The organism is Bacillus sp. D48C, from assembly GCF_053345735.1.
In genome coordinates this window covers 1-57,671 of record NZ_JBKFAQ010000017.1, presented here as the reverse complement: position 1 = coordinate 57,671, position 57,671 = coordinate 1, and the positions used below count along the sequence as shown (strand labels likewise).

At 35.5% G+C, this 57,671-nt stretch carries 58 protein-coding genes, 12 tRNA genes, 2 pseudogenes and 1 riboswitch (1 of these 73 running past the window's edge); of the genes and pseudogenes, 53 read left to right on the top strand and 19 right to left on the bottom strand.

What is annotated here, in order from left to right; translation table 11 throughout:
- Both ACLBXA_RS26980 and ACLBXA_RS26975 read left to right on the top strand, forming a co-directional pair.
- Positions 1-562, top strand: the 3' portion of a protein-coding gene (locus ACLBXA_RS26980; RefSeq protein ID WP_000205646.1) for an ABC transporter ATP-binding protein. It extends 212 nt beyond the left edge of the window; the window shows 562 of its 774 coding nt (coding positions 213-774); its start codon lies off the left edge, out of view; it ends in the stop codon at positions 560-562.
- A gap of 13 nt (positions 563-575) precedes the next feature.
- Positions 576-2,186: a peptide ABC transporter substrate-binding protein gene (locus tag ACLBXA_RS26975; protein WP_447617601.1), complete on the top strand. Its 1,611-nt coding sequence runs from the start codon at positions 576-578 to the stop codon at positions 2,184-2,186.
- Positions 2,187-2,202: 16 nt separating this feature from the next.
- Here ACLBXA_RS26975 and ACLBXA_RS26970 read toward each other — a convergent pair whose 3' ends face one another.
- Positions 2,203-2,670: a YusW family protein gene (locus ACLBXA_RS26970; protein ID WP_001221557.1), complete on the bottom strand. Its 468-nt coding sequence runs from the start codon at positions 2,668-2,670 to the stop codon at positions 2,203-2,205.
- A gap of 172 nt (positions 2,671-2,842) precedes the next feature.
- On the opposite strand from ACLBXA_RS26970, the gene ACLBXA_RS26965 reads away from it, so the two are divergent.
- Positions 2,843-3,058, top strand: coding sequence for a hypothetical protein (locus ACLBXA_RS26965; protein ID WP_000949587.1), 216 nt, complete (start codon positions 2,843-2,845; stop codon positions 3,056-3,058).
- 39 nt (positions 3,059-3,097) lie between these two features.
- Here the strand turns inward: ACLBXA_RS26965 and ACLBXA_RS26960 are convergent, their stop codons facing one another.
- The 7 genes from ACLBXA_RS26960 to modA all read right to left on the bottom strand — a co-directional run bounded on the left by ACLBXA_RS26960 (position 3,098) and on the right by modA (position 11,776).
- Complete coding sequence (locus tag ACLBXA_RS26960; protein WP_447617600.1) at positions 3,098-4,738, bottom strand: ABC transporter substrate-binding protein; 1,641 nt, start codon at positions 4,736-4,738, stop codon at positions 3,098-3,100.
- A gap of 404 nt (positions 4,739-5,142) precedes the next feature.
- The gene (locus ACLBXA_RS26955; RefSeq protein WP_447617599.1) at positions 5,143-6,783 is read right to left on the bottom strand and encodes a peptide ABC transporter substrate-binding protein; all 1,641 of its coding nucleotides are present in this window, start codon (positions 6,781-6,783) and stop codon (positions 5,143-5,145) included.
- 132 nt (positions 6,784-6,915) lie between these two features.
- Positions 6,916-7,020: riboswitch (SAM riboswitch) on the bottom strand.
- 152 nt (positions 7,021-7,172) lie between these two features.
- The gene (locus tag ACLBXA_RS26950; protein ID WP_000176912.1) at positions 7,173-8,006 is read right to left on the bottom strand and encodes an aldo/keto reductase; all 834 of its coding nucleotides are present in this window, start codon (positions 8,004-8,006) and stop codon (positions 7,173-7,175) included.
- Position 8,007: 1 nt separating this feature from the next.
- Complete coding sequence (proC, locus tag ACLBXA_RS26945) at positions 8,008-8,811, bottom strand: pyrroline-5-carboxylate reductase (RefSeq protein WP_000956241.1); 804 nt, start codon at positions 8,809-8,811, stop codon at positions 8,008-8,010.
- Between the two features lie 327 nt (positions 8,812-9,138).
- Complete coding sequence (locus ACLBXA_RS26940; protein ID WP_000353549.1) at positions 9,139-9,990, bottom strand: GRP family sugar transporter; 852 nt, start codon at positions 9,988-9,990, stop codon at positions 9,139-9,141.
- 299 nt (positions 9,991-10,289) lie between these two features.
- Positions 10,290-10,964 carry a molybdate ABC transporter permease subunit gene (gene modB / locus ACLBXA_RS26935; protein ID WP_000020519.1) on the bottom strand — a complete coding sequence of 225 codons (675 nt, stop codon included), beginning with the start codon at positions 10,962-10,964 and terminating at the stop codon, positions 10,290-10,292.
- Positions 10,965-10,969: 5 nt separating this feature from the next.
- Positions 10,970-11,776, bottom strand: coding sequence for a molybdate ABC transporter substrate-binding protein (gene modA, locus ACLBXA_RS26930; protein ID WP_001032237.1), 807 nt, complete (start codon positions 11,774-11,776; stop codon positions 10,970-10,972).
- Between the two features lie 160 nt (positions 11,777-11,936).
- Between modA and ACLBXA_RS26925 the strand changes: the two genes are divergently transcribed.
- Positions 11,937-12,857, top strand: coding sequence for a substrate-binding domain-containing protein (locus ACLBXA_RS26925; RefSeq protein WP_014894850.1), 921 nt, complete (start codon positions 11,937-11,939; stop codon positions 12,855-12,857).
- 63 nt (positions 12,858-12,920) lie between these two features.
- Here ACLBXA_RS26925 and ACLBXA_RS26920 read toward each other — a convergent pair.
- Together ACLBXA_RS26920 and ACLBXA_RS26915 are read right to left on the bottom strand one after the other, a co-directional pair.
- Positions 12,921-13,001 (bottom strand): annotated as a pseudogene (locus ACLBXA_RS26920) (DUF3948 family protein); the annotation flags it as partial.
- Positions 13,002-13,426: 425 nt separating this feature from the next.
- A complete protein-coding gene (locus ACLBXA_RS26915) occupies positions 13,427-14,293 on the bottom strand; it encodes a LysR family transcriptional regulator (RefSeq protein WP_000423024.1) in 867 nt (288 codons plus the stop codon).
- A 127-nt stretch (positions 14,294-14,420) separates the two neighbouring features.
- Here ACLBXA_RS26915 and ACLBXA_RS26910 point away from each other — a divergent pair, with 127 nt between their 5' ends.
- Positions 14,421-15,389 (top strand): DMT family transporter, encoded by a 969-nt coding sequence (locus ACLBXA_RS26910; RefSeq protein ID WP_002162953.1) that lies wholly within the window; start codon positions 14,421-14,423, stop codon positions 15,387-15,389.
- 21 nt (positions 15,390-15,410) lie between these two features.
- Entirely contained in the window at positions 15,411-15,551 is a 141-nt protein-coding gene (locus tag ACLBXA_RS26905) for a YrzO family protein (protein WP_000894061.1), read from the top strand.
- A 60-nt stretch (positions 15,552-15,611) separates the two neighbouring features.
- Here the strand turns inward: ACLBXA_RS26905 and ACLBXA_RS26900 are convergent, their stop codons facing one another.
- On the bottom strand, positions 15,612-15,707 hold the full coding sequence (locus tag ACLBXA_RS26900) for a DUF3948 family protein (RefSeq protein ID WP_001066117.1): 96 nt from the start codon (positions 15,705-15,707) through the stop codon (positions 15,612-15,614).
- A gap of 337 nt (positions 15,708-16,044) precedes the next feature.
- On the opposite strand from ACLBXA_RS26900, the gene ACLBXA_RS26895 reads away from it, so the two are divergent.
- A complete protein-coding gene (locus ACLBXA_RS26895) occupies positions 16,045-16,650 on the top strand; it encodes a lysophospholipid acyltransferase family protein (RefSeq protein WP_447617598.1) in 606 nt (201 codons plus the stop codon).
- Positions 16,651-16,722: 72 nt separating this feature from the next.
- Here the strand turns inward: ACLBXA_RS26895 and ACLBXA_RS26890 are convergent, their stop codons facing one another.
- A complete protein-coding gene (locus tag ACLBXA_RS26890; RefSeq protein ID WP_001060007.1) occupies positions 16,723-16,818 on the bottom strand; it encodes a DUF3948 family protein in 96 nt (31 codons plus the stop codon).
- Positions 16,819-17,123: 305 nt separating this feature from the next.
- Between ACLBXA_RS26890 and ACLBXA_RS26885 the strand changes: the two genes are divergently transcribed.
- From ACLBXA_RS26885 to ACLBXA_RS26865, 5 genes are all read left to right on the top strand, one after another.
- Positions 17,124-18,101 carry a LacI family DNA-binding transcriptional regulator gene (locus ACLBXA_RS26885; protein WP_001273902.1) on the top strand — a complete coding sequence of 326 codons (978 nt, stop codon included), beginning with the start codon at positions 17,124-17,126 and terminating at the stop codon, positions 18,099-18,101.
- A 162-nt stretch (positions 18,102-18,263) separates the two neighbouring features.
- Entirely contained in the window at positions 18,264-18,593 is a 330-nt protein-coding gene (locus ACLBXA_RS26880) for a PH domain-containing protein (protein WP_029441448.1), read from the top strand.
- A 118-nt stretch (positions 18,594-18,711) separates the two neighbouring features.
- A complete protein-coding gene (locus ACLBXA_RS26875) occupies positions 18,712-19,548 on the top strand; it encodes a YitT family protein (RefSeq protein WP_447617597.1) in 837 nt (278 codons plus the stop codon).
- Positions 19,549-19,686: 138 nt separating this feature from the next.
- The gene (locus ACLBXA_RS26870) at positions 19,687-20,043 is read left to right on the top strand and encodes a YxeA family protein (RefSeq protein WP_000728422.1); all 357 of its coding nucleotides are present in this window, start codon (positions 19,687-19,689) and stop codon (positions 20,041-20,043) included.
- A 737-nt stretch (positions 20,044-20,780) separates the two neighbouring features.
- Positions 20,781-21,545, top strand: a complete 765-nt coding sequence (locus tag ACLBXA_RS26865; RefSeq protein ID WP_447617596.1) for a TatD family hydrolase — start codon at positions 20,781-20,783, stop codon at positions 21,543-21,545.
- 116 nt (positions 21,546-21,661) lie between these two features.
- Here ACLBXA_RS26865 and ACLBXA_RS26860 read toward each other — a convergent pair whose 3' ends face one another.
- Entirely contained in the window at positions 21,662-23,311 is a 1,650-nt protein-coding gene (locus ACLBXA_RS26860; RefSeq protein ID WP_097891218.1) for a DUF2334 domain-containing protein, read from the bottom strand.
- 240 nt (positions 23,312-23,551) lie between these two features.
- Between ACLBXA_RS26860 and ACLBXA_RS26855 the strand changes: the two genes are divergently transcribed.
- Positions 23,552-24,085 carry a transglycosylase SLT domain-containing protein gene (locus ACLBXA_RS26855; protein ID WP_000713249.1) on the top strand — a complete coding sequence of 178 codons (534 nt, stop codon included), beginning with the start codon at positions 23,552-23,554 and terminating at the stop codon, positions 24,083-24,085.
- Positions 24,086-24,122: 37 nt separating this feature from the next.
- On the opposite strand, the gene ACLBXA_RS26850 is transcribed toward ACLBXA_RS26855, so the two are convergent.
- Entirely contained in the window at positions 24,123-24,884 is a 762-nt protein-coding gene (locus tag ACLBXA_RS26850) for a DUF4931 domain-containing protein (protein WP_002162952.1), read from the bottom strand.
- Between the two features lie 136 nt (positions 24,885-25,020).
- Positions 25,021-25,149 (bottom strand): hypothetical protein, encoded by a 129-nt coding sequence (locus tag ACLBXA_RS26845; protein ID WP_002083998.1) that lies wholly within the window; start codon positions 25,147-25,149, stop codon positions 25,021-25,023.
- Between the two features lie 420 nt (positions 25,150-25,569).
- Between ACLBXA_RS26845 and ACLBXA_RS26840 the strand changes: the two genes are divergently transcribed.
- Together ACLBXA_RS26840 and abc-f are read left to right on the top strand one after the other, a co-directional pair.
- A complete protein-coding gene (locus ACLBXA_RS26840) occupies positions 25,570-25,704 on the top strand; it encodes an RAxF-45 family protein (protein WP_000830643.1) in 135 nt (44 codons plus the stop codon).
- 124 nt (positions 25,705-25,828) lie between these two features.
- Positions 25,829-27,708: pseudogene (abc-f, locus tag ACLBXA_RS26835) on the top strand (ribosomal protection-like ABC-F family protein).
- Positions 27,709-28,121: 413 nt separating this feature from the next.
- Here the strand turns inward: abc-f and ACLBXA_RS26830 are convergent.
- Entirely contained in the window at positions 28,122-28,319 is a 198-nt protein-coding gene (locus ACLBXA_RS26830) for a hypothetical protein (protein WP_000369259.1), read from the bottom strand.
- Between the two features lie 369 nt (positions 28,320-28,688).
- Here ACLBXA_RS26830 and ACLBXA_RS26825 point away from each other — a divergent pair, with 369 nt between their 5' ends.
- The 5 genes from ACLBXA_RS26825 to ACLBXA_RS26805 all read left to right on the top strand — a co-directional run bounded on the left by ACLBXA_RS26825 (position 28,689) and on the right by ACLBXA_RS26805 (position 34,363).
- Complete coding sequence (locus ACLBXA_RS26825) at positions 28,689-30,416, top strand: ABC transporter substrate-binding protein (protein ID WP_000730687.1); 1,728 nt, start codon at positions 28,689-28,691, stop codon at positions 30,414-30,416.
- Positions 30,417-30,519: 103 nt separating this feature from the next.
- Positions 30,520-31,476, top strand: coding sequence for an ABC transporter permease (locus ACLBXA_RS26820; RefSeq protein ID WP_000860748.1), 957 nt, complete (start codon positions 30,520-30,522; stop codon positions 31,474-31,476).
- Positions 31,477-31,489: 13 nt separating this feature from the next.
- Positions 31,490-32,410, top strand: coding sequence for an oligopeptide ABC transporter permease (gene opp4C / locus ACLBXA_RS26815; RefSeq protein ID WP_000451075.1), 921 nt, complete (start codon positions 31,490-31,492; stop codon positions 32,408-32,410).
- 10 nt (positions 32,411-32,420) lie between these two features.
- Positions 32,421-33,401, top strand: a complete 981-nt coding sequence (locus ACLBXA_RS26810) for an ABC transporter ATP-binding protein (protein ID WP_000030776.1) — start codon at positions 32,421-32,423, stop codon at positions 33,399-33,401.
- Entirely contained in the window at positions 33,398-34,363 is a 966-nt protein-coding gene (locus ACLBXA_RS26805) for an ABC transporter ATP-binding protein (RefSeq protein WP_001294500.1), read from the top strand. The genes ACLBXA_RS26810 and ACLBXA_RS26805 overlap by 4 nt, the downstream gene beginning before the upstream one ends.
- 35 nt (positions 34,364-34,398) lie before the next feature.
- On the opposite strand, the gene ACLBXA_RS26800 is transcribed toward ACLBXA_RS26805, so the two are convergent.
- The gene (locus ACLBXA_RS26800; RefSeq protein WP_000766426.1) at positions 34,399-35,271 is read right to left on the bottom strand and encodes a Cof-type HAD-IIB family hydrolase; all 873 of its coding nucleotides are present in this window, start codon (positions 35,269-35,271) and stop codon (positions 34,399-34,401) included.
- A gap of 441 nt (positions 35,272-35,712) precedes the next feature.
- Here ACLBXA_RS26800 and ACLBXA_RS26795 point away from each other — a divergent pair, with 441 nt between their 5' ends.
- From ACLBXA_RS26795 to uvsE, 14 genes are all read left to right on the top strand, one after another.
- A complete protein-coding gene (locus tag ACLBXA_RS26795) occupies positions 35,713-35,820 on the top strand; it encodes a DUF3948 family protein (RefSeq protein WP_000664237.1) in 108 nt (35 codons plus the stop codon).
- A gap of 34 nt (positions 35,821-35,854) precedes the next feature.
- Positions 35,855-35,971 (top strand): DUF3948 family protein, encoded by a 117-nt coding sequence (locus tag ACLBXA_RS26790; protein WP_000654250.1) that lies wholly within the window; start codon positions 35,855-35,857, stop codon positions 35,969-35,971.
- A gap of 34 nt (positions 35,972-36,005) precedes the next feature.
- Positions 36,006-36,122, top strand: coding sequence for a DUF3948 family protein (locus ACLBXA_RS26785; RefSeq protein ID WP_000654250.1), 117 nt, complete (start codon positions 36,006-36,008; stop codon positions 36,120-36,122).
- A gap of 34 nt (positions 36,123-36,156) precedes the next feature.
- Positions 36,157-36,273, top strand: coding sequence for a DUF3948 family protein (locus tag ACLBXA_RS26780; RefSeq protein WP_000654250.1), 117 nt, complete (start codon positions 36,157-36,159; stop codon positions 36,271-36,273).
- Between the two features lie 43 nt (positions 36,274-36,316).
- Entirely contained in the window at positions 36,317-36,427 is a 111-nt protein-coding gene (locus ACLBXA_RS26775; protein WP_001083691.1) for a DUF3948 family protein, read from the top strand.
- 393 nt (positions 36,428-36,820) lie between these two features.
- On the top strand, positions 36,821-37,939 hold the full coding sequence (gene hppD, locus ACLBXA_RS26770; RefSeq protein WP_000810920.1) for a 4-hydroxyphenylpyruvate dioxygenase: 1,119 nt from the start codon (positions 36,821-36,823) through the stop codon (positions 37,937-37,939).
- A gap of 66 nt (positions 37,940-38,005) precedes the next feature.
- Positions 38,006-38,962: a fumarylacetoacetate hydrolase family protein gene (locus ACLBXA_RS26765; protein WP_000673996.1), complete on the top strand. Its 957-nt coding sequence runs from the start codon at positions 38,006-38,008 to the stop codon at positions 38,960-38,962.
- The gene (locus ACLBXA_RS26760; protein WP_012614724.1) at positions 38,928-40,100 is read left to right on the top strand and encodes a homogentisate 1,2-dioxygenase; all 1,173 of its coding nucleotides are present in this window, start codon (positions 38,928-38,930) and stop codon (positions 40,098-40,100) included. Before ACLBXA_RS26765 ends, ACLBXA_RS26760 begins: the two co-directional genes overlap by 35 nt.
- A gap of 233 nt (positions 40,101-40,333) precedes the next feature.
- Positions 40,334-41,749 carry an amino acid permease gene (locus ACLBXA_RS26755; protein WP_000809361.1) on the top strand — a complete coding sequence of 472 codons (1,416 nt, stop codon included), beginning with the start codon at positions 40,334-40,336 and terminating at the stop codon, positions 41,747-41,749.
- 109 nt (positions 41,750-41,858) lie between these two features.
- On the top strand, positions 41,859-43,130 hold the full coding sequence (locus ACLBXA_RS26750; protein WP_000799722.1) for an MDR family MFS transporter: 1,272 nt from the start codon (positions 41,859-41,861) through the stop codon (positions 43,128-43,130).
- Positions 43,131-43,373: 243 nt separating this feature from the next.
- Positions 43,374-44,459, top strand: a complete 1,086-nt coding sequence (locus ACLBXA_RS26745; protein ID WP_000161435.1) for a D-alanine--D-alanine ligase — start codon at positions 43,374-43,376, stop codon at positions 44,457-44,459.
- 63 nt (positions 44,460-44,522) lie between these two features.
- Entirely contained in the window at positions 44,523-45,899 is a 1,377-nt protein-coding gene (gene murF / locus ACLBXA_RS26740; RefSeq protein ID WP_000595968.1) for a UDP-N-acetylmuramoyl-tripeptide--D-alanyl-D-alanine ligase, read from the top strand.
- A gap of 305 nt (positions 45,900-46,204) precedes the next feature.
- Positions 46,205-47,794, top strand: a complete 1,590-nt coding sequence (locus ACLBXA_RS26735) for a DEAD/DEAH box helicase (protein WP_000206602.1) — start codon at positions 46,205-46,207, stop codon at positions 47,792-47,794.
- Between the two features lie 94 nt (positions 47,795-47,888).
- Entirely contained in the window at positions 47,889-48,851 is a 963-nt protein-coding gene (gene uvsE / locus ACLBXA_RS26730) for a UV DNA damage repair endonuclease UvsE (protein WP_098900389.1), read from the top strand.
- On the opposite strand, the gene ACLBXA_RS26725 is transcribed toward uvsE, so the two are convergent.
- The gene (locus ACLBXA_RS26725) at positions 48,844-49,416 is read right to left on the bottom strand and encodes a rhomboid family intramembrane serine protease (protein WP_000908529.1); all 573 of its coding nucleotides are present in this window, start codon (positions 49,414-49,416) and stop codon (positions 48,844-48,846) included. The two genes, uvsE and ACLBXA_RS26725, sit on opposite strands and share 8 nt — an antisense overlap.
- A gap of 93 nt (positions 49,417-49,509) precedes the next feature.
- On the opposite strand from ACLBXA_RS26725, the gene acpS reads away from it, so the two are divergent.
- The 6 genes from acpS (at position 49,510) to ACLBXA_RS26695 (ending at position 55,452) form a co-directional block, all read left to right on the top strand.
- The gene (gene acpS / locus ACLBXA_RS26720; RefSeq protein WP_000583418.1) at positions 49,510-49,869 is read left to right on the top strand and encodes a holo-ACP synthase; all 360 of its coding nucleotides are present in this window, start codon (positions 49,510-49,512) and stop codon (positions 49,867-49,869) included.
- A 156-nt stretch (positions 49,870-50,025) separates the two neighbouring features.
- On the top strand, positions 50,026-50,976 hold the full coding sequence (locus tag ACLBXA_RS26715; protein WP_003276258.1) for a LolA family protein: 951 nt from the start codon (positions 50,026-50,028) through the stop codon (positions 50,974-50,976).
- A gap of 117 nt (positions 50,977-51,093) precedes the next feature.
- On the top strand, positions 51,094-52,263 hold the full coding sequence (gene alr, locus ACLBXA_RS26710; RefSeq protein ID WP_000390595.1) for an alanine racemase: 1,170 nt from the start codon (positions 51,094-51,096) through the stop codon (positions 52,261-52,263).
- 310 nt (positions 52,264-52,573) lie between these two features.
- Complete coding sequence (locus ACLBXA_RS26705) at positions 52,574-52,861, top strand: antitoxin EndoAI (RefSeq protein WP_000004570.1); 288 nt, start codon at positions 52,574-52,576, stop codon at positions 52,859-52,861.
- Between the two features lie 4 nt (positions 52,862-52,865).
- Entirely contained in the window at positions 52,866-53,216 is a 351-nt protein-coding gene (ndoA, locus tag ACLBXA_RS26700; protein WP_000635965.1) for a type II toxin-antitoxin system endoribonuclease NdoA, read from the top strand.
- A gap of 67 nt (positions 53,217-53,283) precedes the next feature.
- Positions 53,284-55,452 (top strand): Tex family protein, encoded by a 2,169-nt coding sequence (locus tag ACLBXA_RS26695; RefSeq protein ID WP_447617595.1) that lies wholly within the window; start codon positions 53,284-53,286, stop codon positions 55,450-55,452.
- A 57-nt stretch (positions 55,453-55,509) separates the two neighbouring features.
- Here ACLBXA_RS26695 and cmpA read toward each other — a convergent pair whose 3' ends face one another.
- Positions 55,510-55,626 (bottom strand): cortex morphogenetic protein CmpA, encoded by a 117-nt coding sequence (gene cmpA, locus ACLBXA_RS26690; RefSeq protein ID WP_001143640.1) that lies wholly within the window; start codon positions 55,624-55,626, stop codon positions 55,510-55,512.
- A gap of 195 nt (positions 55,627-55,821) precedes the next feature.
- Here cmpA and ACLBXA_RS26685 point away from each other — a divergent pair, with 195 nt between their 5' ends.
- From ACLBXA_RS26685 to ACLBXA_RS26625, 13 genes are all read left to right on the top strand, one after another.
- On the top strand, positions 55,822-56,280 hold the full coding sequence (locus tag ACLBXA_RS26685) for a SprT family protein (protein ID WP_000343552.1): 459 nt from the start codon (positions 55,822-55,824) through the stop codon (positions 56,278-56,280).
- Positions 56,281-56,393: 113 nt separating this feature from the next.
- A tRNA-Asn gene (locus tag ACLBXA_RS26680) sits at positions 56,394-56,468 on the top strand.
- A 3-nt stretch (positions 56,469-56,471) separates the two neighbouring features.
- Positions 56,472-56,562, top strand: a tRNA-Ser gene (locus ACLBXA_RS26675).
- Positions 56,563-56,570: 8 nt separating this feature from the next.
- Positions 56,571-56,645, top strand: a tRNA-Glu gene (locus ACLBXA_RS26670).
- 4 nt (positions 56,646-56,649) lie between these two features.
- Positions 56,650-56,725: transfer RNA gene (locus ACLBXA_RS26665), tRNA-Val, on the top strand.
- A 26-nt stretch (positions 56,726-56,751) separates the two neighbouring features.
- Positions 56,752-56,828: transfer RNA gene (locus ACLBXA_RS26660), tRNA-Met, on the top strand.
- 3 nt (positions 56,829-56,831) lie between these two features.
- Positions 56,832-56,907: transfer RNA gene (locus ACLBXA_RS26655), tRNA-Asp, on the top strand.
- Positions 56,908-56,993: 86 nt separating this feature from the next.
- Positions 56,994-57,068, top strand: a tRNA-Gln gene (locus ACLBXA_RS26650).
- 5 nt (positions 57,069-57,073) lie between these two features.
- Positions 57,074-57,146: transfer RNA gene (locus ACLBXA_RS26645), tRNA-Lys, on the top strand.
- Between the two features lie 18 nt (positions 57,147-57,164).
- Positions 57,165-57,247, top strand: a tRNA-Leu gene (locus tag ACLBXA_RS26640).
- Between the two features lie 97 nt (positions 57,248-57,344).
- Positions 57,345-57,421, top strand: a tRNA-Arg gene (locus ACLBXA_RS26635).
- A 4-nt stretch (positions 57,422-57,425) separates the two neighbouring features.
- Positions 57,426-57,502, top strand: a tRNA-Pro gene (locus tag ACLBXA_RS26630).
- 1 nt (position 57,503) lies between these two features.
- Positions 57,504-57,574: transfer RNA gene (locus ACLBXA_RS26625), tRNA-Gly, on the top strand.
- Positions 57,575-57,671: the final 97 nt, after the last annotated feature.

The window sequence follows — 57,671 nt, the reverse complement described above, 5'->3', positions numbered from 1 at the left end:
AGTCGTTCACAAGCTGAAATCAGCTCATAGGCGAGATTTTTTACAGAAAGTACAGTTCATTTTTCAAGATTCCACAGCAGCATTAAATCCGCGCTGGAAAGTACGCGATAGCGTAACGGAGGGTTATATTTCATTCGGTTTAGGTGATAAAGGATTAAAGGATAAAGTAGCAGGTGATGCGCTAGAACGTGTGGGATTAGATAGACGATATATCGATCGCTATCCGCACGAATTTAGCGGAGGACAACGTCAACGAATTGCTATTGCAAGAGCGTTATTGTGTGAGCCAGAAGTATTGATTCTTGATGAACCAATTTCAGCATTAGATGTTTCATTGCAAATTCAAATTGTACATCTGCTGCAAAAGATTCAAAAGGAACAAGGCTATACATATTTATTTATCGCACATGATTTGCCGATGGTTCACTATTTATGTGAAAAAGTGGCTGTCTTATATAAAGGAGAACTTGTTGAATTTGGAAATACGGACGAAGTGTTCTGTAATCCACAACATTCTTATACAAAAACACTATTGGCATCAACACCAAAAATTTCAGGTTAAAGGAGAATGTAGGATGAAGAAGTTTTTACTGTTTGTCATTATGACTGTTTTAGCAATTACTTCTGTCGCTTGCGGTAAGAAAGAGACGCAAAAGGCGAGTGCTGGTAAGGGAGAAGGAGATCGATTAGTAACGAATATTGGTAGCGATCCATATACATTTGATTCCGCTATTGCGACAGATAGCACGTCAGGTTATGTAATTGGACATTTATTCTCAAGCTTATATACGCAAGATAGTGATGGGAAATATCAAAATGAATTAGCAGAGAAAGAAGAAGTAAATGCTGATGGAACTGAGTATACAATTCATTTAAAGAAAGATATTAAATGGTCAGATGGTTCTGCTATTACAGCAAATGATTTTGAATTTGCATGGAAGCGATTATTGAATCCGAAAACGGGTTCTATGAATGCAACAGAAATGTATTTTATTAAAGGGGCAGAGGCATACAATACTGGAAAAGGTGAAGAAGGACAAGTTGGTATTCAAGTCGTTGATCCTCAAACATTAAAGGTAACTCTTGAACATCCAGTTGCTTCTATTAAACAGAAATTAGCAAGCTCATTATTTATTCCATTAGCTAAAAAGTCGATTGATGATAATAATAAATTAAAAACAGATCCAAAAGAGTTAATTACGAACGGGCCATTCACATTAAAAGAATGGAAGCATAATCAGGCTATTACAGTACAAAAAAATAAAGAATACTATGATAAAAAGGTAACATTAAAAGAAATTGAGTTTCGTATTATTCCAGATTCTAAAACAGCGTACCAATTATATAAATCAAAAGAATTAGATTTACTAAGCGGTTTACCGCAAGAAATGATTGAAAAAGAAAAAGGAAATAAAGAATATAAACGTGTTGCAGGATTTTCATCTTATATTTATTCGTTTAACGTAGAAAAAGAGCCATTCACAAATGCGAAAGTACGTAAAGCATTCTCATTAGCAGTTGATCGTAAGTTTATTGTTGAAAAACTGTATAAAAACAATGCACAAGAAGCAAATGCATTCGTTCCAGAAGGAGCAAAAACACAAAGTGGGCGTGATTTCCGTAAAGAAAAAGGTGGTTACGTTAAATTTGATCCAGCAGAAGCGAAAAAATTATTAGAAGAAGGCATGAAAGAACAAGGCTGGTCTACATTACCTGAAGTAACATTAAAATTCACTACAGATACACAACATAAAAAAGTAGCAGAAGCAATGCAAGAAATGTTTAAGAAAAATCTTGGCGTAGATATTAAATTAGAAAATAAAGAGTGGAAGAGTTACATCGACACATATAAGCAAAGTGATTTCCAATTGGCTTATATGGGATGGGGCGGTTCTTTATTAGATCCAATTACTAAATTAGATTTATATGCAGGTGATGGTCCAAACAATTATGCAAAATGGCATAATAAAGAATTTGATGCTTTAGTGAAGGAAGCAGAAGTTGAACAAAATGAAGATAAGCGTTTTGACTTATTGCATAAAGCGGAAGATATTATGTTTACAGATTCACCATTAATTCCAATTATATTCCCGTCGGATTCCTATTTACAAAAACAAACGGTATCTGGACTTCAATATTATGTTGGATCTAAACCAGATTTAAGATATGCAAAAATAAAGAAGTAGGCAATCGCCTACTTCTTTATTTTATTTCTCTTTTATATTCTTTTTTCGTTCCATCAGAGAAGACAACTTCTAAATCGAATTTTTGGTAGTCTTTATCAAGTTTGAACACGTTCACTACTTGATCGATTACTTCTTGGTCAGGAGTATCTTTATCAAATTTTAATTCTTGTAGAAGTGGGCTTAATTTTGTAATAGCCTCGTCACCTGTAAACTTTGCATTTGTTTTATGGTCTTCAAGCTTTGCTTCCATTTTCTTATCAGCGGCTACATTCTTATAATCAGCTTCGTAGTCTTTCTTCGTATCTTGATAGTCTGCATCTAAACTAAATTCATTAAAGTTTAGTTTTAAATCTGCAGGAGCCTCATTTTTTGCTTCTTCAGTCGTCTTTTTATTAGAAGTTGTGTCTTCTTTTGCAGGGGCTTTACATCCTGTTAATGCAGGTACTAGCATAAGAGCTAATAAAACTGATAGTAGAATTCTCATTATAAATTCCTCCTTATGTAAATTCGTTCTATACAAGTTTTTCCCAAAAACATGTAATTATGTATGTGTTGAAAATAAATTATTATCCTGCAGTCACAAGGGCTCATCCGCAATTTAAATCAAAAATGATTTGTATGTATATGGTAAATTGAAGTTGTGAGGAGGTACTGAAATGCTTTCTAAAACGTATCAAACGATCGGTGAATTATTTCAAGCAACATATGCAGCAAATGGCTATTATACAATAATATTCGGAGGAGTTAGTTTAGAGAGAAATATTATTTCATTATTAGTTATTGTATTGGTTACACAATTAGTAGCAGTGACGACTTTAGCTATAAAAGGAATGGTAAAGGGAAGAGGAAGCTCTGTAGTTAAAGTTGTATAAAAGTAAAAGGTATCCTTCGTAGGATACCTTTTACTTTTGTTATTTTGCAACTTCTGTCCACTTATAGTTAAATTCACCGCCGAAGTCAGTCGTTACAAGTCCTTTAATGAAAGAGCGTTGTAAGTAAGAACGACCTTGTTGGTATAAAGGAGCGACAGCGCCGTCTTGTAATAGAATTTTTTCAGCTTGCTTCATTGCTTCAAAGCGTGCTTTTTCATCGCCAGCTAAATCTGTTTTCACTTTATGAATGAGCTCATCGTACTCTTTGTTAGAGTACTTATCGAAGTTATAAGCACTATCTGTTGTAAATAAATCTAAGAATGTAATTGGATCAGCGAAGTCAGGGCCCCAGCCGTCAATACCAATTTCATAGTCACCACTTAATAGTAGTTTCAACTGTTGTTTACGTGGTTGCGGTTTTAAATTCACTGTTAATCCATCTAAGTTCTTTTCTAACTCACCTTTTAAATATTCACCAGTCTTTTTAGCTAAAGCATTGTCACTTGTTAATAGTTCGATTGTTACTTTGTCAGTACCAAGTTCTTGTTTTGCTTTTTTCCAGTTTTCTTTCGCTGTTTTCACATCATCCTTGACTAGATTTCCATTTTCTTTACGGAAGTCATTGCCTTCTGGACTTTTTGCAAATTTCGCAGGAACCATTCCTTCAGCTGGAACAGCACCGTTATTTAAAATTGTTTCTACGTATGCTTTTTTATTCATTGCGCCGTTAATAGCAAGGCGTGCATGTTGATTTTTTAATGTTTCATTTTTCTGATTTAGTCGTAAGAATTGAATGCCGACTTCAGCGCGTTCCTTGAAGTTTGGATCGCTCTTATATTTATCAACAAACTCTGCAGTTAAAGCAACGCGATCAATTTGTCCTGAATCATATAAATTCACTTCTGTAGACTTATCTTTAACGACATTGAAGTTGATTTCTTCTAATTTTACCGTTTTAGCATCCCAATAGTTAGGGTTTTTCTTCAATTGGAAACTTTGTTCGTGTTTCCAGTTATCTAATGTGAAAGCACCGTTGTAAATTAAATGATTTGTTTCTAAACCGTATTTATCGCCCTGAGACTTTAAGTACTCTTCATTAATTGGCAAGAATGTTGAGAATGTCGTTAAGCTTAAGAAGTAAGGAACAGGATGGTCTAGTTGTACTTCTACCGTTTTGTCATCAACAGCTTTGACCCCTAGTTGATCAATTGGTAATTGTTTTTGGTTTATTTGTTTCGCATTCTGTACATCGAAGAATAAGAATGCGTATTCAGCTGCTGTATCAGGATTTACGGCACGTTGCCAAGCAAAGACGAAGTCCTTTGCTGTAACAGGAGTACCGTTTGACCATTTTGAATCACGCAGATGGAATGTATATTTTGTTTTATCGGGACTAATGTCAACCGACTCAGCAACACCAGGAATCGGTTTATTATCTTCTCCCATTGCATATAAACCTTCAAAAACATTGCGCATTACATTCATGGATTCCCCATCCGTTGCTTTTGCAACATCCATTGTTGGAATTTCTGAAGCGAATGATAAGTTAATTGCTTGTTTATCAGGTACTTTATCGTTTGCTTTCGCTCCGCCTGCATTATCTTTATTTCCCCCGCAAGCAGTTAGTAATAGACTTGCCCCTAAAACAGATGCAACAACAGGTACAACTTTTTTCTTCATTGTTCGTTCCTCCCTAAATGTGTTGTTCGTAACGTCATAATGTCCATGTCTTGAAGTAGCTATAGAAGGAGATAAAACCTATTATAAATATTTGTTTATAGGTAATCAGGTGTTCTATATGTATATACATGTTGAGCTATAATCTATCGTTATATGTTTCAACGTAGTAGACATTATATTTTGATGGTGAAATATTTTGTTTCTTTGATTATTTAGAATATTAACACTGGAAAGAACTATATGTCAATAATAAAAATAGAATGTTAATTTCTTAGAATAATATATTAAAAAAGTAGATTCTCTTGTATGAGAGAACCTGCTTTTAATATATTTTGCTAAAAAAACAATTGGTGTGGGCTAATAATAAGTGGGGATGAAGAACCCTCACTTATTACGGTTTTACTTTATTTTTCAATTTTTGCCCACTTGAAATTTAATTGACCCGCAAAGTCTACTTGCACAATTCCTTTCACATAAGAACGTTCTAAATAAGATTCGCCTTTTTGGTAAAGAGGAGCGATAACAGAGTCTTTAAATAATATTTTCTCGGATGCTAGTAATGCTTCCCAGCGAGCTTTTTCATCACCAGCTAAAGTCGTTTTCACTTTTGCTATTGTTTCATCGAATTCCTTATTAGAGTAATGATCTAAGTTATAAGGGTTATTCGTTGTAAATAGCTCAAGGAATGTAATTGGATCCGCAAAGTCAGGGCTCCAGCCGTCAATTCCGATTTCGTAGTCACCTTTTAATAAAAGCGAAACTTGTTGCTTACGCGGTTGCGGTTTTATATTTACTGTTAATCCATCTAAATTCTTTTCTAGTTGCCCTTTTAAGAATTCACCAGTTTTCTTATCAAGGTCAGCATCACTCGTTAATAATTCTAATGTTATCTTTTCAGAACCAAGCTCTTGTTTAGCTTTTTTCCATAACTTTTGTGCAGATTTTGTATCAACTTTTGTTAAATCGCCGTTTGCAGTACGGAAGTCTTTTCCTTCAGGTCCTTTTGCAAAGTTTTTTGGAACGAGACCAAATGTTGGTGTAGATCCATCATTTAATAACGTATTTACAAAGGATTTTCTATCAATTGTTTGATCAATTGCTTGGCGTGCAGAAACATTTTGAAGCACTTTGTTTTGTTGATTCATACGTAAAAATTGTACGCCTACGTTTGGACGTTCTTTAAAGTTAGCATCCTTTTTATATTTATCGACAAAGTCAGATGTTAGTTTTATACGATCTAATTGTTTTGACTCGAATAAATTTACTTCTGTTGATTTTTCTTTTACGACGTTAAAATTGATTTCTTCTAGTTTGACAGTATCTTTATCCCAATAGGTAGGGTTTTTCTTGAATTTAAAGCTTTGTTCGTGCTTCCAATCGCTTAGTGTAAAAGCTCCATTGTACAAGATTGTATGATCTTCTAAAGCGTACTTATCACCTTGTGCTTTAAAGAATTCCTCGTTAATTGGTAGAAATGTTGGGAACGCTGTTAAGCTAATAAAATACGGAACAGGACGCTCCAATTCTACCTCAAACGTATGGTCATCAACTGCTTTTACACCAAGTTGGTCGGCTGGAAGTTCTTTGTTGTTAATTTTTGTTGCATTTTTAATATCAAAGAATAGAAATGCATATTCAGAGGCTGTTGCTGGATCTACGGCTCTCTGCCAAGCGAACACAAAATCTTTCGCTGTAACAGGAGTGCCGTTTGACCATTTTGAATCTCGCAGGTGGAATGTGTATTTTGTTTTATCGCCACTTACTTCATGAGATTCTGCAACGCCAGGGAAAGGTTTGTTACCTTCACCAAGATTATACAAACCTTCAAATACGTTTCTCATTACTTGACCAGAATCAGTATCTGTAGCACGGGCTGTATCCATTGTTCGTATTTCAGTAGGTGAAGATAAATTTAAAACCTGTTTGCTAGGTGCCTCGTCTTTTGCATTTGCTTCGCTTGCTTCGTTTTTATAACTACCGCAACCAGTTAATAAAATACTTACTCCTACAACTGATGCAATACCGGGTACAAACTTCTTTTTCATTTGATTTTCCTCCTAAATAATTAAGTTTGGATGATGATGAGGGAAATGAAAAATAAAAAATCCCTCTTTTCATATTGAGAAAGAGGGATTTTTACGTACAAGTTATACACCCGTATATAAACGAAGTCCCTCATTCTATCTTTCAAGCATAAAGCTTGCAGGAAGTGGCACAGTATTCAAAATGAACCTGCTGCCGAGGTTTCAAAGGGCCAGTCCCTCCACCTCTCTTGATACAATGAGTAAACGAATAAATTTTATTAATTTTTGCGTTTCTTTGATAATTCAAAATCTTACACCTTGAACAATGAAGTGTCAACCAAATGGAATATAGTTTAAATTTTCAGTTATCTCAAATGAAAAAACCACTGCATATGGCAGTGGTTTTTCGCTTAGAAGTTAAAGTTATCTGGATCTGGACCAACGCGACGATCTTCATTTAAAGCTTGAATTGCTTTCATATCATCAGCACTTAATTCAAAGTCGAAGATGTTTGCATTTTCAATAATGCGATGTTCTTTAATTGATTTAGGGATTGTTACAACTTCGTTTTGTAAATCCCAGCGTAAAATAATTTGCGCAGTTGATTTATTATATTTTGTCGCAATTTCTTGTAACGTTGGATTATCTAGTAGTTGTCCTTGCATTAATGGTGACCAAGCTTCAAGCTGGATATTATGTTCTTTACAGAAAGCGTGTAACTCTTCTTGTGCTAAACGTGGGTGGTATTCCACTTGGTTGACCATTGGCTTAATTTCAGCAATTTCAAATACGTCTTGTAAGTGGTGAATGTGGAAATTACTCACACCGATAGCGCGAACACGGCCATCTTTATAAAGCTTTTCTAATGCTTTCCATGATTCGGTATATTTCCCTTTTACAGGCCAATGTACTAAATATAAATCTAAATATTCTAGACCTAATTTCTCTAATGTAGTTTCAAATGCTTGAAGTGTTGTTTCATATCCTTGATCGCTATTCCATACTTTTGAGGTAATAAATAATTCTTCACGTGAAACACCGGATTCACGAATCGCTTGTCCAACGCCTTCTTCATTTTGATAGATTGCTGCAGTATCGATGCTGCGGTAGCCATTTTTAATTGCTGCTTTTACAGAATCAATTACTTCTGAACCATCTTCTACTTTAAAAACACCTAAACCAAACCAAGGCATTTTTACACCGTTATGTAATGTTGTATAGTCCTTTAAACTTGTTAAAGTCATATTATTTCCCCCTAGCTTTTTTGTTTGTTGCTTCTACTGCTTTTTGAATTGCCTCTGAAAAATTATATTCATATAAAGTTTTGAGACCCTCAGCTGTGGAACCACCTGGCGTTGTTACTTGTTCGCGGAGGTTAGCTGGATCTTGCGTTTGTTCGAGCATAGAAGCAGAGCCAGAAATCATTTGAATGACAAGATGTTTTGCGGTTTCTTCATCGACTCCATAACTTTTTGTTGCTTCAATCAAGCTTTCAGCAAAGTAATAAAGGAAGGCTGGTGCACTTCCAGTAACTGCAGTAAGCTGATGAACTTCTTCCTCAGTACAAAGTTGCGAAGTACCAATACCTCTTAAAAGCAGTTGCAGGGTTTCTTGATGCATCTCTTTTATTGATTGTCCCATTGTATATAAGGAGATAGACTTTCCAATTTCAGCAGCTGTATTAGGCATAATCCAAGCAACAGGCGTGCCTTTTGGGAGTCTAGCTTCTAAATAAGATGGTCCAATGCCAGCTGCTACTGTTACGACAAGTTGATTTGATATTAACGGAGATAGCTCAGCTAATAACTCTTCATGAGCAGAAGGTGGCATTGCTAAAACAACCGTATCGACAGATGTAACATGCTGCTTCCAATCTGTTGCAGTAGACACATTATATCGATGTTGTAACTGTTTTAGTTTTTCTGCGTTGCTTCGGTTAGAGACGATAATTTCTTCGATGTACTCTTTGCTTGTTTTAAGTAATCCGGAAAATATAGCTTCGGCCATACGACCGGCACCAATAAATAAAATTCGATGTTTAGTTAGCATATCCTTTATTCCTTTCTAGTAGAGATATGTTATAAAAACGATATCATCTTTAAGAGAATTTTGTAAAAAGAAAAGACTTACCGTAGATGGAATGGATAATGAGAAGGCGGAAATTCATGGTAAAGGAAAGGGCTATTACTTATACTGGTTTCTACGTCATACTAATATTAGCTGTTATTAATCTCTTTATATGTGTAGCTGGTTTGCTAGAGTGGAAGAGCAATTATAAGGGGCAAGAACATACAAATAATTATATCTAGAAAATAATTAGAATTGAAAAACCCCTGAAGCATATATGCTTCAGGGGTTTACTGATAGAATATAAGATTATGCTTTTGTCATACCAAGTAATACAGCACCGCCGATAATTAAAACACTGCCTAGTGCAATAAAGATCAATTGACGTTTTGTTTTCTTTTCACCTAAGAAGACAATTGCACCGAATGTTGAGATAACGATTCCAGTTTGAGATAATGGGAAGCTTGTTGCTACTCCGACACGTGGTAATGAAAGAAGTAAGAATAAGTTTCCCGTTCCCCATAGTAAACCGGATAAAGCATTACGAATTGCATATTTGTTAAATGGTTTATGTTTAGACGTCAGTACAACCGCACCAACAAACATACCAACTGCTTGTGGTAAAATAGCAGACCAACCATCGATATTATACCAACGAATAATAATTACATATACAAGATAGCCGAAAGTAGAAACAATTAAAGTAAGAAGTCCTTTTTTCAATTGTCCTGGTGGCTGAGCATTTTCTTTATCATCTAGTGATGTGAATACAACACCAACTACGATTAATAGGATTGCAATCGTTCCCAGAACAATTGTTGTCGTAGTAGTCCATTCACGGAAAGCGATAACCCCAAAGATAGAAGTTGCAACAAGTTGCATACCAGTAGAAATTGTTACGGTAGTTGAAACACCTAGTTTTTCAACTGTTTTTAATTGGTTTACTTGTCCTAAAGCCCAGAATAAACCTGAAATAAAACCAACAATTAAGACTGTCATTGTTAAAGCTGGTTGAGTAAATACATACATAATTGTTGCGAAGAATAGAGCACCGATTGTCATACCTACCGTTTGGCTATATGCACCACCGCCCATTTTTACGCTTACTAATAAGATGTTTCCCCATGCAATTGCAGGAAGAAGCGCTAATAAAATGTCCATTACAAGACTCCCTTCGGTTTCCTATACCAATATAATTACATATCGTTCTAACGATCGGTAATGCCCCACTAATAGAGTAGAAGATTACCGATCGCTAAAACAGGATGAAGAATTCACGATATAAATGCGTTTTCATTTCTTCATTTTTTGAAACACCTCCATATAATAACAGGAAATTGCCTATTTTAGAAAGTGAATTCAAATAAAATGTATATTTCAATAAGAGGTAAAATTCAGTTATTTCCCAACGACTTATTTATTTCCTAAGAAATAAATAAGCAGCTTCCAAAAAAGCTGCTTTAAAGGTTAGTAATTCTTTTGTTAATAAGCTGAATACATAGCAGAAATAGGAGTGACATACTAATAGTGATAACCACAAGTGTCCAGGCGAGTTGCATATTACTTGCGTCAATGGCCATGTAAATTGCAGTTGGGATTGTCTGTGTTTTACCAGGAATGTTCCCGGCAAACATGAGTGTAGCACCAAACTCACCGAGCGCGCGGACAAAGCTCAAAATCATCCCGCTTAGTAATGCAGGAAATGCGAGCGGAAGTGTAACGTGCAGAAAAACTTGATATTCACTTGCGCCAAGGTCACGAGCACTTTCTTCAATTTGTACATTTGCGATAGAAAATCCCGTTTTCGCTGATTGGTACATAAGCGGAAATGCAACAACTGTAGAAGCGATGATCGCAGCGGTAGATGTGAACATAATAGACTGCTGAAATAATGATTCAACCCACCTTCCGATCGGGCTGTTGTTTCCAAAGATGATAATGAGAAAGAAGCCGATAACAGTTGGTGGAAGTACCATTGGTAATAAAAATATGGTTTCTAATAGTACTTTATATCGCCATGAGGAGCGAGCTAGTGCTCGCCCGACAATCGTCCCTAAAATTGTAACGAGAATAGTGGCACACGCAGCTACTCTTAAAGATAGAAAGACAGGCGATATAATAGCATCAATGCTCATAGTAATTACGACAGGACTGTAAATCCATATTTCTTAAAGATAGATTGTGCATCTTTTGACTGCAAATACTCATAAAATGAAGTCGCCTCTTTCTTATGTTTAGATTCCTTTATAACACCTAAAGGATAGTGGATTGGCTCATGAGAAGTAGCTGCTGCTGTTTCACCAATCTTTACTTTATCTGAAATGAGAGCATCTGTTTTGTATACGATACCAGCATCGATATTCCCTGTTTCTACATATGTTAACACTTGGCGAACATCTTTTGTAAATACGACTTTATTTTGAACATCATTCCAAAGGTTTTCGTGTGTTAGAGAAGCCTTTGCATATTTTCCAGCAGGTACAGATTCAGGTGTACCAAGTGCAATTTTTTTGATTTTCTCATCTTTTAAATCTTGAAATTTTGTAAGAGAACTATCTTTAGGGATGACTAGAACTAGTTCATTTCCAAGAAGATTTTTCCCTTCTTTTTCATTAATGAATCCTTTCTTTACAAGGGTTTGGAATTTATCTTCTGCTGCAGAGAAGAATAAATCAGCAGGTGCACCTTGTTCAATTTGTTGTTGAAGTGCTCCAGAAGCACCGAAGTTAAAAGAAAGTTTGATATTTGGCTCTTTTTCTTTATATTGTTTTTCAATTTCTTTTAATGCATCTTGTAAGCTTGCAGCAGCTGAGATAGTCAGTTCAACTGTTTTATCTTCTTTAGCAGCTGACTTTGTATTCTTTTCCCCACTTGTACAAGCAGCACTAAATATAAGAAGGAAAGAAAGTATAAGTGCCCCAATAGAACGTAATGTAAATTTATTCATAAAAAAATCCCCTTTCGTTTTGATATAACTAATTATAACTAATTATAACTAAATATAACTAGTTATAATTGAATATAATTTGAACACATATCTATTTTTAAAAAATAGGAGAAATATTCTTTTCTTTGTTACAATGAAAGGAGAAAGTGAGGAATCGTCTATGGATCATCATTCCTACACAACGGAAGAAGTAGCAAAGCGATTAAAGGTATCAAAATTAACTGTATACGACTTAATTAAAAAAGGAGAACTTCCTTCTTATAGAGTTGGTAGACAGATGCGCATTGATGCAGTGGATTTAGATCAATATATAAAACAAATGAAAACAGGAAAGGTACAAGTTACTCCTGTGAAAAACGATGGTAGTAGTATCTTGAACACGTGTATTATTAGTGGTCAAGAACTAACGTTAGATATGTTAGCTAAACGTATAGAAAATCGTTTGCCAAGTTCTAATGTTTTAAGAGCGTATCAAGGTAGCTTAACAAGTTTAGTGAAAATGTATCAAGGAGAAGGAAGTATCGTTAGTTTGCATTTGTTTGATGGTGAAACGGGTACATATAATGTTCCTTACGTAAAACGCATTTTAGTAGGTCAACCATGTATTATGATTAATTTATTGTCCAGAAATGTAGGGTTTTATGTCCAAAAAGGAAATCCGAAGAAAATAAAGACATGGGCTGACATATCCGGATCCACTATAAAGTTTGTAAATCGAGAAAAGGGTTCTGGTATTAGAGTGTTAGTGGATGAACAATTACGAATCCAAAAATTAAATAAAGCCGATATTAGTGGATATGAATGGGAAGAATCGAATCATCTTGGTGTTGCCACGCAAGTTGCAAATGGAAAAGCTGATGTAGGAGTAGGTTCAGAAAAGTTTTCGCAAATTGTAAATGTGGACTTTATTCCAATCATGAAAGAACAGTATGATTTAGTAATTTTGAAGAATAAAGAAAATGAAGAGCTGATTGAAGTCGTGAAAGACATTCTGCAATCGGAAGAATTTCATAATGAATTAAATGCGATTGGCGGATATGATATTACGAAAATAGGTCAAATTATATATGAAACAAACTAAAAAGCTGCTTGTCTATAAGACGAGCAGCTTTTTCTATATAAAGGGGGTTGGGGATACAAAGTGTTAAACAAGACCTTGAGCAAGTGTGTAAATGAAAGCTGTAAGAAGAGTAGCTCCACTTGCAAGTCCGATAAAATGAAACTTTAATCAGTGAGGGCGGGGTATCCCTCGCTGATTATTAGTTGAACCAATCGGGCTTTTACGGGCAGTTGAACCTAAACCTAACTTCTTTGATTTCGCTGAATTTTGAAGTGGGAGTCTTACTGCCCGTTAATGCGGGGTAAAGTCTGATTTTTTGAAAGTAATGTTGTTCATTATAATCTCTCCTTATTTGTTTAATGTAGTTGCAACAGCTTTTGCATCGATAAGTGCGGATAGCACCATGCCCATTGTATGTAAAAATTTATTTGATTTCATATTGTTCATCATGCGTATCCGCTCCTTTTCGAATTGTTGTTGCCCTGCTTATGTCTTAATTATAGGAAATATGTCCACTTGCAACTATCGAATTAGCTTACGAAAGACTTACACTTTTGTAAGAAAAAAAGACATTCATGTAAGAATGTCTTTCACAGCATATTAATATGATGATGTTCTTCAATTGTTTTTAAAAAACTACGCATTGAATTCGTCATATAGCTATCTTTGCGGCGTATGAAAACCGTTGAAATACTGCCGTATTTTTCAGGGATTGCATGACAATGTACCTTACCTGCTTTAGAAAGATGATGGACAGCAGACTGTGGTACGAGTGTAATTCCGAGGCCAAGTGCAACGCTGTTTAATATTGTCTCTAATATATTGAATTCCATAATTCTTTTTGGTAGCAAACCTTCGTCTTTCAGCCATCGTTCTAATTTGGAACGGTATCCACATCCTTGGTTAAAAACGAGTAGAGGCGTTGTTGTAAATTCTTCTATATGAAAAGCTTTATTTTGTGTTACAAGCATTAATTTCTCTGTACTAACATCGTATTGTTCGATGAGTGGATGTTTAATAGGACCTGATATAAAGGCGCCATCTAATTGATGATCAAGTACTTCTCTAATTAATTCTTCTGTTAGACCCGCTTGTAATGATAAATCGACATTCGGATAGCTTTTATAGTAAGAAGATAAAATGGTAGGTAATGTACTTACTGTTTCTACTGTACCGATTTTTAATATACCGGAGGGTGTTTCACTATCTAAAAATACTTGTTTTAGTTCGTCGACATCTTGCAAAATTTTATTAACATAAACGAGCATTTTTCTTCCTTCAGCTGTTAAAGTCATCCCTCGTTTATGGCGGTAAAAGAGCGGGGTTTTTAATTCGTTTTCTAGTTGTTTAATACGTGCAGTTACATTTGATTGTACATAATTTAATTCCTTTGCTGCGTTACTTACACTACCCTGGTCGGCAACGCTTTTAAAGATTTGTAAGTCTCTTAATTCCATTTTGTAATCCCCCTTGATGTTAACTATCATTATAAATGATAGTTAACATCATTTTGAATCATTTTACGTGATATATTTTTTCTTTTACAATTCTCTTTGTGCAAATAGAAAGAAACGGGGGATTGCGGTGAGAAGAGGTCAAATGATAATAGGGGCTTTAGCGTGTTTAATTGCGAGTATGTCATGGGGAGCGATGTTTCCGGTTGCTGATCATGCGCTAGAATACATAGATCCATTTTATTTTTCGCTTATTCGTTATGGAGCAGTGGCGATAATGCTGATTGTATTGTTGTTAATGAAAGAAGGAAAACAGGCATTTCGTTTAGAGGGAAGAGGAAAGTTACTCGTCTTTTTTGGAACGATGGCATTTACAGTATATAATGTCCTCATATTTTTAGGGCAAATGTTAATGGGTAAGTCGGGTGTAATGGTAGCTTCCATTATGGAATCACTTATGCCGATGATTTCTATTTGTATTTTATGGGGATATAAGCATATAAAACCGAAGAAGTATATGATAACGAGTATGGTTATTGCTTTTGTAGGAGCTGTGTTTGTTATTACAAAAGGTGACATAAGTTTCTTTGTAACATTGAAAGATAATATGTTCCCATTAGCATTTATATTTATTGGTGTTGTAGGCTGGGTTATTTATACGATGGGTGGTCAAACGTGTAGTGATTGGTCAACATTACGTTATTCTACGTTGACGTGTGTATTCGGTACGACTGTTACAGGAATTATAACGGTAATTATTACGTCGCTTGGATATGTTTCAGTTCCTAGTATGGGAACGATTTCTATTGTGAAGTATGATTTGTTATTTATGATGACATTGCCAGGTATTGTAGCGCTACTTGCTTGGAACTACGGTGTGAAAATTTTATCATCCATTAATGGGATTTTATTTATTAATTTTGTACCAATTACGACTTTAGTTATTATGATGATGCAAGGGTATCAGATCACAATGTTTGATATTATAGGGACTGTACTTGTTATTGCAGCACTTATTCGCAATAACGTTTGCCAGAGAAAAGAAGAAAATATAAATAAGAGAGTTTTACAAGAAGAACAATTACGTCAAGCTGTTTAATAGGCAAATGGAGGATTTCACATGTTAGAAAGTTTATTGTTTTTCTTCGCCATCGGAGTTGCCTGTGAGCTTGCAGCAATTAATCGAAATGGTCGTAAAAAGATAAAACAACAAGCTGAGCTGATACAGCTTTTAAAAGAGTTGAAAGAAAGAAAAAATTAAAAAGACGACCGGGCATAGACGGTCGTCTTTTTCTATATAAAGGGGAAAGGGGACACAAAATTATACAAGCGTAGCAGCGTAAATGAAAGCAGTAAGAAGAAGAGAGCCGCTAGCTAATCCTAAAAAATCTAATTTGTTAAAAGTACTGTTATTCATAATACATTCTCCTTACTTGTTTAATGTAGAAGAAACAGCTTTTGCATCGAAAAGAGCTGATAATACCATGCCCATTGTATTTAAGAAATTGTTCGTTTTCATTTTGTTCATCATATTAATCCACTTCTTTTCGAATAATTGTTGCCCTGTTTCTGACTTAATTGTATGAAATATAGTAAGAAGTAACTATCGAATTAGCTTACAAGAAAATTACACTTTTGTAAGAATTGAAATTTAACAATTCATACTTAATTTTATTACCAACTCCTAAAACTTAGTGTTATAATTGTTATAAGAATATGATTATACTTCGGATGTTTAGAAAGGAACGAAACAAATGTATAAACCAATTACATTTTTGTTGAAATATATATTTAAAACAGCTGGAAAAGTAGAAGTACAAGGGAGAGAAAAGCTACCAGAAGGTGGACCGTATGTTGTTGCATGTACACATACAAGTTTTATGGATGTATTAATGTTAGCTACAGGGATGTATCCAACTCAAATTCATTACATGGCCAAAAAAGAATTATTTGAAGGGAAATTCAAAAAATGGTTCTTTAAAAATGTAAATGCATTCCCTGTAGATCGTGCGAACCCAGGACCAAGTACACTTAAAATTCCATCACGTTTATTAAAAGAAGGAAAGGTAGTAGGGATTTTTCCGAGTGGAACGAGATCAGCGGAAGATGTTTCATTAAAAGCGGGTGCTGTGACAATTGCGATGCGTTCTAATGTTCCGTTAGTACCAGCAGCTTATGTTGGTCCATCAAGTGTAAAAGAATTAATAAAGGGGAAAAAGGCACAATTGATTTTTGGAGATCCAATTCAAATTGAGGCTGGAGAACAAATAGATCGAAAAACCGCTATGAAAATGATCACAGATCAATTAAATGAGAAGTTTGAGGAGTTAAAAGAAGCTTTGCAATCAAATCAAAAATAAGAAAAGACGACCGGGCATAGACGGTCGTCTTTTCTATTACTATTTATAATAAAGGGGAAAGGGGACACAAAGTTATACAAGCGTAGCGGCGTAAATAAAAGCAGTAAGAAGAAGCGAGCCACTAGCTAGTCCTAAAAAATCTAATTTGTTAAAAGTGATGTTATTCATAATACATTCTCCTTACTTGTTTAATGTAGAAGCAACAGCTTTTGCGTCGATAAGAGCGGAAAATACCATGCCCATTGTATTTAAGAAATTGTTTGTTTTCATTTTGTTCATCACATTAATCCGCTCCTTTTCGAATAGTTGTTACCCTGTTTCTGACTCAATTGTATGAAATGTTGCGGAAAGTCACTATCGAATTAGCTTACAGAAAAATTACACTTTTGTAAGAGAAACGAATGAAGGTGTAATGATAAGAAGATTTGACATATGTTCATGAGATTCATTAAGTTAAAGGTAGAGGTGAGTGTATGGCTAATATTAAAGATATTGCAAAGATGGCGGGAGTTTCAGTTACGACTGTTTCGAGAGTGTTGAATGATCACCCATATGTAAGTGAAGAAAAAAGAAAAGCGGTTATAGAGATAGTTGAGAAATTGAATTACTCGCAAAACGCAAATGCTGTTCATTTATCAAAAGGAAAAACGAATATTGTTGGTGTGATTTTACCGTATATTAATCATCCGTGTTTTGATGCGATGGTGAGCGGAATGATGGAGACTGCGTTAGCGCATAATTACAGGGTGCTACTTTGCCAAACGAATTATAATAAAAAAGAAGAAATGAAAAGTTTACATATGTTAAAAACAAAACAATTGGATGGTCTTATTATTTGTTCACGTGCAAATGATTGGGAAACGATAGAACCGTATGCTTCTTACGGCGCAATAATTGCTTGTGAAGACAATGATATTTCAAACATCTCAAGTGTATATACGAATCATTCAGCGGCCTTTCAATTAGGAATGGATTATTTGATTGAGAAAGGTTATAAAAAAATTGGTTATTGTACGGGAAGAAAATTAGGGCCGAGTAGTCAAAAGCGTTTTGATGTTTATAAACAGCAATTGCAATCTATAGACGAAGATGTTAATGAAGAATGGATTTTTACAGAATGTTTTACACTAGAAGATGGTGTGAAAGTAGCTCATAAGTTAAAAGAGATGCAGGATCTTCCTGAAGCATTAATAGTAGCAGGTGATGAGGTTGCGATTGGTGTTATGACAGAGGTTGAAAAATTAGGCATTCAAGTTCCTGAGGATTTAGCAATTATTGGCTTTGATAATCAACCTATCTCACAAGTGTTACAACTGACAACTATTGATCAAAATTTAAAGGAGATAGGGAAAACTGCTTTTGAAATGTTGCATAGAAAAGTGAATGACGAGAGTTCTGAACAAGAAAAGCTGGAAATTCCATACGAACTTGTGGAACGCTCTACAGTTTAATCTTAATCCGTTATGTGTATAATCGCATAACGGATTATTTTTTTTGAAATATCTTTGACAGGAAACGCGTTTCATACTTTATAAAGGAGTTAAACCGGTTTGTAATAATCCATGGATTCTTTTCAAGTGTTAATGCAATGAATAGAATTTGGAGGAATATGCATGAATGAACTTTTATCGAGTATGAAAAAGTATGTAGATGATGATGAAAAGATTCTGGCTTTTGTGGTAGGGATATTTGAGAAGGATAATTTTATATTATCGTATCAACATGGGGTTTTTGTTGCCACTACTAGGCGTCTCCTTTTTTACGGGAAATTTCCGTACTATTCTTCAACATTTAAAGAGTATTCATATTTGCATATAGATAGCATAGATTTTCATCCGTATTTTGAATTTACTTGTAATCATGAAACCATTCGCGCTAAGTATATTCAGAAAGGGAATGTGGAGCAATTTGTCCGTGCAGTTAGAGCAAATATGAATAATTAATCAACCCTCTGTTTAAACATAATATTTCAATTTTTAAGAGAGAAAATGCGGAATAAAAACCACTTCTAAACCTCTAGGAGATAGTGATACAATGTCAAATGGGGGGAGGGTATGAACTATGGTTAATCAACGTATAAAGGAAATAACACTAATTACAATTGGTTCATTATTATTCGCAATTGGTATTAATTACTTTGCAATTCCAAACCGTTTATCGGAAGGTGGAATTATTGGTTTAACGGTTGTTACGTACTACTTATTTGATTGGTCACCAGGAATTGTGAACTTTGCTATAAATGCAATTTTACTAGCTGTTGGTTATAAATTTTTTGATAAGAAAACAATGATTTATACAATTTTAGGGATTGTAGAAACATCTTTGTTTTTATACGTTACAGAACATATTGAATATCATGTAAATAGTGATACATTATTAGCAGCTTTATTTGCTGGCTTATTTGTTGGTATTGGATTAGGCTGTATGTTCAAAGCCGGAGGTACATCGGGAGGATCAGCAATCTTAGCTCAGTTAGCAAATCAATATTTAGGTTGGAGCGTAGGTAAAGGCGTACTAATTATTGATATTGTTGTAATTGCTGGTTCTGTATTTATAATAGGGCAAGAAAAGGCAATGTATACACTTGTAGCTGTGTTCATCGGAGCGAAGGTGATTGATTTCATTGTAGAAGGAATGGATACAAAAACGGCTGTTACGATTATTTCGAATCAACCAGATTTAATTCGTGAGGCTATTACGAAAAATATGACACGCGGTGTTACTGTATTAGAAGGGCGCGGCGGATATACTGGTAAAAATAAAGAAGTTTTATATGTTGTTATTAATAAACAAGAGCTTGTTAAGTTAAAACAAGTTATTAGCTGGGTAGATGAAGATGCTTTCGTTGTTATACATGATGTACGTGATGTACTTGGCGGTGGCTTTAAAGCAAGCTAAAAGGTGAACGAGTAAATTCGTTCACCTTTTTTAATTCTTACAAAAATGTAAGTGTAATGTAATGAGATTAAATAGTAGATTTTATTCCCCCTTTTTAAAATGGATGTATATATATCCTGCAGAGGAGGAATGTTTATTATGAAGAAAAAAATGATCACTACTATAATAGCGATGATAGTAATAGTAGTAATGTTACTGCCTACGAAACTTGGGCCGGTTATCGATAAATATAATCCATTTTATAAGACGAAAGAATACTATACGGTTGTGAATACAATTGGTCAGCATATTGGTGATGAGTGGTATGAATATGAATTTATTGCATTCGATGAACGTGGTAGAGAGCAGAAAATAAAGAAAACGGTTAAGCATATGTTAAAGAGAGATGAAGCATTAAAGGTTTTTGCAAAAGGACGTTACGGTGAATCGATTGAAGAGATTGAGGTTGCAAATATTCCTATAAATGCGAAGAGCAAACTTTTAACGATGAGATAGTAAAATATACCCCCAGCTATTTTTTGTCGAAAATAAAAATACTGGGTAAGGGTATTTTTGGGATTAACAAAAAAGCCTTAGTACATATAGACTAAGGCTTTTTTATTATATAAAGGGGAAGGGGGTACATTGTAGTAGCATAGGTGAAAGGGATAAGAAGAGTAGCTACTAGCAATGTAATTTGGTTATGTGAGTGTTCTTCTTATTTGGCTTACTTTCTAACGTTATTGTACGAAATATAAGTAAGGGGAACTATCGAATTACATTACACATAACTTACAAACATGTAAGCCTTCTGTAATGTAATTCGATAGTTAAAAGATAGTAATTTTCATATAGTATAACTAGAAAGCCTCAATGTATTACTTTCTGTTTGTAATGAAGAATGAAAAACCAACTAATTTTTAATAATCCTCATCTGAATAAAGATGGGGATCTTTTTTAAAACCTTACAACATTGTAAGGTTTACGTAAGTTAATTCGATAGTAAATTTGTCATATTTTTTGCATAATAGATACAGATAGAAAAATAATTAGGGATCTAGTAAGAAGGGAGAAAAATGGGATGCGTAAAGAAGAAGTAGTGAAGTTACCAATTAAAGATTTCTGTAGCTACTTTACTGTTGCCGTAGTGTGTATTGGATTATTTGATATCATAACAAACTTAATTGTTAAATAATATAGATGCTAAAACAAGAAAGGAAGTCCTTTCTTGTTTTTTTTATGGGGGCATAAAGATGAAATGGATTGATAGTCATATACATGTTGATCAATATAAGGATGAAGAGAAGAGCAGATTACTAAAAGAGGTGGGAAATAGTAATGAAATAAAGGGGCTTATTGCAGTATCTATAAATTATCACTCTTGTAAGGAAACGTTATCTTTAGCGAAGAAGTATCCTTTTATATATCCAGCGATAGGGTTTCATCCAGAGCAACAGATTCATAAAGAGGAGTGTGAACAGATTTATCAACTTATTGAACAGAACGCAGAGGGAATTGTTGCGATTGGTGAAGTAGGTTTGCCCTATTATTTGAGAAAAGAAGATGAAAGGATTGCTGCAGATCCATACATAGCTGTATTGAAAAAATTTATAGAACTAGCTAGTAAGTATAATTTGCCGATTGTATTACACGTAGTTTATGAAGATGCTGACATTGTATGTGATTTGCTAGAGAAATATAAAGTTTCACGTGCACACTTCCATTGGTTTAAAGGAAGCGATGAAACAATGAAACGGATGATGAGAAATGGTTATTATATTTCGATTACACCGGATGTTTTACATAAGGAGAAGATTAGAAAAATCGTTTCGTATTATCCGCTTGAATATATGATGGTAGAAACAGATGGACCGTGGGAATTTCAAGAGGGTGTTATAACGCATCCAAGAATGATTCGAGAGGTATTAAAGGAAATTAGTTCTATAAAAAACATATCCATCGATAAGGTCGCAGAAACAATATATGAAAATACAAGTCGATTTTATTTGAAAGGATAGGAGAATTATAGTTTTAATCATGTAACGGAAAAAGTAAAAGTTGAATTTATTTAATAAAATGCCACGGTTTGATATAGGACAAAAAACCACCAAGCGTTCCGCTCGGTGGTTTTGTATTAGGATTCTAATTTTTTCGCGCGTTTTAATAATAAAAGAAAGACAATAATAACGAATCCTAGTATAAGGAAGAAGCCATATTGCTTTATATAATCAATTATGTCATTTGCACTTGTTGGTTTTTTAACGTGAATGCCTTCTTTATTCGTAGTAATATGAATATCTTTCATTTTTACTTCATTCTTTTCCTTTTGTAAATCAATCCATTCTATATTTGGAATACTTTCTAGATCCTTTAACACTTCTTTTAATGGTTTCACACCTAAGTAAGGATGATAGAATGCTCCAATAATCCCATCGGATAATTTAGCAACAGATAAAGCATTTTCTTTCATTTTAGCAATAGCTTGTGGCTTATCTTCTTCAATAAAACCGACTGTTTCAGGCATTAATTTCATTCCATGTAGAAATGATGGTGTACTTCTATATGCTGGAGAGTGCATGGATTTCCAAGTTGTATCACTTAACTGTAGTTGTCCTACATAAGTTGAAAAGTATCTTGATAATATTTCATACCCTTTTTGAGACATTGTGTAATGAGGTGCTTCAAAGGCGACAGGATATAGTTTAGCATCTACAAGTTCTTGAATCCCCTTTTCGATATGATCTGTCGTATATTTTTCCTCAAACTCTTCCCCTTTTTTTACATATTGGTTATATGACTCTATATTTGGAAATTCATCTTTTGTCTTCGGTTTTTCATGTTTCGGTTGGCGAATTGGTTGATCCGTCTTTACGTCCCAAAATTCAAAACCTTCCCCAGTTTCACTATCATAAAATTGATGAGTGTAACCATGCATAATAATCGCTGCGCCATCATCTTGCATAGAGCGTAAAAGATCGACTAGTTCGGATTTATCTTTTAAATGTAGTGTTTTACCTGTATCTGGATCTGTATATACAGGAATAACAGTGATCATGTAAGGAATCTTCTTCTCTTTTAGTAATTCAGCAATTTCTTTCAATTGATTTATATCTGCTGCTGGGTGAACATCCTCAAGACGTAAATAAGCTAATTTTTTATTTGTTTCGGGTTTTTGCTGAAAATAAGAAAATAGGCTTTCGCCAATATAATAAGATATCCAATCAAAGAGGTTAGAAGTTGCTACATAATAAGAATTATTTTGCTGTACAATTAATGGATAAGTATTATTTCCTCTTAAAGCATGGGCGAGAATTGTTCCATTTGTGTCAAGTTGTTTAATTGTTCTTTCTTCTTCTAATATATTCTTTAGTTTACGTGTTGGATATTCAATTGTATCAGAGTTTATATCTTCATTTTTAAGTGTGATAAATGAAAAACGATTAGATAACTGTTCTATATTTTGACCTAAAACTAGTAATGGTCCTGGGAATCCTTCTAGAAATTTCTTTGCTTCAGTAGAAAGTTCTTCTTGTTTTTCACTCATGTAAATAACATGTGTATACGAAGATTTATCAGTTATTTCAGCTAACTGTTTTATGTTTTTAATTGTTATATTATTAGTGAAATGTCCTACTTGTGTATTAAGTATTTGGATATCACTTGTAATTTGATCATCGTTTGAACTGTATAAAATAAGGGTTTTTGGTTGTTCGGTTTTTTGTGCGGAAATAGGGACAGGAATTAATAGTAGTAAACTAAATAAGAGTAACAGCCATTTTTTCATATTATTATTCTCCTAGTTTATATTTAGAATTCAATTTACAATTATATACAATAAATGCGTTATAGTCTATGAAAGTTACATTTTTGCACGTATTTACCAGCTGTTTTTTCACAAAATCGGTCTAAAGCATGATGATAATACGTATAGTTATTTGCTATGATAAAAGAGTAGTAGAATGTAGGTAATTGTAAAGGGAAGGCTGAAAGGGGACAAATTTCAGCGGAGAAAGAGGTAGAGGTAGTGAAGAAATTCTTTGTAGGATTTTTAGTTGTTCTTGGAGTATATTTATATTTCCAAGGAAAGTCTGAAGGAATGGATAAGCTAGTGAATGGAACAAGCTATGTTGATTCAGAAGAAGCAAAACAGATGAAACAAATCATTATAGAGGAAGCGAAGAAAGTAAATCTTCCGGAATGGATACCTCTTGCAATTGCTGAGCATGAAAGTCGATTAAATCCAAGAAGTGTTGGAGATAATGGAACTTCATTCGGATTGTTTCAACTACACCGCGGCGGCGGGCTTGCACCAGAACATTTAACTGATGATGAGCTGAAAGATCCACGTACAAATGCGCAAATTGCAATGCCGCATTTAATGAAAGGATATAAGCGTGGGGTGCAAAAAGGTTTGACTGATTTTGCATTACTGAAATATATAGCGAATACATCTGGATGGCCAGGGAATTTAGGGCCAGAGTGGACGGATAATAACATGAAGTATAACATCGGATTAGAAGATGTGTACTATCGAAATAAAGGTGTAATTAAAGAGTAGGTTTTGATACCTACTCTATTTTTTTTTGATAATCGTTTCATTTTGTGAAATACTCCGCTAGTTGTATTTTTACGTATTCTAGTTTTGTGGAAACTTGAGGTATTTTATATCCTACATACAGCGGTGAAACGACAAACCTAGGAACAACTTTACAAATGATTTTTCCATTTAAGTAATAGAAGAATAAGTTATAACTACTGCATCCTTTATGGAAATCTGTCAGTATGTAACGTACAGTTTGCTGAATGTAATTTGCCATGTCATCTATATATGAAATATTATCAATGATTATATTGAATTCAGTGAAGCCAATAATGGGACGCTCTGAAATATTAAGCTCAATGCGTTCATTTTTTTGAACAATTACCCCTTGGAAATTTTCTTCTTCAATATTTTCAAGATAATCTACATATTTCATTCCGATAATTTGCATGTGTGCATGATGCAAACTTCCACCTGAAAATGGACCGTGATTTTTGTATAAAATTACAGATGCGAACTCTTCTTTCTTCTGTAAGTGTAACCAATGTTGAATAGAAAATTGCATTAATTTCCGCATATGTTCTTCTGTATATGTTGCGATATGATCTTCGCAATTATCGGTTTCAATTAACACTGTTTGAAATGTATCTTGTAATGTAGGAAATTTATTTTTTAACCAAATAATAGAACCATCAGTTGCTAAAATATCCGTTAAATGTTCTGTATCGCAAAATGGACATGCAGCGCTTCTATTACGAATACTTTCTGGTTTTTGTTTACCGATATCGTTTAAAAAATATAGTTGTTGTGTATCCATTTATATATATGCCCCTTTAAAATATGTGTAAAAATCCCGCTTAATACATTCGGGAAAAGGAGAAGGAAATCCTCTAAAGGAATATGGGGAAAAATAAAAGACAAGATATCCTCATTACGATAGGGTACCTTGTCTTTTATTTTTTCTCTAATAGTGTGTATGGATAATATAGAACATTTTCAGTATTTTTCTTTTTTCTATTTTTTATTGTGTATAAGGTAATTGCTGTGCTTGCAATTATAATAATGGCTTTCTTCATATTCATATACCCCTTTTTATTGTTGGTTTAATTCTTGGCTAACTGCTTTTGCATCGACCAAAGCGTGTAAAATCATTTTTACCATGTTCATCATATTTCTTCACTCCTTTTTATAGTTCATTTAGTTCTTTTACAACTGCTTGTCCGTTCACTAATACCTCAAAGATTGCTTTTACGATTTCTTTTATCATGTTTGTTTCCTCCTTTTGTTTGTCTCTCTTGTTTACATCTTTATTGTATAGGGAGGCATCTTTTCGTACTATCGCTTTCCATTACGTGAACATAACAGTTTTGTAAGATTTGATGTCACTCATTGAAATGTTTAGTCTATCTTCATTATTTTCAGAAAAATGACTATTCAAACATGAAATAGGGAAGTATAATAAAGAAGTAAGTATTAAATTCCGTACGAAAGGGGTGAATGAGATGAAACGTTCTTTAGCTGCACGTGCCAAATTTTTAGATTTTATCTATTTTTGTCGTGCGATTTTTCATGATGTAGTTGTTAACGGGATACGTATGCCCTTTTTTAACAATTGCATAGTGACTATTGAACGATAGGAATCTCTTCACCCATTTTTAATAAACGTGTGAAAAGGGAGCTATTTGGCTTCCTTTTTCTATGCCGAAAACCATGGGGAATGTTTCTTTCTCATGGTTTTTTATATTGAAAGGAGTACGGAAAATGACTATTTGTAGTGTAAATAATGTAACGAAATCTTTTGGTGGAAACATCATATTTGAAAATATATCGCTTGAAATAAAGAATGGTGAACGTGTTGGGTTAGTTGGTCGTAACGGTAGTGGGAAGACAACAATCTTTGGGCTTCTAACGGGAATGGAGAGTTTGGATGCAGGAGCTATCCATATGAAGAAAGGTACACGTATTGGTCATGTCGCACAAATTCCGAAGTTTGATGAGGCCATGACTGTATATGATGTATTGAGTTCCGCTTTTAAAGTAGAAAAGGAATTAGAAAAAGAAATGCATGCTCTAGAAAAAAATATGGCAGAAGAGCAGGAACAATCTTCTTTGCAAAAGCTAATGGAGAGATACGGAGTAATTCAAGAAAAGTTTGCGTTCCTTGGTGGTTATGAAATAGAAGCAAATATAATGAAGGTAGCAAATGGCTTACAAGTGACAGACTTATTTTCAAGAGTATTTACGGAATTAAGTGGAGGAGAACAGACGAAAGTAAGCCTTGCATATATGCTATTGCAGAAACCAGATTTACTTCTATTAGATGAGCCAACAAATCATTTAGATTTATTTGCAGTTGAATGGTTAGAGCAATTTTTAAAAGAATACACTGGAACAGTTATGGTTATTTCACATGATCGTTATTTCCTTGATGAAGTTGTAACGAAAATTTTTGATTTGGAAGATGGAGAGATTCACGTGTACCATACGAATTATTCTCAGTTCGTTGAGGAGAAGGAAGAAAGATTACTTCAAGAGTTTCAAGCTTATCAAGAGCAGCAAAAGAAAATAAAGAAAATGAAAGAAGCAATTAAGCGTCTACGTGAATGGGCAAATCAAGCGAACCCTCCGAATGAAGGATTGCATAAAAGAGCGAGAAATATGGAACGTGCGTTAGAACGTATAGAGAAATTAAAGAGGCCAATCTTAGAACGAAAACAGATGGGTCTTCAGTTTGAAGGGCAAGAGAGAAGCGGTAAAGATGTTGTTGTAATGAAAGAAGTGAGCAAAGGTTTTGCTGGCCGACCTTTATTTGAACAAGCGAATTTACATGTTCGTTTTCAAGAGCGTGCTGCTATCGTTGGTCGCAACGGCACAGGGAAGACCACTTTACTAAAATTACTATTAAAAGAAATGGAACCAGAAGCTGGCGCAATTAGGGTTGGTAGTAGTGTGAAAATCGGTTATTTATCACAGCATACGTATGAAAATATGAAGAGTAATGTATTGGAAGCATTCAGGGAGAATGTGGCTGTAACAGAGGGAGAAGCAAGACATATATTAGCTAAGTTTTTATTTTATGGTCCAGCAGTATTTAAGAAAGTAACGCAACTTAGTGGTGGAGAAAAAATGAGGTTAAGACTTGCGCAACTTATGTATCAAGACATCAATTTTCTAATTTTAGATGAGCCGACAAACCATCTTGATATTGAATCAAGAGAAGTTTTAGAGGAAGCCCTTGAGCAATATAACGGGACGATTTTAGCTGTTTCACACGATCGATATTTTTTAAATAAGTTATTTGAAAAGACGTACTGGATTGATGAATGTAAATTATTTGAGTTTGCAGGAAACTATGCATGGGCTCGTCAAAAGTGGGAAGAAAAGCTTGAGAAGCAAGTAATAAAGCAGAAACGCCAAGGAAAAAAAGTGTTGAAACGGTTCCTGTAAAAGAGAAAGAAGCTAGGAATCTTGAAGAGATTGAAAACGAGTTAATGCATGTAGAAGAAGATGTATATGCAATAGAATGTGAAATGGAACATGTAGCTGATGTTGAAAGACTTGAAAAATTATATGAGGAAAAAACGAAGAAAGAGTTGTTACGAGCAGAGTTATATAATGAATTAGAGAATATTGTGGAGTAATGAGTAGAAAGCCACTTCCTTTCAGTTTTGCTGGAGGAAGTGGCTTTTTTCATAATGATATTTGGCTTTAAAGGTTAAATAAAGCGATGTGTTTCACGTGAAACAGTAACTTAGATAAATTCGTGTTCCTCAATTTGCATAGCTTGTGAAACATATGAAATGATAAGGTGAAAAATAAATGTCATTAGTGGTTTTTCGATAGGAGTAATTACAAAAACAAAGGCTAATTATTTCCCGAGAGATAAAGTGAGACTTTAATCAGTCCTCACGAATCGGGCTTTTACGGGCAGCACGCCCCCCACCTAACTTCTTTGCTTTCGCTGAATTTTGAGGTGAGGGTCTTACTGACCGGAAAATAGTGGGATAAATATGTGTAAAAGAGACTAGTGAATGAAAACGAAAAGAGAGCAAAGTTACAGCTTTACGCGCTGAACTCTGCTCTCTTTTTGCGTGGTATCTTCTCTCGTTGAAATTATAATAGCGATCCCGAGCATGATAAAAAAAGCTAAAAAGAGGACGAACTTTGGGAAGAACGGGAATAGTAATAGCGCCCCGACTATCATAATTGTTAATAATACGTAGTGCAGGACGTATTGGAATAGGTTGTCCATATTTTCGCCCCCTTTTTGGTAATTGGTTATTAGTATTCTATGTTTCATGCTGAAGAAATAGAAGTAGATTTTTAAGTTTTTAATACGAATTATAGCTGAGTTTTCTTAAAGTATAAGGATAGAGTGATAATTTTTGAAAAATTCTCAAAATATTTATTTAGAAAGAATTGACAAAATATACTGAACGATATAAGCTAATAACCATAAAGTCTACCGGAAAGGTCGGAATAAGATTGTTACCCCTCAAAAACATCTATTTTTTTTCTGATTAAAACCGACTTTTCCGATTGGCTATAAATGTGCTGTGGGAGGCATACATAAGCTAATAAGTTCAAAGGGTATAACTATTAAACAGTTAGGGTGGGGACAATGAAGAAAAAGACAAAAAAATGGGCTGGTGTATTTTCAGTATTACTTAGTAGTTCGCTTGTGTTATCTGCTTGTGGGGGACAGGAGGATACGGCTTCTACAGAACCGGTTAAACAGCAGGATTTAAAAAATGTGAAAATTGAAAAGATCGCTGCGACAGATAAAACGAAAGTGCCAGACAAAGCGAAGAATAGAAAAGATACGTTAGTAGTTGGTATTAGTAAGCCAGGCGGCGTATTTTTACCATACTTCCAACAAAATGGTTGGGATGGAAACGTAACTTCAGTTATTTTTGCATCTCTCGTATCAACCGATAAACAAGGGAAACCAATTCCAGAATTAGCTGAGAAGTGGGACGTTTCTTCTGATCAGTTAACATATACATTCCATTTACGTAAAGATTTGAAATTTAGTGATGGATCGCCATTAACGGCGGATGATGTAGCTTTCACATTGACGCTTTTACATGATAAGGCATATGAGGGTGAAGTAGATATCTCTCAATATGCGGTTAAAGGTGGTAAAGAATATAAAGAAGGAAAAGCAACTTCAATTGAAGGTATTCAAGTTGTTGATCCACAAACAATTAAAATTACAACTGAAAAAGTGAATTCACAAGCTATATTTGTTTTAGGAGGTACAGTACTATCAAAAGCTTATTATGGAAAAGATTATAAGCAAAATACAAGCTTAGATTACTTAAAAGATTTATATGGAAAGCCATTAGCTGCGGGTCCATATAAATTTGAAAAGTATATTCCAGGTCAAGAAGTTCGTTTTGTAGCAAACGAAAATTATTATGCGGGTAAACCAAAAATTCAAAACTTCATTTATAAAATTACTTCTGGTGATACGAAGCTTCAGTTGTTCCAAACAGGAGAAGTTGACCATACTGGCTTAGGTACTGGTGATGAGGTTCTTGAACAGGCTAAGGCTTTAGAATTCGCAAATATCCAAATCGAAACAGCACCGTCATATAGTTATATTTATATGAATAATAATAAGCCTTACTTAAAGGATAAAAAGGTTCGCCAAGCACTTATTTACGGATTAGACCGCAAAAAATATGTTGATACAGCGTTAAAAGGGTACGGTACAGTAGCCAATGTACCAATTCATCCAACTTCTTGGGCTTATACGGAAGAAGGAGTTAATAAATACGAATACGATAAAGAAAAAGCGAAAAAATTATTAGATGAAGCAGGGTGGAAAGTTGGTTCGGATGGAATTCGTGAAAAAGATGGTCAAAAATTAAAACTTTCTTATTTCGGTCCAAGTTCGGCTAAAGATAGTGATTTATTAATTCCGATTGCGAAAGAGAATTATAAAGAAATAGGTGTAGAGTTTAATCCTGAATTTATGGACTTTAATACGATGCTTTCTAAGGTAAACAAAGGGGATTATGATTTAGCTTCTGTTTCGACACCGATTACAAGTGACCCGAGTGAAACAGCTGGTGAATATTTGTCTACTGCAAATGAAACTAGTCTTGGTTATAAGAATGCAAAAGTAGATGAGCTAATTCAAAAAGGTATTGAAACTGTAGATATCGAAAAGCGTAAACCTATTTATAAAGAATTGTATAAAGAATTAAGTGATGATCCACCAGTAATTCTATTAAACTACCGTAGAACAATTACTGGTTATAACGGGAATATAAAAGGAATTGATCCTGAAAAGTACAACAGTATTAGTGCAAACTTACCAGTATTATCATTTGAAAAATAACGATAAGAATGTATAAGTAGAAGACATTTTTTCATTCGGTTAGTAATGTGCCGCTTTGAAAAAATGTTCTTCTATTTTAAGCATAAGATTGGAGAGAAAAAGGGTGAAAACATATATTGTTCGTAGGTTGTTACAAATGATTCCTACACTGCTTGGTACATCAATTATTATCTTCGTCCTGTTCGCACTTCTTCCTGGGGATTATATTGATTCAAATCCGAAAATTACACCGGAAAGAGCAGCTGAACTGAGGGAATTATATGGGTTGAACAAACCGATTGTTGAGCGTTATTTTCATTGGTTAGGTAATGCATTGCAAGGGGACTTTGGCTTCTCGCTTCAATATCAAGAGCCTGTAACGTCATTATTAAATAAATTTATTTGGAATTCTTTTAGTGTAGCAATTATTGCATTGTTTTTTATTTGGCTAATTGCACTTATTATCGGTGTATTCTCGGCGACGAAGCAACATTCTTTGTTCGATAAACTTGTAACAATCGGTGTTTTTGCAGCAATGTCATTCCCTTCATTCTTTATCGGTTTGTTTTTAATTAAGGTGTTTGCGGTCGACTTTAAGTTATTACCGATAGGTGGAATGATTGATGTTGGCAGTAATTCAACAGGATTTGCTTACGTGATAGAAGTTGCAAAACATATGATTTTACCAGTATTTATTTTGACACTTCTTGGGGTCGGCTCGCTAACTCGTTATTTTAGAACAAGTATGTTAGAGGTTGTAAGACAAGATTACATACGAACAGCAAGAGCGAAAGGTTTGAAGGAGAAGACGGTTATTTATAAGCATGCATTAAAAAATGCAATTTTACCGGCAATTACGTTATTAGCATTTGAATTACCTGGCTTGTTTTCTGGGGCAATTATTATTGAACAAATTTTTAACTGGCCAGGGATTGGTAATATTCAATTAGAAGCATTAAATTTCCGTGACTATACAGTATTGATGGCATTTACGATGTTTCTTTCTTGTTTAACAATCGTTTCAAACTTTTTAGCAGATATCGTATATGCAGTTGTTGATCCACGAATTCGGTTGAAGTAAGGTGGGGAAAGAAATGGAGACTGTTACAGTAATTACAGAAAAAAAAGAAAAAAAGAGAAGAAACGCATCATCACCATGGCGACAAGCTTTTAAAAAGATAAAGAAAAATAAGATGGCACTTGTAGGGTTTTATGCATTAATTTTTATGTTTTTATTTTGTTTTATCGGTCCGTTCTTTTCTCCATATGCATCAGGAAAAATACAAGTTGCGCTCATTAACAAACCACCTAGTTTTTCTCATTGGCTTGGTACAGATCAATTAGGAAGAGACATTTTAACAAGGCTTATGCAAGCGGGACGTATTTCATTAACCATTGGTTTAGCTTCAATGGTTTTATCAGTTATACTTGGAGCTTTATTAGGAGCGATTGCAGGTTTTTATCGTGGTATTGTGGACAATATTATTATGCGGCTTGCAGATATTTTAATGTCGATGCCAGGATTACCGTTACTTATTATAATGGGTGCGATTTTATCAGAGTGGAAAGTACCGTCTGATTATCGGTTGTATGTCATTATGATTATTTTAAGTTTAGTAGGTTGGCCAGGGCTTGCACGCCTTGTAAGAGGGCAAATTTTATCACTTAGGGAGCAAGCATTTATGCAAGCTGCTGATGTGTTAGGAATAAAAGATTACCGGAAAATTATATATCACTTAATACCTAATGTTTTACCCATTTTAATTGTCGTATCTACATTAGGTGTTGCAGGTTCTATTTTGGGAGAATCCGCGCTAAGCTACTTAGGTCTCGGCGTCGTCCCACCTACACCATCATGGGGGAATATGATTAGCGCAGCTAACTCATTAATTGATTTTCAAAAGCGTCCGTGGTTATGGATTCCTCCTGGTTTCGCAATCTTTATAACAGTTGTATCCATTAATTTACTTGGTGATGCACTTCGTGATGCGTTAGATCCAAAGATGAGACGGTAGGTGAGAAGGTATGAGTAAAGCGGTAGTAGAGCTGAAAGACTTACAAACACACTTTCAAACGGAGGAAGGAACAGTAAAGGCTGTAAATCATGTTAGTTTTGCTGTTCGAGAAGGTGAAACTGTTTGTGTTGTAGGTGAATCAGGTTGCGGGAAAAGTGTAACAGCTTTATCTATTATGGGGCTTATTGCTGAATCAGGTAGTGTAGTAGGCGGAGATATTCTATATGAGGGAAAAAGTCTTTTAGGAATGAAAGAGAAAGAGCTTCGTAGTTTACGAGGTAATGATATTGCGATGATTTTCCAAGAACCGATGACATCGCTGAATCCGGTCTTCACTGTAGGGGAACAAATTGTAGAGACGTTAAGGGAGCATGAACTGCTTAGTAAAAATGAAGCATATAAGAAGGCTATTGAATTAATTCGTAAAGTTGGCATAGCTCGTGCGGATGAAATCGTCCATTCTTATCCACATGAACTGAGTGGTGGTATGTTACAACGTATTATGATTGCTGTTGCGCTTAGTTGTAATCCTAAGTTATTAATTGCTGATGAACCGACAACGGCTCTTGATGTTACGATCCAAGCTCAAATATTAGACTTATTAAGACAAGTAAAAGAAGAGTTTAAAACATCCATTTTACTAATTACACATGATTTAGGCGTCGTAGCAGAAATGGCTGATTACGTTGTTGTTATGTATGGCGGGAAAGTTATTGAAGAAGCCCCAGTACTAGAGATATTCCAAAATCCGAAACACCCGTATACGAAAGGCTTGTTGAAATCAAAACCAGTGATGGGAAAACGAATAGATAAACTATATTCTATTCCAGGGCAAGTTCCTAATTTAGTTGGTTTGGATGAGTTTTGCTACTTTAGCGGGCGTTGTGAGCATTGTATGGAAATATGTGAAAAAGAAGTCCCAAATCTAAATGTAAATGATGAAAATCATAAAGTAGCTTGCTGGTTATATGAGGAGCGTGCGGAGCAATGAGTGAACCATTATTAGAGGTAAAAAACCTAAAGACATATTTTCCAATTAAAGGTGGCATATTTAGTAGAACGATCGGACATGTAAAAGCAGTTGATGGAGTAAGTTTTACTATTAATAAAGGCGAAGTGTTTGGTCTCGTTGGCGAATCAGGGAGCGGAAAAACAACGATAGGAAAAACAATTTTACGTCTCGTTCAAAAAACAGAGGGGGAAGTGAAGTTTAAAGGGAAAGATGTTCATTCTTTATCCAAGGATGAATTGAGAAAACATCGCCCTAATATGCAGCTCGTTTTCCAAGATCCATTTAGCTCATTAAATCCGAGAATGAGAATTGGAGAAGCACTTGGAGAGCCGATGTTGGCCCACGGATTAGCGACGAAAGAAAATGTTCGTGAAAAGGTAATTGAAGTATTGGAGTTATGTGGCTTAGCTCCTTATCATATTGACAGGTATCCCCATGAGTTTTCTGGTGGACAACGTCAACGTATCGTAATAGCAAGAGCTATGGTATTAAATCCAGAATTCATTGTAGCTGATGAACCTGTGGCGGCACTAGATGTATCTATCCAAGCACAAATTATTAATTTATTTAGTGAGTTACAGGAGAAAAAGGGATTATCTTATTTATTCATTTCACATGATTTGAGTGTAGTAGAACATTTATGTACGAAAATCGGAATTATGTATTTAGGTACGATTGTGGAGACGGCGCCGCGTGATGAGTTATTTACCAATCCGCTACATCCGTATACAAAAGCATTGTTATCAGCCGTTCCAATACCAGATCCAACAGTGAAGCGAGAGCGAATTATACTAGAAGGGGATATTCCAAGTCCAGCAAATCCACCTTCAGGTTGTCGTTTTCATACACGTTGCCCGTTTGCAACAGATGTTTGTAAAAAAACAATACCAGAATTTCGTAATGTTGGTGATGATCATTTTGTTTCTTGTCATCATGTATAAAAAAAGGACTCTTTCAAATGGAAAGAGTCCTTTTTTTATTTACTAGATGAAGTTTGTTTCAATACAAATTGCTCGATTGCGTGAGCAACACCATGTTCATTGTTTGTTAATGTTACAACATCACATAGTTTTTTTACATCTTCTTCAGCGTTGCCCATTGCAACAGATAAGCCTGCTACTTCTAACATTGGTACATCATTAAAATTATCACCAATAGCAACTGTATCTTCAATAGGAATATTAAAATGAGCTGCCATCTGCTGTAGCCCGTTTCCTTTATGTCCATTCTTATCCATAATTTCTAAGTTAGTAGGAGCTGATGCTGTAACCATAATATCAGCGTCTTCTTGTAACACGCTTAATAGCTGTGCGCGATGCGCTGCATTAAATGTTGAAATGAAGAATTTAGATATTTCTAGTTCTTGGTTATTTACAACATCTTCTATTTTTTTGAAATCAGTAATTAAGTTCGATTTCTTTTGCTTTTCTGTAATTCGTTCAAGTTCCTCTAATGTAACATCGAGCGCCTGCTTATTTTCTTCGAACGCTTGCATCACTTGATCTTGCCATGTATATGGAGAATAAACTCCTTTATTTGTATATAACTTATATGGGAAACTTTCAGATTCTAGTAATTTTGCAAGTTTGTACACTTTGTCGTTTTGTATACAACGCGAGTTAATTACTTTTCCATCCACATAAACAATGGCCCCATTGCTTGCTCCGACTGGAAGAGATAATTTATATTCTTCCAATAGCTTTAAAGCATCCTCTTTCGCACGACCAGAACAAATCATTACAATATGACCAGCTTCTTGTGCAGTTTGGATTGCTTGTAGGTTTTCTTTGGAGATTTCAAGATTAGATGATAGTAGTGTACCATCCATATCTAATGCGATTAATTTCAAAATGACCACCTCTTTGTTTTTATTATACATAGTTATATAGAGGAAACATATAAACTTATCTTGGAAAGACGGTATTTTATCTCATATTAAAAGTAAGTAAAGATTAGATAGGTTTAGTGTCACTAAATAAACTGTTTGTAACAAAAATAGAGAGGAGTATGACTATATTTCACTTTATGACTGTAATATTACATGAATGTTACAAACGTGAGCTTAGTGAAAAGTGCATTAAATAAAGGTTTTTGGGGATTATTATAAAAAAACGTAAAAAAAGTGTAATAAATTTCACGTTATTATATTGCAACGTAACAATAGTTATGTTACATTAATGTTACAAACGTTACGTTATCAAATTTAATGTAACGTTAACATAAAAACTATGAAATAAACATTTCTTAGAAATTACATATAGATAACTTATGAAAAGGGAGGATAAATGATATGAAAGAGCAAGTATTACAAGTAACAAAAGGTGACTTCGTAGGATCAGCAAGTGGAGCGGTAGTATTAACAGCATTAATCGTATTTCTATCAAGCGTATTAGTATAATAGAAACTTTGTAACAAAAGAAAGAGAAGGGGGAATGAAAGATATGAAAGAGCAAGTATTACAAGTAACAAAAGGTGACTTTGTAGGATCGGCAAGTGGAGCAGTAGTATTAACAGCATTAATCGTATTTCTATCAAGCGTATTAGTATAATAGAAACTTTGTAACAAAAGAAAAAGAAGGGAGAATGAAAGATATGAAAGAGCAAGTATTACAAGTAACAAAAGGTGACTTCGTAGGATCGGCAAGTGGAGCGGTAGTATTAACAGCATTAATCGTATTTCTATCAAGCGTATTAGTATAATAGAAACTTTGTAACAAAAGAAAAAGAAGGGAGAATGAAAGATATGAAAGAGCAAGTATTACAAGTAACAAAAGGTGACTTCGTAGGATCAGCAAGTGGAGCGGTAGTATTAACAGCATTAATCGTATTTCTATCAAGTGTATTAGTATAATAGAAACTTTGTAACAAAAGAAAAAGAAGGGAGAATGAGGGATATGAACAGTGAACAAGTGTTTCAAGTAACAAAAACAGATTTATTAGGATCCTTAGGTGGAGCGGTAATATTAACATCATTTATTCTATTCCTTGCAAGTGTATTAGTATGATATATATAAATACAATCATTCAAAAAAAATAAAGACTCTAACGTATTAGTAAGTAGTTAATATGTTGGAGTCTTTTTTATTTTCTTCTTATATACCTTCAAGTATTAAAGTTACCTCATTATTTAGTATCCATGGCTAATTAGACGCTGCGGTTGCAACTTGATTCAACGAATAATCAAAAATCCACTGATTAAAGTTTCACTTTATTTCAAAGAGAAAAAAGTCGAATTTTATATGTAAGAAAAAAAGAGGAATTTGACAGAAAAGGTAGAAAATTTTAAAGGTCAGAATTTGTTAGCTTGCTAACTAATTTCTATTAATTAATGTTGGAAGCGTTTTCGGTTGGTTTTAAGTATGGACCATTTAATCTATTTACAGGGGGATGAAGATATTATGAAACAAAAATCTATGGATACGCTAGCTGCACAAATGGAGGACTTTTTTCCAGTACGTGATGTAGATCATTTGGAATTTTACGTAGGGAATGCAAAGCAATCGAGTTATTATCTTGCGAGAGCATTCGGATTCAAAATTGTGGCTTACTCTGGATTAGAAACTGGAAACCGTGAAAAGGTATCTTATGTTCTTGTGCAAAAAAATATGCGTTTCGTTGTGTCTGGAGCTTTAAGTAGTGAAAATCGTATTGCAGAGTTTGTAAAGACTCATGGTGATGGCGTGAAGGATGTGGCACTACTTGTTGATGATGTTGATAAAGCATACTCAGAAGCAGTGAAACGTGGTGCCGTCGCAATTGCTCCACCAGAGGAATTAACAGATGAGGACGGTACATTGAAAAAAGCAGTTATTGGTACGTATGGTGATACAATTCATACGCTTGTAGAGCGTAAAAATTATAAAGGGGCATTTATGCCAGGATTCCAAAAGGTAGAGTTTAATATTCCATTTGAAGAGTCTGGTTTAATTGCTGTCGATCATGTAGTTGGTAATGTTGAAAAAATGGAAGAGTGGGTTAGTTATTACGAGAATGTCATGGGCTTTAAACAAATGATTCATTTTGATGATGACGATATTAGTACAGAGTATTCGGCGTTAATGTCGAAAGTTATGACGAATGGAAGCCGTATTAAGTTTCCGATTAACGAACCAGCAGACGGAAAGAGAAAGTCACAAATTCAAGAGTATCTAGAATTCTATAATGGAGCTGGTGTACAGCATCTTGCTTTATTAACAAGTGATATTGTTAAAACAGTTGAAGCGCTTCGTGCAAATGGGGTGGAGTTTTTAGATACACCTGATACTTATTATGATGAGTTAACTGCACGAGTTGGAAAAATCGATGAAGAAATTGATAAGCTAAAAGAATTAAAGATCTTAGTAGATCGTGATGATGAAGGTTACTTACTACAAATCTTTACGAAACCAATTGTAGATCGCCCGACTTTATTTATTGAAATCATTCAACGTAAAGGTTCTCGTGGATTTGGTGAAGGAAACTTTAAAGCGTTATTCGAATCAATTGAAAGAGAACAAGAGCGTCGCGGAAACTTATAAGATTTATATCCACCAGCAAAAGTCCCTTTGCTGGTGGAAATTTCATTTTTATAAGGAGGAATCAGGATGAAATTTGTTACATTTCGTCTTCCTTCAAAAGAAATACGGGCTGGATGGCTTGAAGGTGACAAAGTAATAGATATGAATCTTGCTAGTGAAGGGAGAATCCCTTCTTCTATGATGGCTTTTTTAGAGAAAGCTGATGAGTATGTAGAAGTAGTGAGGAATGTTAAGAATCCAAATAAGGGTATATATGCTTTAGAAGAAGTACAATTGACAGCTGCTCTTCCTAATCCGAGTAGTATTCGAGATTTTTACGCATTTGAACAACATGTAAAAACAGCTCGCGGACGAAGAGGACTAGATGTTGTGCCTGAATGGTACGATATTCCGGTTTTTTATTTTACTAATCATCGTGCTGTAATTGGTTCCGGTGATTTTGTAATTGGTCCGAAAAAGTCTAAAAAGCTTGATTACGAGTTGGAGATCGCTTGCGTAATAGGAAAAGAAGGGCGAAATATTTCTCGTGAGCAAGCAGAGGAATATATTTTTGGTTATTGTATTATGAACGACTGGAGTGCGAGAGACTTACAAGCAACAGAAATGAAAGTAGGTCTCGGTCCAGCGAAAGGAAAGGACTTTGCAACTTCGTTAGGAGCACATCTTGTTACGAAAGAGGAATTAGATGTTTATCGTAATGGAGATCGATATGATTTAGAAATGACTGCTCATGTAAATGGAAAACTATTATCAAAGGGAAACTTCCAAGATATTTACTATACATTTGCTGAAATGATTGAACGTGCTTCAGAGGACGTTACATTATATCCAGGAGATGTGATTGGTTCTGGGACAGTAGGAACAGGCTGTATTTTAGAACTTGGTACAGAAGAGTGGCTACAAGATGGAGATGTTGTAGAGCTGTCGATTACTGGTTTAGGTACACTACGTAATACGATCAAAAAAGAAAAGGAAGCGAGTGATGGGCATGTTTTATCGTCACATGGGAGAACTACCTCATAAACGACATGTACAATTTCGTAAAAAAGATGGATCGCTTTATCGTGAACAGGTAATGGGAACAAAAGGTTTTTCTGGTACGCAGTCTATTTTGTATCATCACTATATGCCAACAGAAGTAGGTCATTCTGCATTATCGCATTCTTGTCAGTTGCAGTATGAAGAGGATGTTGCTCTTTCTCATCGCCACTTCCGAACGAAAGAAAATAAAAAAAGTGGTGATGCAATAAGTGGACGAAATTTCATACTTGGAAATGAAGATTTGTTAATTGGAGTAGTGAGCCCAACAGAAAAAATGGATTATTTCTATCGTAATGGTGATGGCGACGAAATGTTATTTGTTCATTATGGAACAGGGAAAATTGAAACGATGTTTGGAACGATTCACTATAGAAAAGGCGACTATGTAACGATCCCAATTGGAACGATTTATCGTGTTATTCCAGATGAAGGAGAGACTAAGTTTCTTGTTGTAGAGGCGAATAGCCAAATTACAACGCCGCGTCGTTATCGAAATGAATACGGACAATTGTTAGAGCATAGTCCGTTTTGTGAAAGAGATCTTCGTGGTCCAGAAAAATTAGAGACCTATGATGAAAAAGGCGATTTTGTCGTAATGACAAAATCAAGAGGTTATATGCACAAACATGTTTTAGGACACCACCCGTTAGATGTTGTTGGATGGGATGGCTATTTGTATCCGTGGGTATTTAATGTAGAGGATTTTGAACCAATTACAGGGCGCATTCATCAGCCGCCGCCAGTACATCAAACATTTGAAGGGCATAATTTTGTTATTTGCTCTTTCGTACCACGTTTATACGATTATCATCCAGAGTCAATTCCGGCACCATATTATCATAGTAATGTTAATAGTGATGAAGTTCTTTACTATGTAGAAGGAAACTTTATGAGTCGCAAAGGTGTGGAAGAAGGTTCTATTACACTTCATCCGAGCGGGATTCCCCATGGGCCGCATCCGGGGAAAACAGAGGCAAGTATAGGGAAGAAAGAGACACTTGAATTAGCTGTTATGATAGACACATTCCGTCCGCTTCGTATTGTAAAACAAGCACATGAAACAGAAGATGAAAAGTATATGTATAGCTGGATTGAACAAGGTTCATATACTGTGAAATAAGTAAAAAAAGCATGCTCTCAATAAGGGAGCATGCCTTTTTTTGTGGAATCGACATGTATAATAATACCAAAAAGAGTTGTCGAAAGATATATAGAAAGAATGATAAGGATAGTGCATATTCAGAAGAATTTCTACTTGTTTCGACAAAAGTATTGACTAGGAAAAGCGTAATGAGTAAAATAAAAAAGCGAATTAAAAATTTTCAGAAAATTTAAAACTTGGAGGAGTGAAAGATGAAGCAAATTTTTCAAAAGAAGCCAATTGCAAAGTTAATGCAAGAAAGTAAGCAAAAAACGTTAGCAAGAACATTGGGCGCGCTAGATTTAACTATGCTTGGAATCGGAGCAATTGTTGGAACTGGTATTTTTGTTCTAACGGGTGTTGTGGCAGCGAAACATTCTGGGCCAGCTATTATATTATCATTTGCGATTGCCGCGCTAGCTTGTGCCTTTGCTGCATTTTGTTATGCTGAATTTGCTTCTTCAGTTCCTGTATCGGGCAGTGTGTATACGTATACATACGCGACGATGGGAGAAGTATTCGCATTTTTAATTGGCTGGGATCTAATGCTTGAATATTTACTTGCTACATCTGCTGTAGCAAACGGTTGGTCTGCATATTTTCAATCTTTATTAAAGGGGTTTGGAATTCACATTCCGACTATTCTCTCCTCGGCTCCTGGTACAGGGAAGGGTGGAATAATTGATCTACCTGCAGTTCTAATTATTTTAGTGATGACAGTTCTTTTATCTAGGGGTGTTCGTGAAAGTGCACGAGTAAATAACATTATGGTATTTATTAAAATAGCAGTTGTTCTTATTTTTATCTTTGCTGGTTTTAATTATGTGAAACCTGAAAACTGGACGCCTTTTATGCCGTTTGGTTTAGATGGTGTAATGGCTGGAGCGGCTACAGTATTCTTCGCATTTATAGGATTTGATGCAGTTTCAACAGCGGCAGAAGAAGTGAAACGTCCGCAACGTGATTTACCAATTGGTATTATTGCATCGTTATTAATTTGTACAGTTCTTTATATCGTTGTTTCGCTTATTTTGACAGGAATTGTTCCATACGGACAGTTAAATATATCAGATCCAGTTGCTTTTGCACTTCAATTTATTGGACAAGATGGCTTAGCTGGAGTAATTTCAGTAGGAGCAATTACAGGAATTACAACAGTAATGCTAGTTATGATGTATGGGCAAGTTCGTGTTTCTTATGCGATGAGCCGAGATGGTTTACTGCCGAAGCGTCTTGCTAAAGTTCATCCGAAATTTAAAACGCCATTTTTAAATACATGGACAACGGGAATTATTGCGGCACTGATTTCAGGATTAATAGATTTAAATGTTTTAGCACATCTTGTAAACATGGGGACATTGTCAGCATTTGCACTCGTAGCTGTTGCGGTAATTGTAATGAGAAGAACCCATCCAGACTTACCAAGGGCATTTAAGGCTCCGCTTGTACCGTTTTTACCAGCGTTAACAGTGATTTTCTGTTTATACTTAATGCTTCAATTATCGGGGACAGCATGGATTAGTTTTGGGATATGGATGGTTATTGGTATAGCGGTTTACTTCTTATATAGCCGAAAACATAGTGCTTTAAATAATAGTAAAAAAGAAGAAGATGTTGCGAATTTATAAGCGAAAAAAATCCATTCTAATTCTGTTAGAATGGATTTTTTTATTTGAAAATTTACATTTTTCTGAACTTATTATAAGATAATTGTTGGCTAACTAAAGGGGTGAAATGATGAAAAATACGTGGCGTGAGTTAAGGGAGATGGACCGTAACGTATGGATTCGATTTATTGGAGAGACGTTAAATGGAATTGCAATGATGATGTTAATGCCTTTTTTTGCATTATATTTAAAAGATAAGGTAGATTCGTTGTTGGAAGTTGGGGTTATTATGGCGCTTTCTCCAATTGCTGCAAGCTTTGGATCACTTATAGGAGGAAGAATTGCTGACATATATGGAAGAAAACCGATTATGATATTTTCTATGGCAAGTAATGCATTATTAATGCTCGGTTTTCTATTTATAGAAGGATTTATTCCATATGCAATTTTATCTATTTTTTTAGGATTGAGTAATTCTTTATTTCATCCAGCTGCATCAGCTATGGTCGCAGATGTAACGGCACCAGAAAAAAGAACAGAGGCATATGGTTTATTACGAATGGGACACAATATAGGTGCTGCGATTGGTCCGATAATGGGAGCATCAGTAGTTGTGTTGTCAAAGAATCTTGTGTTTATTATTGCCTCTTCTACAATGCTATTTTATGCGTTACTTGTATTACTTCTTATTCAAGAGACGATGCCAAAGAGGACAGATAAGGAAGAACATAAAGAAAAGGAATCTGGGGCAGTTTGGAAAATTGTAATGCGAGATAAGGTATTAATGATTTACTTATTAGCAGGTATTATCATTTCGATGGGGTTTTCTCAAACAGAAGGCATGTTGCCACTACATTTTGATAACGAAATGAAGCGTATTTTTGGAACGAATAATCCATATCCATATTTAATGGCGTTAAACGGACTATTAGTTGTTTTATTCCAATTTCAAATTTCAAAATGGGCTACGGATAAACCAGTCGGGAAGACGATGTTATATGGTGCATGTTTGTTCGGGATTGGATTATTTTTTATAGGGTGGTTACCGAAGTGGTTTGGAGAGTTTAATACAAATGCTACAGTTATTTTAATAACACTACTGTTCGTTTATGCTATATATACGTTAGGTGAGATGATTATGTCGCCTGTACAAATGACATTTGTAGCAAACTTGGCACCTGAGCATTTGAGAGGGACTTATATGGGCGCTGCAAGTTTGCAGTGGATTACAGGAAGCGCATTTGGTCCACTTTTGGGAGGCTTTTTATTAGATCGATTACTTGGCCACTTTCTATTTACAATTTTAGCTGTAGGATGTGTAGTTGCAGGTATTGTATATATTTCTTTAGATCGCCTTGTTGAGCAAAGGCAAAAAGATACACTAACCAAACAATCTTCTTAGTAAATAGGTGACATACACAAAAAAGGGGATTTCTACATATTTTAGGTACATAACTAGATAGGATTACCATTTCATTTTAAAATTCACCTTTGTATAGTAGTGGAATAGAAAAAGTGTAGAAAACCAATAAGTGGTGTCATTTAATTATTTGTGGAAGTTACATTTTATTTCAAATAGGAACTACCTATTTTTATAAAAAGTGCTAAAATAGAAAAATGAAAACAATTGGTTAGGGTGATTTCAGTGACAAAAATTAAATTAGGTTTATTATATGGTGGAAAATCAGCTGAGCATCAAGTTTCGTTACAGACGGCTCTTGCTGCTATTAAAGCGTTAAATCAAGATAAATTCGAGATTCATCCAATTTATATTACAGAACAAGGTCAATGGGTACGTGGTGAGCGTATTGAAGGCGAAGTAACAGATGTTGAAGCTTTAAAAATGAGTAGTGCAGAAAATGCGATTTCTCCGTTATCATTAAGTACAGAGATTATTCCATCTGCAGCTTCTGAGGAAAACGCTATTGACGTTATTTTCCCATTACTACATGGACCAAACGGTGAAGATGGAACGGTTCAAGGACTATTAGAATTGATGAATATTCCTTATGTAGGAAATGGTGTTCTAGCATCATCTGCTGGTATGGATAAAGTTGTTATGAAAAACATCTTTGCAGAGGCTGGTTTAACACAAGCAAAATATGCGTCTTTCATTCGCAGTGCATGGGAAAAAGATCGTGAGGAAGCTTATTCTAAAGTAGAAGATAAGTTAGGATATCCTTGTTTCGTAAAACCAGCAAACCTTGGTTCAAGTGTTGGTATTAATAAGTGTAAAAATCGTGAAGAACTTGAGAATGCATTTGTAGAGGCATTCCAATTTGATCGCAAAATTATTGTAGAAGAAAATATTGTAGGTCGTGAAGTAGAAGTGGGGGTACTAGGTAATGATGAGCCGAAATGTTCAGTTGTAGGTGAAATCGTTCCGAAAAAGGACTTCTATGATTATAAGTCGAAATATATCGATGGTGATACGGCGTTAATTATTCCAGCTGAAATGACAGAAGAAGAATCTGATGTGATTAAGCGTGATGCAATTATTGCGTTCCAATCATTAGATGGTGCAGGCTTAACGCGAGCTGATTTCTTCTTAACGAAAGACGGAGAAGTGTATATTAACGAAGTAAACACTATGCCAGGATTTACACCGTTTAGTATGTTCCCTCTATTATGGCAACATACTGGGTTACCGTATCCAGAGTTAATCGAAGAGCTAATTCGTTTAGCGATTGAACGTCACGAAGAAAAACAAAAAATTAAATATACAATCTAACAAAAAAAGGAGGAAGCACTATTCGTAGGAATAGTGCTTCCTCTATGTAAGGAGCGTTTCTATATGATAAAGCGAATGTTAAAGCAAGTAGAACAGATGGTAAATGGTACTGGATTAGCAGAGCAATATGAGGGAACTATTATTCAAGGCGTGTCTATTGATACGAGAAAAATTGAAAAAGGAAACTTATATGTTCCGATTCAAGGGGAGCGTTTCGATGGACATGCTTTTGTAGATAAAGCAGTTGAAAATGGAGCTGTAGCTACATTATGGATGAAAGATGTAGCAAATCCACCCGAGAATCTTCCGGTTATTTTTGTAGAAGATACGCTATCTGCACTGCAAATGTTAGCGAAAAACTATCGCGATCAATTGGATGTTAAAGTTGTTGGTGTGACAGGTAGTAACGGTAAAACATCCACGAAAGATATTGTGACAAGTATTCTCGCGACTAAGTTCAAAGTTCAAAAAACAGAAGGAAATTTCAATAACCATATTGGGTTACCTCTCACTATTTTAAACTTAGAAGAAAATACAGAAGTAGCTGTATTAGAAATGGGTATGTCAAGCCGAGGAGAGATTGAATTTTTATCTAAGTTAGCTCGTCCTAATGCAGCTATCATTACGAATATTGGTGAGGCACATTTAATGGATTTAGGATCTCGTGAGGCAATTGCTGAAGCGAAATTAGAAATTGTTACAGGGTTACAAGAAGGTGGCGTGTTCGTATATAATGGAGATGAGCCGTTATTAACGAATCGTGTTCCTGAAATGAATTTAGCAGCAGAAACAGTTACGTTTGGTGATGCAAGAGCCAACGATTACTATCCAACAACTGTAACATTACAGGCAACTGGGACACATTTTAAAATGAATAGAGATGAAAATATTTCATTCTACCTACCGGTGTTAGGAAAACATAATGTGTACAATACACTTGCTTCAATGGCAATTGCGACACATTTTGGGGTGACGTGGGAAGAAATGAAACAAGGTTTAGTAACACTTCAAATGACGGGCATGCGTATGGAGATTGTAAAAACGGATAGTGGATTAACAATTATCAACGATGCTTATAATGCAAGTCCGACGGCTATGGAGGCAGCATTCCATTTAATGAATGGTTTAGATGGATTTACTAAAAAAATCGTTGTGCTCGGTGATATGTTAGAACTTGGAAATCAAGAAGTGCAGTTCCATTATGAGGTAGGTAAATTAATCGATCCAGCAAAAATCGCACATGTATTCACATACGGTAGATTAGGAGCTCAAATTGCTGAAGGAGCGAAAATTAATTTCCCTAATGAACGTGTAAAGGCGTATGATAATAAAGAAGAGTTAGTAAGAGATTTACAAGCGGTAGTCGATGCCAAAGATGTTGTATTAATAAAAGCATCTCGCGGTATGAAATTAGAAGAAGTAATTACGATGTTGAAATAATTGGTGTATATAAATAGGGATGATAGTCACGAAAATAGAAGAAACTTATAATAAGCGCTTACAGTAAATGATAAAAAAATAAAAGTAAAGAAAAAGGCCCTTAATATAAAATAAGGTAACAGTTGGGTTTGCTTTTTACACATACAAAACTTATAATTGATAAAGTGTAATAACGTTTAGAAGTATTTTCGTGAAGAATATACGCCCGGTTATATACGTGAGCATTCAGGAAAAGGGCTTTTCCGCAAATTCGGAAAACGCCTTTTTTTAAATGATAAGTATAGGATAGAAAAGGAGAAGTAACATTGACAACATTTCGAGAATTAGGATTAAGTGAGTCTTTACTGCAATCGGTTGAAAGTATGGGCTTTGAAGAGGCTACGCCGATTCAAGCTGAAACAATTCCACATGCATTGCAAGGTAAGGATATTATTGGGCAAGCGCAAACAGGTACAGGGAAAACAGCAGCATTCGGATTACCACTATTAGATAAAGTGGATACAAATAAAGAAGCAGTTCAAGGTATTGTTATCGCGCCAACGCGTGAATTAGCAATTCAAGTTGGAGAAGAGCTATACAAAATTGGTAAACATAAACGTGTTCGTATTCTACCAATTTATGGTGGTCAAGATATTAACCGCCAAATTCGTGCTCTAAAAAAACACCCACACATTATTGTTGGTACGCCGGGTCGTATTTTAGATCATATTAACCGTAAAACACTTCGCTTACAAAACGTAGAGACTGTTGTTCTTGATGAAGCGGATGAAATGTTAAACATGGGCTTCATTGAAGATATTGAAGCGATTTTAACAGATGTGCCAGAAACACATCAAACATTATTATTCTCAGCGACAATGCCAGATCCAATCCGTCGTATTGCTGAGCGTTTCATGACTGAGCCTCAACACATTAAAGTAAAAGCAAAAGAAGTAACAATGCCAAACATTCAGCAGTTCTATTTAGAAGTGCAAGAAAAGAAAAAGTTTGACGTGTTAACACGCTTACTAGATATTCAATCTCCAGAGCTTGCAATCGTATTCGGTCGTACAAAGCGTCGTGTTGATGAATTATCAGAAGCATTAAACTTACGTGGTTATGCAGCAGAAGGTATTCATGGTGACTTAACACAGGCGAAACGTATGTCTGTATTACGTAAATTTAAAGAAGGTGCTATTGAAGTTCTTGTTGCAACAGACGTTGCTGCACGTGGTCTTGATATTTCAGGCGTAACACACGTATACAACTTCGATATCCCACAAGATCCAGAATCATACGTTCACCGTATCGGTCGTACTGGCCGTGCAGGTAAAAAAGGTATTGCAATGTTATTTGTAACACCACGTGAATCAGGACAATTAAAAAATATCGAGCGTACAACAAAACGTAAAGTTGATCGCATGGAAGCACCGACACTTGATGAGGCATTAGAAGGTCAACAACGTTTAATCGCTGAAAAACTTCAAAGCACGATTCAAAATGAGAACTTATCATACTACAAGCGTATTGCAGAAGAAATGTTAGAAGAGAATGACTCTGTAACAGTAGTAGCTGCTGCTTTAAAAATGATGACTAAAGAGCCGGATACAACTCCGATTGCTTTAACATCAGAACCACCAGTTGTTTCAAGAGGTGGCGGTTCTAAAAAACGTGGCGGTAACGGAGGCGGATACCGTGATGGTAACCGTAATCGTAGTCGTGATGGACGCGGTGGTGGCGATGGTCGTAACCGTGATGGACGTAATCGTGACGGAAACCGTGATCGCAATCGTGATGGAAACCGTGATCGTAATCGTGATGGTGGTAGTCGTGGTCGTAGAGGTGAAGGTCAAGGTCGCCCAGGATCTTCAAATGGACGCGGCGAAAGAAAACATCATAGCCGTCCACAAGCTTAATAAAAAAAGAGAATGCCCTTTGCGGGCATTCTCTTTTTTTATTTCTGTAATTGTGCATACTACATAGTAGTTATGATAGAAAAGGGGCTGTTATATGCTTGTAAGGCTTGGTTACGTTGCGATGAGTGTGCATTTGAAGAATGCATCCCCATCTCAAACGATGACGTACGCACAGTTTCAGAAAATAGATGATCGTGATGCTGCAATTCGTAAACTTGAAAGAATTGCTAATTCCAATTTGGAAAATTGTTTGCGTTTATTAAAGCATAATAAGGGACATGACATATCTTTCTTTCGGCTTAGTTCTAAGCTCATTCCTTTAGCGAATCATGAGGAATTGTTAGAGTGGAACTATATTCGTCCTTTAAAAGAAAAATTGAAAGAATTAGGTGAATATGCAATTCATATGAATATGCGAATTGATTTTCATCCAGATCATTTTGTTGTACTAAATTCACCTGAGGAGAGTGTTTTCAAACAATCTGTAAAGACATTGCAGATGCACAAAAAATTATTAAAAGGCATGGGGATTGAACATAAGCAACGATGTGTACTACATGTTGGAGGAGGGTATAAAGATAAAGAACTTGCATTAGAGCGTTTTATAGAGAATTGGTCTAATGTCCCAAGGGGTATTCAAGAAATGATTATATTAGAAAATGATGATACAACTTTTACGTTAGAGGAAACATTATATTTAGGAGAAAAATTAGATATTCCCGTCGTGTTTGATTTGCATCACCATATGATGAATAATGAGCAAGAAGATTGGTATGAAGATTGGGCACGTGTTGTTCATACGTGGGAAACATCTTTGTTGCCAGTTAAAATGCATATCTCTAGCCCTAGAGAGGGAAAAGATCCAAGAGCTCATGCAGATTATATTAATGTAGACGCATTTTTATCTTTTTTAAGAAGGATAAAGGGAAGTGTTCCGCAAATTGATTGTATGATTGAGGCGAAGATGAAGGATGAGTCTTTATTTCAATTAATGAGGGATTTAAGCGAACAGGTAGATGTAGAAATTATCGATGATGCAAGCTTTTATATTAAATAAGCTTTGCACCATCGTTTTTTTTGGTTAAAAAAGGAGTTAAAATGCCGCCGGTTATTAAACCTGTTAAATGACTGATCGGATTGGCGGAAGGGTTAAAGAAAGTAAATAGCAGTAATAGAAGTATCATAATTGAGAAAATGGCAATTTCTTTTGGTTGTGAAGAGCGGTAACGATTGTACAATAAAAATAATTGTGCGCCTAATAGTCCGAAAATCCCACCTGATGCACCTGCGTGAATATATTCAGGTGGCATAATAATATAAGAAGAAATATTTCCAGAAATTCCAGAAATAAAAAATAGAATAAAAAAAGAAAAGTGTCCGAGTTGCTTTTCGATAGAAGAACCAAGTGCAAACAAAAAAATACTATTAGAAAGAAAATGTTGTAAGTCTACGTGTACCAGAAGGGAAGTTATGACACGCCACCATTCTCCTTTAGCGATATATTCATTAGAGGCTGCCAGTGGGAAGAGGAAAAAGTCGCCTAATATCATCAGGACTAAGTGAATAAGAAGTAAGGTGAGAATAGTCGATTGTAAAGAAATCTGAGTGGATCTTATTAGCATACGGTTACTATCACCCCTTTTGCATCAGAAAGATTCTCTGTTATTCTTATCAATATGAAAGAAGAAAGTTAAATAGAAGAAGGGGATTTTGAAATGATTATAGGGATTGGAATCGATATTATTGAATTAAATCGTATTGAAAAAATGCTAGATGGAAAGCTTAAATTTATGGAACGTATTTTAACGGAAAATGAACGTAATGTTGCTATGGAGCTGAAAGGAAGTCGCCTTACAGAGTTTGTAGCTGGAAGATTTGCAGCGAAAGAGGCATATTCAAAAGCTGTAGGTACTGGTATCGGGAAAGAAGTGAGCTTTTTAGATATTGAAGTGAAAAATGATGAAAGAGGTAAGCCGATTCTGATTACAAGTACAGAGTATGTTGTTCATTTATCAATTAGTCATAGTAAGGAATTTGCTGTTGCTCAAGTTGTTTTAGAAAGCTCGTCACGCTAGTCTGCATATTTTATATCTTTGTCTCATATATTTGAGGTAGCGATAAGGAAGGTACATCTTCCATTCATTTATAGGGGCAAAGGGGCTGAAGTGATGAAAAGGCGTCTGTTTTTAGTTCTTGTCGGTTTGTTGACCGTTTTTGTATTGGCGGGTTGTGTGGAAAAGAAACAAGATGATGTCGTGAAAGATTTAGAAGCGAGAGTAAAAGGGATGAAAAGTTATCAAGCTGAAGCGAAATTATCTATTAAAACAGGAAATGAGCCTCAGGAGTATAACGTAGAAATTTGGCATAAGGAACCGTCTTTTTATCGTGTGAATTTAAAGAATGCAAAAAAAGATCAGAGCCAAATTATTTTAAGAAATGAAGAAGGTGTATTTGTATTAACGCCAGCACTTAATAAGAGCTTCCGTTTTCAAAGTGATTGGCCGCAAAATAGCAGCCAGGCTTATTTATATGAATCACTTGTAAGAGATATTTTGCAGGATAAGAAAAACCTTACTTTCGAGAAAACAGATAAGTATTATATTTTTAAAACAAAAACAAACTATCAACATCAAAATATGTTGCCGAAACAAGAGATTACACTGAAGAAGAGCGATTTGACTCCAGTTTCAGTGAAGTTAATGGATAATGATCAAAATGTTCTTGTAAAAGTAGATTTCTCTAAGGTAAAATTCGATGCGAAATTTGATAAAGGTGCATTTGATACGAAACAAAATATGTCTAGAGCGCAGGTAGATGTTCAAACAACAGCGAAAGAAGACAAACCGTTTGCTACTTTGTATCCGCTTGATACACCACAAGGTATGACTCTGCAAGATGAAAAAGAGTTGAAGACAGACAGTGGCAAGCGTGCGATACTCACATACACTGGAAATAAGAAATCCTTTACTTTAATACAAGAAAAGGCAAAAGTTGCAGAGGCTTCATCAGCGGTAAGTGTAAGTGGAGAACCGGTTGATCTTGGGTTTACGATTGGTGCGTTGACGAAAGACTCTGTAACGTGGTCGCATAACGGAGTAGAATATATGCTCGTGTCTAAAGGTTTAGAGCCGAAGGAGCTGTTAATGGTTGCTCGTTCAGTTACAGCGAAGCAGGTGAAGTAAACTTCTTAGACGTGGTGATATATGTGCACCACGTCTTTTCTTAGTTTGAAGGTGGATTTCATAAAAGAAGCATATAAAAGAATAAGCTTCGCATATCGTGTATAAGGAAGTGTATTTATGGAAGAAGCACCATTTTATCGTGACACGTGGGTGGAAGTGGATTTAGATGCCATTTATAACAACGTTACACATATTAAAGAGTTCATCCCAAGTGATGTAGAGATTTTTGCTGTAGTTAAAGCGAACGCATATGGGCACGATTATGTACCGGTTGCTAAAACGGCATTAGAAGCGGGTGCAACAAGGTTAGCTGTTGCTTTTTTAGATGAAGCTCTAGTGCTTCGGAGGGCCGGTATTACTGTGCCAATTTTAGTGTTAGGTCCCTCGCCGCCGCGTGATGTAAATGTAGCTGCTGAAAATGATGTAGCGCTAACTGTTTTTCAAAAAGAATGGGTGGACGAAGCAATTAAACTTTGGGATGGTTCATCTGTAATGAAATTTCATATTAATTTTGATAGTGGTATGGGGAGAATTGGAATACGTGAAAGAAAAGAGCTGAAAGAATTTTTAAGGAGTTTAGAAGGTGCACCGTTTTTAGAGTTAGAAGGAGTATACACGCATTTTGCAACGGCAGATGAGGTTGAGACTTCGTATTTTGATAAGCAATATAACACGTTCTTAGAGCAGTTAAGTTGGTTGAAAGAATTCGGAGTGGATCCTAAGTTTGTCCATACAGCTAATAGTGCTGCCACGTTACGTTTTCAAGGGATTACATTTAATGCAGTGCGAATTGGGATTGCAATGTATGGATTATCTCCTTCTGTAGAAATACGTCCTTTTTTACCATTTGAATTAGAACCGGCGCTATCACTGCATACGAAAGTAGCTCATATTAAACAGGTGATTAAAGGTGATGGAATTAGTTATAACGTCACTTATCGAACGAAAACTGAAGAATGGATCGCGACTGTAGCGATTGGTTATGCAGATGGATGGCTTAGAAGATTACAAGGATTTGAAGTGCTTATAAATGGTAAAAGGGTACCGATTGTAGGGCGAGTAACAATGGATCAGTTCATGATTCATCTTCCTTGTGAAGTGCCGCTTGGTACGAAAGTTACGCTTATTGGAAGGCAGGGAGATGAGTATATTAGCGCTACAGAGGTTGCGGAATATTCAGGGACTATTAATTATGAAATTATTGCAACGATCAGTTTCCGTGTGCCAAGAATATTTATACGGAATGGTAAGGTTGTAGAGATAATTAATTACTTGAACAATATATAGAAGGTAGCATGATTGCTTCTTGTCATTGGAGTGACTGTTCATTGCTGGATAATAAGCTCTTTTTGATGAGAAGCTTTTTACTTATAATCATTTTTTATATAAGTTACACGTAAGTTTTGAAGAGGAGTTCTATTGTTTTTAGTTAGTTATGAGATAAAAAATTTAAGAAGATGAATGTTTTGTTTGTGAATTGGAAAACATAAGCAAGGAATAAGGAAGTCTTTGCAACAGGCTCCATACAATGGTATTATTACAATAGGTGTCATATATATATATTTGGGTGTGTAGTTGACGGTGGAGGTGTATTTTTGTGTCCGAATCAAGTGTAACTACTGAAATCGTGGTTCGGTTGCCAAAGCAAATGGTAACGGAATTGGACGGAATTGGAAAACAAGAGAATAAGAATCGCCATGAACTAATTTGCCAGGCAACACAATTGTTATTGCGTCAACATAAGACGAAGAAACGCTACCAACATGAATCAATGCGACGTGGGTATATTGAAATGGGAAAAATTAATCTTGGTATTGCATCTGAAGCTTTCTTAGCGGAGTATGAAGCAGCTCATACAGTAGAACGCTTAGTTAGCGGGGGGTAATATTTTGATTGTAAAACGCGGCGACGTGTATTTTGCAGACCTTTCCCCAGTTGTTGGTTCTGAGCAAGGAGGCGTTCGTCCGGTTCTTGTCATTCAAAATGACATCGGAAATCGTTTTAGTCCAACGGTGATTGTAGCGGCTATTACTGCACAGATTCAAAAAGCGAAATTACCCACTCATGTGGAAATTGATGCGAAAAAGTATGGTTTTGAGAGAGATTCTGTTATTTTACTTGAGCAGATTCGAACAATCGATAAGCAACGCTTAACGGACAAAATCACTCATTTAGATGAAGTGATGATGAGTCGTGTAGATGAAGCGTTACAAATTAGTTTAGGACTAATAGATTTTTAAATCGGCAGTTTAAGTTGCTCTCTTTGAAGGGCAACTTTTTTTATTATAGAGGAGGTTACGGTTGTATATGGAAATGGTAGATAATCGACAAGCGTTAATGAAAATGTTAGTGAAAGAATTAGGCTTTAGCGAAAAGCAAGTTCGTCATGTTATTCAATTAACAGAAGAAGGTAACACAGTTCCATTTATTGCTCGTTACCGAAAAGAATGGACAGGCTCTTTAGATGAGGTGCAAATTCGTGCGATTTTAGAGAGATGGCAATATATGATGCAACTTGAAGATAGGAAGGAAGAAGTTATTCGTCTTATTGGTGAGAAGGGAAAACTGACAGGAGAGCTAAGGCTGCAAATTGTTAAAGCTACAAAGTTGCAGGAAGTAGAAGATTTATATCGTCCATATAAAGAGAAAAGAAGAACGAAAGCAACGATTGCAAAAGAAAAAGGGTTAGAACCGTTAGCTGAATGGTTATTGTTATATAAGAAAGAAGATCCGGCTAAAAAGGCAGTGGAATTTATTAATGCAGAGAAAGAAGTGCAATCTGCAGAAGAAGCTTTACAAGGTGCACAAGACATTATTGCAGAAATGATTTCAGATGAAGCTACGTATCGTAGTTGGATTCGAAATATTACTTTTAGAAAAGGTATTATGTCTTCGTCTGTAAAAGGTGAAGAAAAAGATGAAAAGAATATATATGAAATGTATTACAGTTATGAAGAACCATTGCAAAAAGTAGTACCACATCGTGTATTAGCAATGAATCGCGGTGAGAAAGAAGATATATTGAGAGTTTCTGTTGTCCCACCAGTAGATGAGATATTAAATTTCTTAAATAAGAAAGTAATTCGTGATAACGATTCTAAAAGTGCGTATTATGTACAATTAGCGATTGAAGATGGTTATAAACGATTAATTCAATCTTCAATTGAAAGAGAAATTCGTAAAGAATTAACAGAAACAGCTGAAGAACAAGCGATACATATTTTCTCTGAGAACTTACGTAACTTATTATTACAACCTCCGATGAAAGGGAAAGTCGTGCTAGCGGTAGACCCGGCATATAGAACTGGTTGTAAATTATCTGTAGTAGATGATACGGGGAAAGTACTACATATTGATGTTATTTATCCGCATCCGCCTGTTCGTAAATATGATGACGCAAAAACGAAAGTTCTTTCTATTATAGATAAATATCAAGTTGAAATGATTGCAATTGGTAATGGGACAGCATCTAGAGAAACAGAGGAATTTATAGTAGATGTATTGCAAAGTGTGAAACAGGAAGTCTTTTATATTATTGTAAATGAAGCGGGTGCTAGTGTATATTCAGCTTCTGATTTAGCTCGTGAAGAATTCCCAAATTTACAAGTTGAAGAGAGAAGTGCTGTTTCTATTGGAAGACGTCTGCAAGATCCACTGGCTGAACTTGTGAAAATTGATCCTAAATCAGTTGGAGTTGGACAATACCAACATGATGTATCTCAAAAGAGATTGAATGAGTCATTAACATTTGTAGTAGAGACAGCTGTGAACCAAGTTGGGGTTAATGTAAATACGGCTTCGGTTGCATTGTTACAATATGTTTCAGGTTTATCGAAAACTGTTGCGAAAAATATTGTGGCAAAGAGAGAAGAGGATGGGAAATTCACAAAGCGCACGGAATTAAAGAAAATCCCACGTTTAGGTGCAAAGACGTACGAACAATGTATAGGTTTCTTGCGTATATTAGAAGGAGCGAATCCATTAGATCGGACAGGTATTCATCCTGAACAATATAAAAATGTTGAATTGTTATTGAAGAGTTTAGGGTTATCGATAGATGACGTAGGACAACCGCAATTACAAAAGAGATTGGAAGAAGTAGAGATTTCTAAGTTGTCTCAAGAAACGGGAGTTGGGGAGCCGACGTTAGTTGATATTATAGATGCACTCATTAGTCCAGAACGAGATATGAGGGATGAGTTGCCTAAACCACTTCTGAAAAAAGGGATTTTGAAATTAGAAGATTTAAAACGTGGTATGGAACTAGAAGGAACAGTGCGTAACGTTGTTGATTTTGGTGCTTTTGTTGATGTTGGCGTAAAGCAAGATGGTTTAGTGCATATTTCTAAGCTTAGCAAACAGTTTGTAAAGCATCCGTTAGATGTTGTATCAGTAGGACAAATTGTAAAAGTATGGGTAGATGATATTGATACAAAAAAAGGACGCGTTGCACTATCTATGTTGCCGATTGAATAGTAAGAGAAGAGAGCAGATAAAACTGCTCTTTTTTTATAGAATAAAAAGTGTAATGGATCATGAGTTTTGATGTATTTTGCTATAATAAAACCAGCATTCATTTAGCAATTTAATTTGATACCGGTTTTTTTCGAAATATGCACGTTGCATCTGTTTTTTTAGCCACGTAGGCATAGGAATCCCTCCTTGTTTAATCCTACTCTCAAAAATCTAAAGTACTATTAATGAGAGGTTGGTGAGTGGATTTCTATTCATGTTGTGTTTTTAGAAACCACGCGTCTTGAATGAGGATGGGTATATGTACTATTTAATATATGTATAAGAAGCGTGAAAAGTGTAAAAATATTTTTTTGTTTAGGAGGAATGAGAATGGACGAGAAAGAAATTCAACGGCTAGTGGAAGAAGTATCGCTACAATACTTCGGAATGCCATTTTTACATAAAGTAAAGTTCAATAGTAGGTTGCGTACAACTGGCGGGCGTTATCTGTTGAAGAGTCACAATGTTGAACTGAATTATCGATATTACGAAATGTATGGTAAGGAGGAATTAATCGGAATCATCAAACATGAACTGTGTCATTATCACTTGCATATTACAGGAAGAGGGTATAAGCACAGGGACAGAGATTTTCGTGAGTTGTTAAAGAAAGTTGATGCACCTCGTTTTTGTAAACGAATGATTAATGAAGAGAAGGAAAAAAAGATTTATAAGTATGAATGTATGGAGTGTTTACTTCAATATGTAAGAAGGCGTCAAATAAATACAAAAAGATATGTCTGCGGAAAGTGTAAAGGGAAACTCAAACCGATATCGAAAACATCTTGACAGTAAAAACGCAATCCAGTATATTATAAACATGTCACGTTTGAACAAGATGTTGTTAAAAACTTCTTGACTTACAGAAAGAAATTTTATAAGATACAAATTGTCTTCATTATTCCGCAGTAGCTCAGTGGTAGAGCTATCGGCTGTTAACCGATCGGTCGTAGGTTCGAGTCCTACCTGCGGAGCCATACAGAGAAGTACCCAAGTGGCTCAAGGGGCTCCCCTGCTAAGGGAGTAGATCGCTAACGCGGTGCGAGGGTTCGAATCCCTTCTTCTCTGCCATACATATTGGCCCGTTGGTCAAGTGGTTAAGACACCGCCCTTTCACGGCGGTAACACGGGTTCGAATCCCGTACGGGTCACCACTTCGGAGGATTAGCTCAGCTGGGAGAGCACCTGCCTTACAAGCAGGGGGTCGGCGGTTCGATCCCGTCATCCTCCACCATATGAATTTTATATGAATAGTATCATCGCGGGGTGGAGCAGTACGGTAGCTCGTCGGGCTCATAACCCGAAGGTCGCAGGTTCAAATCCTGTCCCCGCAACCAAATGGTCCCGTGGTGTAGTGGTTAACATGCCTGCCTGTCACGCAGGAGATCGCCGGTTCGACCCCGGTCGGGACCGCCATTTTAACTTCTGCTAATTGGCAGTTGTTTTTTATTGGACATTATGGTACGATAACATTTGTCTTTGAAAATAAGATATTTTTTCAGTGGGCTATAGCCAAGCGGTAAGGCAACGGACTTTGACTCCGTCATGCGCTGGTTCGAATCCAGCTAGCCCAGCCATTTACGAGCCATTAGCTCAGTTGGTAGAGCATCTGACTTTTAATCAGAGGGTCGAAGGTTCGAATCCTTCATGGCTCACTTTTTTGTTTTTTCCGCGCGGTCGTGGCGGAACGGCAGACGCGCTAGGTTGAGGGCCTAGTGGGGGAAACCCCGTGGAGGTTCAAGTCCTCTCGGCCGCATCAAAAAAATCTTAAAAAAGTACTTGCATTTGAAAATGTAGTATGATAAGATAATTGAGTCGCCAAAATACAACGACGAAAAAAACATCATGAATAAGCGCCCGTAGCTCAATTGGATAGAGCGTTTGACTACGGATCAAGAGGTTAGGGGTTCGACTCCTCTCGGGCGCGCCAATTACGGGAAGTGGCTCAGCTTGGTAGAGCACCTGGTTTGGGACCAGGGGGTCGCAGGTTCAAATCCTGTCTTCCCGACCACGCGGGTGTAGTTTAGTGGTAAAACAAGAGCCTTCCAAGCTCTGGTCGAGAGTTCGATTCTCTTCACCCGCTTTTAGTTCTTTGAAAACTGAACGAAACAAACAACGTGAAACGTCAATTTTTATTTTTAGATGCTAGACAAACTAACTTTATTGGAGAGTTTGATCCT

Bases quoted from the DNA above. Each gene is read 5' to 3' on its own strand.
- ACLBXA_RS26975 (WP_447617601.1), top strand. From the start codon at position 576: ATGAAGAAGTTTTTACTGTTTGTCATTATGACTGTTTTAGCAATTACT.
- ACLBXA_RS26970 (WP_001221557.1), bottom strand. From the start codon at position 2,670: ATGAGAATTCTACTATCAGTTTTATTAGCTCTTATGCTAGTACCTGCA.
- ACLBXA_RS26965 (WP_000949587.1), top strand. From the start codon at position 2,843: ATGCTTTCTAAAACGTATCAAACGATCGGTGAATTATTTCAAGCAACA.
- ACLBXA_RS26960 (WP_447617600.1), bottom strand. From the start codon at position 4,738: ATGAAGAAAAAAGTTGTACCTGTTGTTGCATCTGTTTTAGGGGCAAGT.
- ACLBXA_RS26955 (WP_447617599.1), bottom strand. From the start codon at position 6,783: ATGAAAAAGAAGTTTGTACCCGGTATTGCATCAGTTGTAGGAGTAAGT.
- ACLBXA_RS26950 (WP_000176912.1), bottom strand. From the start codon at position 8,006: ATGACTTTAACAAGTTTAAAGGACTATACAACATTACATAACGGTGTA.
- proC (WP_000956241.1), bottom strand. From the start codon at position 8,811: ATGCTAACTAAACATCGAATTTTATTTATTGGTGCCGGTCGTATGGCC.
- ACLBXA_RS26940 (WP_000353549.1), bottom strand. From the start codon at position 9,990: ATGGACATTTTATTAGCGCTTCTTCCTGCAATTGCATGGGGAAACATC.
- modB (WP_000020519.1), bottom strand. From the start codon at position 10,964: ATGAGCATTGATGCTATTATATCGCCTGTCTTTCTATCTTTAAGAGTA.
- modA (WP_001032237.1), bottom strand. From the start codon at position 11,776: ATGAATAAATTTACATTACGTTCTATTGGGGCACTTATACTTTCTTTC.
- ACLBXA_RS26925 (WP_014894850.1), top strand. From the start codon at position 11,937: ATGGATCATCATTCCTACACAACGGAAGAAGTAGCAAAGCGATTAAAG.
- ACLBXA_RS26915 (WP_000423024.1), bottom strand. From the start codon at position 14,293: ATGGAATTAAGAGACTTACAAATCTTTAAAAGCGTTGCCGACCAGGGT.
- ACLBXA_RS26905 (WP_000894061.1), top strand. From the start codon at position 15,411: ATGTTAGAAAGTTTATTGTTTTTCTTCGCCATCGGAGTTGCCTGTGAG.
- ACLBXA_RS26900 (WP_001066117.1), bottom strand. From the start codon at position 15,707: ATGAATAACAGTACTTTTAACAAATTAGATTTTTTAGGATTAGCTAGC.
- ACLBXA_RS26895 (WP_447617598.1), top strand. From the start codon at position 16,045: ATGTATAAACCAATTACATTTTTGTTGAAATATATATTTAAAACAGCT.
- ACLBXA_RS26890 (WP_001060007.1), bottom strand. From the start codon at position 16,818: ATGAATAACATCACTTTTAACAAATTAGATTTTTTAGGACTAGCTAGT.
- ACLBXA_RS26885 (WP_001273902.1), top strand. From the start codon at position 17,124: ATGGCTAATATTAAAGATATTGCAAAGATGGCGGGAGTTTCAGTTACG.
- ACLBXA_RS26880 (WP_029441448.1), top strand. From the start codon at position 18,264: ATGAATGAACTTTTATCGAGTATGAAAAAGTATGTAGATGATGATGAA.
- ACLBXA_RS26875 (WP_447617597.1), top strand. From the start codon at position 18,712: ATGGTTAATCAACGTATAAAGGAAATAACACTAATTACAATTGGTTCA.
- ACLBXA_RS26870 (WP_000728422.1), top strand. From the start codon at position 19,687: ATGAAGAAAAAAATGATCACTACTATAATAGCGATGATAGTAATAGTA.
- ACLBXA_RS26865 (WP_447617596.1), top strand. From the start codon at position 20,781: ATGAAATGGATTGATAGTCATATACATGTTGATCAATATAAGGATGAA.
- ACLBXA_RS26860 (WP_097891218.1), bottom strand. From the start codon at position 23,311: ATGAAAAAATGGCTGTTACTCTTATTTAGTTTACTACTATTAATTCCT.
- ACLBXA_RS26850 (WP_002162952.1), bottom strand. From the start codon at position 24,884: ATGGATACACAACAACTATATTTTTTAAACGATATCGGTAAACAAAAA.
- ACLBXA_RS26845 (WP_002083998.1), bottom strand. From the start codon at position 25,149: ATGAATATGAAGAAAGCCATTATTATAATTGCAAGCACAGCAATTACC.
- ACLBXA_RS26840 (WP_000830643.1), top strand. From the start codon at position 25,570: ATGAAACGTTCTTTAGCTGCACGTGCCAAATTTTTAGATTTTATCTAT.
- ACLBXA_RS26830 (WP_000369259.1), bottom strand. From the start codon at position 28,319: ATGGACAACCTATTCCAATACGTCCTGCACTACGTATTATTAACAATT.
- ACLBXA_RS26825 (WP_000730687.1), top strand. From the start codon at position 28,689: ATGAAGAAAAAGACAAAAAAATGGGCTGGTGTATTTTCAGTATTACTT.
- opp4C (WP_000451075.1), top strand. From the start codon at position 31,490: ATGGAGACTGTTACAGTAATTACAGAAAAAAAAGAAAAAAAGAGAAGA.
- ACLBXA_RS26810 (WP_000030776.1), top strand. From the start codon at position 32,421: ATGAGTAAAGCGGTAGTAGAGCTGAAAGACTTACAAACACACTTTCAA.
- ACLBXA_RS26805 (WP_001294500.1), top strand. From the start codon at position 33,398: ATGAGTGAACCATTATTAGAGGTAAAAAACCTAAAGACATATTTTCCA.
- ACLBXA_RS26795 (WP_000664237.1), top strand. From the start codon at position 35,713: ATGAAAGAGCAAGTATTACAAGTAACAAAAGGTGACTTCGTAGGATCA.
- ACLBXA_RS26790 (WP_000654250.1), top strand. From the start codon at position 35,855: ATGAAAGATATGAAAGAGCAAGTATTACAAGTAACAAAAGGTGACTTT.
- ACLBXA_RS26785 (WP_000654250.1), top strand. From the start codon at position 36,006: ATGAAAGATATGAAAGAGCAAGTATTACAAGTAACAAAAGGTGACTTC.
- ACLBXA_RS26780 (WP_000654250.1), top strand. From the start codon at position 36,157: ATGAAAGATATGAAAGAGCAAGTATTACAAGTAACAAAAGGTGACTTC.
- ACLBXA_RS26775 (WP_001083691.1), top strand. From the start codon at position 36,317: ATGAACAGTGAACAAGTGTTTCAAGTAACAAAAACAGATTTATTAGGA.
- hppD (WP_000810920.1), top strand. From the start codon at position 36,821: ATGAAACAAAAATCTATGGATACGCTAGCTGCACAAATGGAGGACTTT.
- ACLBXA_RS26765 (WP_000673996.1), top strand. From the start codon at position 38,006: ATGAAATTTGTTACATTTCGTCTTCCTTCAAAAGAAATACGGGCTGGA.
- ACLBXA_RS26760 (WP_012614724.1), top strand. From the start codon at position 38,928: ATGTTTTATCGTCACATGGGAGAACTACCTCATAAACGACATGTACAA.
- ACLBXA_RS26755 (WP_000809361.1), top strand. From the start codon at position 40,334: ATGAAGCAAATTTTTCAAAAGAAGCCAATTGCAAAGTTAATGCAAGAA.
- ACLBXA_RS26750 (WP_000799722.1), top strand. From the start codon at position 41,859: ATGAAAAATACGTGGCGTGAGTTAAGGGAGATGGACCGTAACGTATGG.
- murF (WP_000595968.1), top strand. From the start codon at position 44,523: ATGATAAAGCGAATGTTAAAGCAAGTAGAACAGATGGTAAATGGTACT.
- uvsE (WP_098900389.1), top strand. From the start codon at position 47,889: ATGCTTGTAAGGCTTGGTTACGTTGCGATGAGTGTGCATTTGAAGAAT.
- ACLBXA_RS26725 (WP_000908529.1), bottom strand. From the start codon at position 49,416: ATGCTAATAAGATCCACTCAGATTTCTTTACAATCGACTATTCTCACC.
- acpS (WP_000583418.1), top strand. From the start codon at position 49,510: ATGATTATAGGGATTGGAATCGATATTATTGAATTAAATCGTATTGAA.
- alr (WP_000390595.1), top strand. From the start codon at position 51,094: ATGGAAGAAGCACCATTTTATCGTGACACGTGGGTGGAAGTGGATTTA.
- ACLBXA_RS26695 (WP_447617595.1), top strand. From the start codon at position 53,284: ATGGAAATGGTAGATAATCGACAAGCGTTAATGAAAATGTTAGTGAAA.
- cmpA (WP_001143640.1), bottom strand. From the start codon at position 55,626: ATGCCTACGTGGCTAAAAAAACAGATGCAACGTGCATATTTCGAAAAA.
- ACLBXA_RS26685 (WP_000343552.1), top strand. From the start codon at position 55,822: ATGGACGAGAAAGAAATTCAACGGCTAGTGGAAGAAGTATCGCTACAA.